Annotated in this window: 51 protein-coding genes and 1 other annotated feature (2 of these 52 running past the window's edge); of the genes, 32 read left to right on the top strand and 19 right to left on the bottom strand. The window is 54.5% G+C overall.

Features of this window, described 5'->3' with window-relative positions:
- On the top strand, window positions 1-335 hold the end of the coding sequence (locus JS46_RS09950; protein WP_033750222.1) for a carbohydrate porin. 1,006 nt of this gene lie to the left of the window's left edge; 335 of the gene's 1,341 nt are visible here — the last part of the coding sequence; its start codon lies beyond the left edge, outside the window; the stop codon is at window positions 333-335.
- A gap of 205 nt (window positions 336-540) precedes the next feature.
- Here the strand turns inward: JS46_RS09950 and yegD are convergent, their stop codons facing one another.
- The 3 genes from yegD to JS46_RS09935 all read right to left on the bottom strand — a co-directional run bounded on the left by yegD (window position 541) and on the right by JS46_RS09935 (window position 5,299).
- Window positions 541-1,893 (bottom strand): molecular chaperone, encoded by a 1,353-nt coding sequence (yegD, locus tag JS46_RS09945; protein ID WP_033750218.1) that lies wholly within the window; start codon window positions 1,891-1,893, stop codon window positions 541-543.
- Between the two features lie 63 nt (window positions 1,894-1,956).
- Entirely contained in the window at window positions 1,957-4,518 is a 2,562-nt protein-coding gene (locus JS46_RS09940; protein WP_081876055.1) for a diguanylate cyclase, read from the bottom strand.
- Between the two features lie 166 nt (window positions 4,519-4,684).
- Window positions 4,685-5,299, bottom strand: a complete 615-nt coding sequence (locus tag JS46_RS09935) for a phosphatase PAP2 family protein (RefSeq protein ID WP_033750215.1) — start codon at window positions 5,297-5,299, stop codon at window positions 4,685-4,687.
- A 297-nt stretch (window positions 5,300-5,596) separates the two neighbouring features.
- On the opposite strand from JS46_RS09935, the gene udk reads away from it, so the two are divergent.
- The 3 genes from udk to asmA all read left to right on the top strand — a co-directional run bounded on the left by udk (window position 5,597) and on the right by asmA (window position 8,744).
- Window positions 5,597-6,238, top strand: a complete 642-nt coding sequence (gene udk, locus JS46_RS09930; protein WP_033750212.1) for a uridine kinase — start codon at window positions 5,597-5,599, stop codon at window positions 6,236-6,238.
- Between the two features lie 83 nt (window positions 6,239-6,321).
- On the top strand, window positions 6,322-6,903 hold the full coding sequence (gene dcd / locus JS46_RS09925; RefSeq protein ID WP_033750209.1) for a dCTP deaminase: 582 nt from the start codon (window positions 6,322-6,324) through the stop codon (window positions 6,901-6,903).
- Window positions 6,904-6,923: 20 nt separating this feature from the next.
- Entirely contained in the window at window positions 6,924-8,744 is a 1,821-nt protein-coding gene (gene asmA, locus JS46_RS09920) for an outer membrane assembly protein AsmA (RefSeq protein ID WP_033750206.1), read from the top strand.
- A 1-nt stretch (window position 8,745) separates the two neighbouring features.
- Here the strand turns inward: asmA and JS46_RS09915 are convergent, their stop codons facing one another.
- Complete coding sequence (locus tag JS46_RS09915) at window positions 8,746-10,320, bottom strand: TerC family protein (protein WP_033750203.1); 1,575 nt, start codon at window positions 10,318-10,320, stop codon at window positions 8,746-8,748.
- Between the two features lie 798 nt (window positions 10,321-11,118).
- On the opposite strand from JS46_RS09915, the gene wbaP reads away from it, so the two are divergent.
- From wbaP to gndA, 27 genes are all read left to right on the top strand, one after another.
- Window positions 11,119-12,552 carry an undecaprenyl-phosphate galactose phosphotransferase WbaP gene (wbaP, locus tag JS46_RS09910; RefSeq protein WP_033750200.1) on the top strand — a complete coding sequence of 478 codons (1,434 nt, stop codon included), beginning with the start codon at window positions 11,119-11,121 and terminating at the stop codon, window positions 12,550-12,552.
- Between the two features lie 299 nt (window positions 12,553-12,851).
- Window positions 12,852-13,991, top strand: coding sequence for a polysaccharide export protein (locus JS46_RS09905; protein ID WP_033750198.1), 1,140 nt, complete (start codon window positions 12,852-12,854; stop codon window positions 13,989-13,991).
- Window positions 13,992-13,999: 8 nt separating this feature from the next.
- Window positions 14,000-14,434 carry a protein-tyrosine-phosphatase gene (locus JS46_RS09900; RefSeq protein WP_033750196.1) on the top strand — a complete coding sequence of 145 codons (435 nt, stop codon included), beginning with the start codon at window positions 14,000-14,002 and terminating at the stop codon, window positions 14,432-14,434.
- 12 nt (window positions 14,435-14,446) lie between these two features.
- Window positions 14,447-16,624 carry a tyrosine-protein kinase Wzc gene (gene wzc / locus JS46_RS09895; RefSeq protein ID WP_033750193.1) on the top strand — a complete coding sequence of 726 codons (2,178 nt, stop codon included), beginning with the start codon at window positions 14,447-14,449 and terminating at the stop codon, window positions 16,622-16,624.
- A gap of 238 nt (window positions 16,625-16,862) precedes the next feature.
- The gene (locus tag JS46_RS09890) at window positions 16,863-17,999 is read left to right on the top strand and encodes an EpsG family protein (RefSeq protein WP_033750190.1); all 1,137 of its coding nucleotides are present in this window, start codon (window positions 16,863-16,865) and stop codon (window positions 17,997-17,999) included.
- A 13-nt stretch (window positions 18,000-18,012) separates the two neighbouring features.
- On the top strand, window positions 18,013-18,735 hold the full coding sequence (locus JS46_RS09885) for an SGNH/GDSL hydrolase family protein (RefSeq protein WP_033750188.1): 723 nt from the start codon (window positions 18,013-18,015) through the stop codon (window positions 18,733-18,735).
- Between the two features lie 33 nt (window positions 18,736-18,768).
- Window positions 18,769-19,971 carry an acyltransferase gene (locus tag JS46_RS09880; RefSeq protein ID WP_033750185.1) on the top strand — a complete coding sequence of 401 codons (1,203 nt, stop codon included), beginning with the start codon at window positions 18,769-18,771 and terminating at the stop codon, window positions 19,969-19,971.
- Between the two features lie 84 nt (window positions 19,972-20,055).
- Window positions 20,056-20,973, top strand: a complete 918-nt coding sequence (locus JS46_RS09875; protein ID WP_033750183.1) for a glycosyltransferase family 2 protein — start codon at window positions 20,056-20,058, stop codon at window positions 20,971-20,973.
- Between the two features lie 65 nt (window positions 20,974-21,038).
- Window positions 21,039-21,791 (top strand): glycosyltransferase family 2 protein, encoded by a 753-nt coding sequence (locus JS46_RS09870; RefSeq protein ID WP_033750743.1) that lies wholly within the window; start codon window positions 21,039-21,041, stop codon window positions 21,789-21,791.
- A gap of 40 nt (window positions 21,792-21,831) precedes the next feature.
- Window positions 21,832-22,866 carry a glycosyltransferase gene (locus JS46_RS09865; protein WP_033750181.1) on the top strand — a complete coding sequence of 345 codons (1,035 nt, stop codon included), beginning with the start codon at window positions 21,832-21,834 and terminating at the stop codon, window positions 22,864-22,866.
- Window positions 22,867-22,956: 90 nt separating this feature from the next.
- Complete coding sequence (locus JS46_RS09860) at window positions 22,957-25,167, top strand: phage tailspike protein (protein WP_033750179.1); 2,211 nt, start codon at window positions 22,957-22,959, stop codon at window positions 25,165-25,167.
- Window positions 25,168-25,352: 185 nt separating this feature from the next.
- Complete coding sequence (wcaK, locus tag JS46_RS09855; RefSeq protein ID WP_033750177.1) at window positions 25,353-26,615, top strand: colanic acid biosynthesis pyruvyl transferase WcaK; 1,263 nt, start codon at window positions 25,353-25,355, stop codon at window positions 26,613-26,615.
- A gap of 4 nt (window positions 26,616-26,619) precedes the next feature.
- Window positions 26,620-27,843, top strand: coding sequence for a glycosyltransferase (locus JS46_RS09850; RefSeq protein ID WP_033750174.1), 1,224 nt, complete (start codon window positions 26,620-26,622; stop codon window positions 27,841-27,843).
- A complete protein-coding gene (locus JS46_RS09845; protein WP_033750170.1) occupies window positions 27,840-29,180 on the top strand; it encodes an MOP flippase family protein in 1,341 nt (446 codons plus the stop codon). Before JS46_RS09850 ends, JS46_RS09845 begins: the two co-directional genes overlap by 4 nt.
- A gap of 275 nt (window positions 29,181-29,455) precedes the next feature.
- Window positions 29,456-30,352: a UTP--glucose-1-phosphate uridylyltransferase GalF gene (gene galF / locus JS46_RS09840; RefSeq protein ID WP_033750167.1), complete on the top strand. Its 897-nt coding sequence runs from the start codon at window positions 29,456-29,458 to the stop codon at window positions 30,350-30,352.
- 53 nt (window positions 30,353-30,405) lie between these two features.
- Window positions 30,406-31,419, top strand: a complete 1,014-nt coding sequence (gene galE, locus JS46_RS09835; protein ID WP_033750163.1) for a UDP-glucose 4-epimerase GalE — start codon at window positions 30,406-30,408, stop codon at window positions 31,417-31,419.
- A 268-nt stretch (window positions 31,420-31,687) separates the two neighbouring features.
- Window positions 31,688-32,452 (top strand): ABC transporter permease, encoded by a 765-nt coding sequence (locus JS46_RS09830; protein WP_033750162.1) that lies wholly within the window; start codon window positions 31,688-31,690, stop codon window positions 32,450-32,452.
- A gap of 2 nt (window positions 32,453-32,454) precedes the next feature.
- Entirely contained in the window at window positions 32,455-33,201 is a 747-nt protein-coding gene (locus tag JS46_RS23365) for an ABC transporter ATP-binding protein (protein WP_072010422.1), read from the top strand.
- The gene (locus tag JS46_RS23360) at window positions 33,194-34,009 is read left to right on the top strand and encodes a glycosyltransferase (RefSeq protein ID WP_072010421.1); all 816 of its coding nucleotides are present in this window, start codon (window positions 33,194-33,196) and stop codon (window positions 34,007-34,009) included. Before JS46_RS23365 ends, JS46_RS23360 begins: the two co-directional genes overlap by 8 nt.
- A complete protein-coding gene (locus JS46_RS09825) occupies window positions 34,006-35,004 on the top strand; it encodes a glycosyltransferase family 2 protein (protein WP_033750158.1) in 999 nt (332 codons plus the stop codon). Before JS46_RS23360 ends, JS46_RS09825 begins: the two co-directional genes overlap by 4 nt.
- Window positions 35,004-36,434: a beta-1,6-N-acetylglucosaminyltransferase gene (locus tag JS46_RS09820; protein ID WP_033750155.1), complete on the top strand. Its 1,431-nt coding sequence runs from the start codon at window positions 35,004-35,006 to the stop codon at window positions 36,432-36,434. Before JS46_RS09825 ends, JS46_RS09820 begins: the two co-directional genes overlap by 1 nt.
- 36 nt (window positions 36,435-36,470) lie before the next feature.
- Window positions 36,471-37,619: a UDP-galactopyranose mutase gene (gene glf / locus JS46_RS09815; protein ID WP_033750152.1), complete on the top strand. Its 1,149-nt coding sequence runs from the start codon at window positions 36,471-36,473 to the stop codon at window positions 37,617-37,619.
- Window positions 37,616-38,506 carry a glycosyltransferase gene (locus JS46_RS09810; RefSeq protein WP_033750149.1) on the top strand — a complete coding sequence of 297 codons (891 nt, stop codon included), beginning with the start codon at window positions 37,616-37,618 and terminating at the stop codon, window positions 38,504-38,506. The genes glf and JS46_RS09810 overlap by 4 nt, the downstream gene beginning before the upstream one ends.
- Before the next feature lie 6 nt (window positions 38,507-38,512).
- Window positions 38,513-39,643, top strand: coding sequence for a glycosyltransferase family 4 protein (locus JS46_RS23355; RefSeq protein WP_033750740.1), 1,131 nt, complete (start codon window positions 38,513-38,515; stop codon window positions 39,641-39,643).
- 17 nt (window positions 39,644-39,660) lie between these two features.
- Window positions 39,661-41,514 (top strand): acyltransferase family protein, encoded by a 1,854-nt coding sequence (locus tag JS46_RS23350; RefSeq protein WP_072010420.1) that lies wholly within the window; start codon window positions 39,661-39,663, stop codon window positions 41,512-41,514.
- A gap of 8 nt (window positions 41,515-41,522) precedes the next feature.
- Window positions 41,523-42,515, top strand: a complete 993-nt coding sequence (locus tag JS46_RS09800; RefSeq protein WP_033750145.1) for a sulfotransferase family 2 domain-containing protein — start codon at window positions 41,523-41,525, stop codon at window positions 42,513-42,515.
- A 91-nt stretch (window positions 42,516-42,606) separates the two neighbouring features.
- A complete protein-coding gene (gene gndA / locus JS46_RS09795) occupies window positions 42,607-44,016 on the top strand; it encodes an NADP-dependent phosphogluconate dehydrogenase (protein ID WP_033750142.1) in 1,410 nt (469 codons plus the stop codon).
- A gap of 34 nt (window positions 44,017-44,050) precedes the next feature.
- Here the strand turns inward: gndA and JS46_RS09790 are convergent, their stop codons facing one another.
- The 12 genes from JS46_RS09790 to hisL all read right to left on the bottom strand — a co-directional run bounded on the left by JS46_RS09790 (window position 44,051) and on the right by hisL (window position 54,102).
- Window positions 44,051-45,349, bottom strand: a complete 1,299-nt coding sequence (locus JS46_RS09790; RefSeq protein WP_033750138.1) for a succinylglutamate desuccinylase/aspartoacylase family protein — start codon at window positions 45,347-45,349, stop codon at window positions 44,051-44,053.
- Window positions 45,350-45,455: 106 nt separating this feature from the next.
- A complete protein-coding gene (locus JS46_RS09785; protein ID WP_033750136.1) occupies window positions 45,456-46,250 on the bottom strand; it encodes an ABC transporter substrate-binding protein in 795 nt (264 codons plus the stop codon).
- Window positions 46,251-46,312: 62 nt separating this feature from the next.
- Window positions 46,313-46,789: a YbaK/prolyl-tRNA synthetase associated domain-containing protein gene (locus tag JS46_RS09780; RefSeq protein ID WP_033750737.1), complete on the bottom strand. Its 477-nt coding sequence runs from the start codon at window positions 46,787-46,789 to the stop codon at window positions 46,313-46,315.
- A gap of 80 nt (window positions 46,790-46,869) precedes the next feature.
- Window positions 46,870-47,481, bottom strand: coding sequence for a bifunctional phosphoribosyl-AMP cyclohydrolase/phosphoribosyl-ATP diphosphatase HisIE (gene hisIE / locus JS46_RS09775; protein ID WP_033750134.1), 612 nt, complete (start codon window positions 47,479-47,481; stop codon window positions 46,870-46,872).
- Entirely contained in the window at window positions 47,475-48,251 is a 777-nt protein-coding gene (gene hisF / locus JS46_RS09770) for an imidazole glycerol phosphate synthase subunit HisF (protein ID WP_033750130.1), read from the bottom strand. Before hisF ends, hisIE begins: the two co-directional genes overlap by 7 nt.
- Window positions 48,233-48,970, bottom strand: coding sequence for a 1-(5-phosphoribosyl)-5-[(5-phosphoribosylamino)methylideneamino]imidazole-4-carboxamide isomerase (gene hisA / locus JS46_RS09765; protein WP_033750128.1), 738 nt, complete (start codon window positions 48,968-48,970; stop codon window positions 48,233-48,235). Before hisA ends, hisF begins: the two co-directional genes overlap by 19 nt.
- On the bottom strand, window positions 48,970-49,560 hold the full coding sequence (hisH, locus tag JS46_RS09760) for an imidazole glycerol phosphate synthase subunit HisH (protein ID WP_033750126.1): 591 nt from the start codon (window positions 49,558-49,560) through the stop codon (window positions 48,970-48,972). The genes hisA and hisH overlap by 1 nt, the downstream gene beginning before the upstream one ends.
- Window positions 49,561-50,628: a bifunctional histidinol-phosphatase/imidazoleglycerol-phosphate dehydratase HisB gene (hisB, locus tag JS46_RS09755; RefSeq protein WP_033750124.1), complete on the bottom strand. Its 1,068-nt coding sequence runs from the start codon at window positions 50,626-50,628 to the stop codon at window positions 49,561-49,563. It lies immediately after the preceding gene.
- A complete protein-coding gene (gene hisC, locus JS46_RS09750) occupies window positions 50,625-51,701 on the bottom strand; it encodes a histidinol-phosphate transaminase (protein WP_033750121.1) in 1,077 nt (358 codons plus the stop codon). The genes hisB and hisC overlap by 4 nt, the downstream gene beginning before the upstream one ends.
- Complete coding sequence (gene hisD / locus JS46_RS09745; RefSeq protein WP_033750118.1) at window positions 51,698-53,005, bottom strand: histidinol dehydrogenase; 1,308 nt, start codon at window positions 53,003-53,005, stop codon at window positions 51,698-51,700. Before hisD ends, hisC begins: the two co-directional genes overlap by 4 nt.
- A gap of 3 nt (window positions 53,006-53,008) precedes the next feature.
- Window positions 53,009-53,908 carry an ATP phosphoribosyltransferase gene (hisG, locus tag JS46_RS09740; RefSeq protein ID WP_033750117.1) on the bottom strand — a complete coding sequence of 300 codons (900 nt, stop codon included), beginning with the start codon at window positions 53,906-53,908 and terminating at the stop codon, window positions 53,009-53,011.
- A gap of 50 nt (window positions 53,909-53,958) precedes the next feature.
- Window positions 53,959-54,079 (bottom strand) — a sequence feature (His leader region).
- On the bottom strand, window positions 54,055-54,102 hold the full coding sequence (gene hisL, locus JS46_RS24145) for a his operon leader peptide (RefSeq protein ID WP_100396937.1): 48 nt from the start codon (window positions 54,100-54,102) through the stop codon (window positions 54,055-54,057). (Overlaps the previous feature by 25 nt.)
- 147 nt (window positions 54,103-54,249) lie before the next feature.
- On the opposite strand from hisL, the gene JS46_RS09735 reads away from it, so the two are divergent.
- On the top strand, window positions 54,250-55,077 hold the full coding sequence (locus tag JS46_RS09735) for an SDR family oxidoreductase (RefSeq protein ID WP_033750114.1): 828 nt from the start codon (window positions 54,250-54,252) through the stop codon (window positions 55,075-55,077).
- 7 nt (window positions 55,078-55,084) lie between these two features.
- Here JS46_RS09735 and JS46_RS09730 read toward each other — a convergent pair whose 3' ends face one another.
- The 3 genes in view from JS46_RS09730 to puuD are tightly spaced (at most 24 nt apart) and all read right to left on the bottom strand, a layout consistent with a single transcriptional unit that may run on beyond the window.
- Window positions 55,085-56,362 (bottom strand): FAD-binding oxidoreductase, encoded by a 1,278-nt coding sequence (locus tag JS46_RS09730; RefSeq protein WP_033750112.1) that lies wholly within the window; start codon window positions 56,360-56,362, stop codon window positions 55,085-55,087.
- A gap of 24 nt (window positions 56,363-56,386) precedes the next feature.
- Window positions 56,387-56,944 carry an HTH-type transcriptional regulator PuuR gene (gene puuR / locus JS46_RS09725; protein WP_033750109.1) on the bottom strand — a complete coding sequence of 186 codons (558 nt, stop codon included), beginning with the start codon at window positions 56,942-56,944 and terminating at the stop codon, window positions 56,387-56,389.
- Window positions 56,941-57,671, bottom strand: the 3' portion of a protein-coding gene (puuD, locus tag JS46_RS09720) for a gamma-glutamyl-gamma-aminobutyrate hydrolase (protein ID WP_033750105.1). It continues 34 nt past the right edge of the window; 731 of the gene's 765 nt are visible here — the last part of the coding sequence; its start codon lies beyond the right edge, outside the window — the gene reads right to left on this strand; the stop codon is at window positions 56,941-56,943. Before puuD ends, puuR begins: the two co-directional genes overlap by 4 nt.

Raw genomic sequence — 57,671 nt, 5'->3', positions numbered from 1 at the left:
ACAACTATCAGTCGATCGCCTTTACCTGGGCGGGCCCGTTCGACGCCCGTCCTGAAGATGAGATCGGCATTGCCGCGGCGCGCATTCACGTTAACAGCGATTACACCCGCGCGCAGCGTCAGCAAAACGCCGCCAACGGCGAAACGGACTTCGACAGCCCGACTTATCTGCCGATTCAGGATGGTTCAGAATATAACTACGAGCTTTACTACAACGTGAAGCTGGCGAAATGGCTGCAGGTGCGTCCGAACCTGCAGTATATCGTCGCGCCGGGCGCGGTGAGCGAAGTGAAGGATGCCTTTGTCGGCGGCATCAGCGCCAATATCAACTTCTGATAGCGCAGCGAGCGGCTGCCATGGGCCGCTTGATGCTGCTATTAAGGCGCTTACGCGGGAGGCAGGATCCGATCGCAAAGTCGCTCAAGGCTTCCCTGCGCGCTCGGCCCGCGACATCCCTGTCGCGGGACGCTTTGCTCTTCGGACCCTGCCTCCCGCGTATTAAACTTCTCAGCTGCCTGAAAGCGCTACCCAGACAGATTCGTTAGCGAAACATCACCTCTGCCCAGCGTGCCAGACCGGCCGTCACCGAGCCGAAATCATCGCCGCTGGCGATCGGCGTTTCCGGCAGCGCCTGCTGTAGCGCGGCGCGCAGCACCGGCGAACGCGCGCTGCCGCCCGTCAGATAGATCACTTCCGGTTTCACGTCGCAGCTGGCGAGCGCCAGATGCACCTGCTCCAGAATACGCTCCAGCGGCTGATTGATCGCCTCCTGCAGCAGGGTGTCGCTGATGGCGGCGTGCATCTGCGGCGCGATAAAGTCCAGGCTGGCGTCGAAAGCGGCGCGATCGGAAAGGGCGATCTTGCTCTCCTCCGCCGCGCGCACCAGACGATAGCCGAGCTTCTGCTGCCAGACCTTCAGCAGATGCGCCACCTGCGCGCTCTGTTCCGCGTCGCGCACCAGATCGCGCAGCAGCTTGCCGCAGGCGGCGGAGTAAAATTCGCTCTGCGCCGGCACGTCGTTTATCGCCACCGCGTTCCACCACGGCAGCGCGGGCAGGGCGGTGCCTTTTTGCGTCCTGCCGCCCAGGCCGAGCAGCGGCATCAGGGTCTTAAACGCCAGCATAATATCGAGATCGTTGCCGCCGACGCGGCAGCCGCTGTGGCCAAGCAGGCTCGCGCGGCGGTCCGACAGCTTGCGCCACTCCGGCCCCATCAGCAGCATCGAACAGTCGGTGGTGCCGCCGCCGATATCCACTACCAGCACGCGCGTCTCTCTCTCCAACGTCGCTTCGAAATCGAGTCCCGCCGCGACCGGCTCGAACTGAAACTCCACGTCGCGGAAACCGGCGCGCTGCGCGGCGCGCAGCAGAATGCCCTGCGCCTGTGCGTTAGCGTCGTCGCCGCCGAGCCCCTGGAAGTTAATGGGGCGGCCGATAACCGCCTGATCGATCGCGGCGTCGAGCTGCGCTTCGCCCTGTTCGCGGATATGGCGCATCATGGCGCAGACCAGATCTTCAAACAGCGCGATCTGCTGCGGTTTCAGGCCGCTGGCACCGAGAAAGGATTTAGGGGATTTCACGAACCAGGTTTCTTCCGGGTCCGCCATATAGTGCTGCAGCGCGTTCAGGCCGAACTGCACGCTGGCGGCCGACACCTCGATGTCCTCTTCGCGGTTATGGCGCAGCGCGCGCTGCAGCAGCGCGGTGGTTTCCGCATCGGGAGTCGGAACCTGATGATGGCGATAGAGCCATTCGCTCACCGCTTCGCGCGTCGGTGCGGCAATCATCGACGGCAGCAGGCGCTGACCCTTCTCCAGCGTCAGCAGGCGCGGCGAACCCTCTTCGCACACGGCAATGGAACAGTTCGCCGTACCGTAATCGAAACCAATGAACATCTGATGCCCCTCCCGGAAAAAAGGGGGCGACTTTAGCGCAGCTGAGCGGGGCTGGCAAGCGGCTCAGCGCGCCGGCGGCGCGTATACCATAAGCTGCCCGCGGCCGGCTTTTTTGGCGTTATAACAGGCGATGTCCGCCTGCGTCAGCACCTCCGCGCCGATGCCGTTGTCGGCGGCAATCTGCGTCAGTCCGGCGCTGGCGCCAACCTGATAAGTGCCGCCTTGCCAGCTAAAGGCGTAGCTATTGACCGCCGTGACGATGCGCTGCACTATCTCGCACCCCTGCGATAGCGCGCATTCCGGCATCAGAAGGGCGAACTCGTCGCCGCCGAGGCGCGCCAGAAAATCGGCGCCGCGCAGATGGCGCTGCATCAGATCGGCGAGTTCGCGCAGCAGCGCGTCGCCCGCCGCGTGTCCGGCGCTGTCGTTGACCGCTTTAAACTTGTCGAGATCGATAAACGCCAGCACATGCTGATGCCCGCGCGTCACCGCGTCGGCCAGCAGACGCTGCAGCTGACGCTCGAAGCTGGCGCGATTCGGCAGCCGGGTCAGCGTGTCATGCAGCGCGCTGTAGCTCAGGCGCTGCATTATCCGGCGCGACTCGCTGACGTCCTGAATAACCATGACCGCGCCGATCTCTTCACCTTGCAGCGTGCGCAGCGGCGTAATGCTGTAGTGGATCTCCACAACGCCGCCGTCGGCAGCGTGCAGCACCAGTTCGTCATCCAGATCGGGCGTGACTTTCTCCGTCGGCAGACGGCGGAGCCGCTGGTTTTCCACCGGCGCGCCGTGAACGCCCTGGGTGATATGCAGCAGCTCGCTTAGCGGGATGCCCGCCGCTTCTTCCTGTCGCCAGCCGCTCATTTTTTCCGCCACCGGATTCATAAAGGTCACGCGCATGTCGCTGTCGGTGCTAATAACCGCTTCGCCGATAGAGTCGAGCGTAATCGCCATGCGCTCTTTTTCCTGAAACAGCGCGTCGGTCAGGTTGCGCAGGTGGGTCACGTCCTGACAGATGCCCAGCATGCGTTCGATACGGCCGTCCTGGTTAAAGAAGCGGCGCGCCTGGGTGCGCAGGGTGCGCACGCCGTCGGCGCGCTGGATGCGGTACTCGATATCGAAAACGTCGACCTTTTCCGATGGCTGCAGCGCGCGGTCGAGCCGCTCGCGATCCGCCGGATGCACCTGACTGCGCCACAGCTCGCGGCTGGGCGGCTGGTGCGCGGGCAGGCCGAACAGCCGGTACATATAGCGGTCCCACATCATCTCGTTACGCGTCAGATTCCATTCATAAACGCCGATTTCGCCCGCTTCGTTCGCCAGCGTAATGCGCTCCATCAGATGGCGGTTCACCTGCTCGCTCTGCTTCAGCTCCGAGATGTCGATAATCTGCGAAATAAAGTAGAGCGGCTGGTGCGCGCCGTCGCGTACCAGCGATACCGTCAGGCGCGCCCAGACGATTTCGCCGCTTTTGCGGAAGTAGCGTTTTTCGATGGTATAGGCGTCAATCTCGCCGCGCAGCAGCCGGTCGGCATGCTGCAGATCGTTTTCCAGATCGTCGGGATGGGTGATCTGCTGGAAGGTGAGCTTTTTCAGCTCGGCGTCAGGGAAGCCCAGCGTCAGGCAGAGAGAGTGATTAACCTGCAGCCAGCCTCCCTGCGGCGACACCAGCGCCATGCCGATGGCGGAATATTCCATCGCGTGGCGAAACCGGGTTTCGCTTTCGCTGATGTGGTGCTTTTCGCGCCGGAAAGCGTCCATCACCAGCGCCATCACGTGGCTCGGGATCAGCGCCAGCAGAAAGGGCAGCCAGCTGGCGATTTGACCCGGCACCTCGCCGCGCGTCTCGACCGTCGCGAGGCCCAGCGCCAGGATCAGCGAGATCGCGCAGGCATTCAGCAGAAACAACAGAAACGCGTCGCGCTTCGGCAGCCGCACGGCACACCAGAAAAGCAGCACCACGATAAAGGTGAATGGCCAGGGCATAAAACGCAGCGCCAGCCAGCTCGCGCCCGTCGTCAGCAGCAGGGTAAAAAGGAACTCCGCCAGGCGGCGCAGGCTAACCGCGGCGGGCCGCAGCGGCCAGGGCAACAGCAGCAGCACCGGACCGAGCGCCAGCATGCCGATGACTTCAGAAATCACCCAGGTCGAGAGAAAAGAAAAGCTGCCGTTGCCGCTGATATTCAGCATCCACAGCGCCAGCAGGCCGCCCAGCAGCGGAGTAAGCATGCCGACCGAGAACACGAAGCGTAGCCAGTCGTGCAGCGAGTTCAGCGGCGCCTCGCGCTTTAGCAGCGCGCGCAGCAGCGCGCCGCCCACCATCGCCTGCAGCACGTTGAGCAGCGTAAATTTCAGATTGGCTAAATCGATCCCGAGGATCAGCGCGTTCGCGAGCGCGGTGCCCGCCGCGCAGCCTAACAGCAGCAGCGGCGCATGGCGGGAAGGAGAGCGAAAGGCGACGATGGTCATCAGCGCGGTCGCAAACCAGACAGGCGAAATGCGGCCGCTGAATACGATCAGCTCGAGGCAAAAAAGCGTCAGCAGAAAAGCGAGCGCGGCCAGAATCAGCGCGCTCAGCAGGCGATTTCGCGGTTTGTCCGGCGAGGACAATAGTTCAACACTCATTCACTAACCCGGCAGCGCGCACGGCGTCTGGATGACGAAAAATGCGCCAGTCATACTCTTTCGGGCATGCTAGCACATCGACGCCGCCATAGGTCTGTTAAATCAAATTAGTGCGTTATTCAACGAATTGACTGGCTCTGTTGCGGCGCAACAGAGCACAGCGCGGCTACTGGCGGAAGAGATCGGCGCGGGTGAAGGGTTTTTCCAGTCCAGCCAGATCGGCAGAGAAACGTTCGAGAAACTGTTGCGTGGTGGCGATGCGTCCGTGGCCCATCAGCAGCAGCGGCACTAAAAAGGCCGCGCCGACCTGCGGCCAGCTAAAGCCCTTCAGCGCGGTACGGCGCTGGCTGAGCAGAAACGCGGAGCTGAGGGTAAAGCCCAGCAGCAGCCCGGTCGCCACTTCGCTGGCGGAGTGCGCATGGATCACCAGCCGCGAGAAGCCCACCATCAGCGGAATCAGATAGCCGACGCCGATGGCGAGCAGCCGCAGCGGGTTCGGCCAGCGGCCGGAGACCAGCCACAGCATCACCGGCCAGAGCGTCGCCGACATCGCGCTGTGCCCGCTGAAGCCGGTAAAGTTGAAACGGGCGCTGCCGATGCCGAAGCCAAGAAACAGAATTTTCGACAAGCTCACCAGCAGGCCGGCAAGGCCAAAGGCGAGCAGCCAGTACCAGACCGTGCGGCGGTTATCGCTCTTCCACGGCAGGATCAGGGCGATAATTACCGCAGTCGGGATCAGCAGCATGCTGTCGCCGAAATAGGTCAGTGTTCTCCAGTGCATAAGCTTCCTTTATTGTGGGCCGGCAGTCGTATTCCCGCGCCATCGCCGGGGCGGAACGCGCTTCCGTCGCCTGATGCGCCAGCCGCATAAGTAAAAACAGATCTGTCAGATAGTTTATCGGGTAATGGTTTCGGTTTGAAAAGGGGAAATTCTGAAATGGCGCGAGCGGCTTTTCTCTGGCGTCAAAAGAATGAAATCCCTATACTTAGCGCCTACTAAACCCTCTCCATTCCGTCCTGCGTCAAAACGCCTAATCCGCGTACAGCGCAGGCTCCAGTATCAGGTCTTAAAAAAAGTATGACTGACAAGTCTCATCAGTGCGTGATTGTGGGCATTGCCGGTGCCTCCGCATCCGGAAAAAGTTTAATCGCCAGCACGCTCTATCGTGAAATTCGTGATCAGGTTGGTGACGAGCATATCGGGGTCATCCCGGAAGATGCTTATTACAAGGACCAGAGCCACCTCACCATGGAAGAGAGGGTAAAAACCAACTACGACCATCCCAGCGCGATGGATCACGATCTGCTGCTGCAGCATCTGCAGGCGCTAAAAGCGGGCCAGGCTATCGATCTGCCGGTCTACAGCTACGTCGAGCATACGCGCACCCGCGACAGCATTCACCTGAAGCCGAAGAAGGTGATTATTCTGGAGGGGATTCTGCTGCTTACCGACGCGCGCCTGCGTCAGGAGATGAACTTCTCGATTTTCGTCGATACGCCGCTCGACATCTGCCTGATGCGCCGCATGAAGCGTGACGTGAACGAGCGCGGCCGCTCGATGGATTCGGTGATGAGCCAGTATCAGAAAACCGTGCGTCCGATGTTCCTGCAGTTTATCGAACCTTCTAAGCAGTACGCCGACATTATCGTGCCGCGCGGCGGGAAAAACCGTATCGCCATTGATATTCTTAAGTCCAGGATCAATCAGTTTTTCGAATAGACGCGTCGGGTCTGACGCGCGGCGAGCCGCCTGCCACGCGAGTTTCAGGCGGTTCGCTACACTTATATCATGGAGACAGGTGAATGAGATTATGTGACCGCGATATTGAAGCCTGGCTGGATGACGGCCGGCTAGCTATCGATCCGCGTCCGCCGGTCGAGCGTATTAACGGCGCGACCGTGGACGTGCGCCTGGGCAACCAGTTCCGGACGTTCCGTGGCCACACGGCGGCCTTTATTGATTTAAGCGGTCCGAAAGATGAGGTCAGCGCGGCGCTGGACCGGGTCATGAGCGATGAGATCGTGCTGCCGGAAGGCGAGGCCTTTTTCCTGCATCCCGGCGAACTGGCGCTGGCGGTGACCTTCGAGTCGGTCACCATTCCAGACGATCTGGTAGGCTGGCTGGACGGCCGCTCTTCGCTGGCGCGGCTCGGGCTGATGGTGCACGTCACCGCGCACCGCATCGATCCCGGCTGGCAGGGCCGCATCGTGCTGGAGTTCTATAATTCCGGTAAGCTGCCGCTGGCGCTGCGTCCTGGCATGCTGATCGGCGCGCTGAGCTTCGAGCCGCTTTCCGGTCCGGCGGCGCGTCCTTACAACCGTCGTGAAGACGCCAAATATCGCGGACAGCAGGGTGCTGTCGCCAGTCGTATCGACAAAGATTAAACCGCGAACATGGGGATGTGATGAAAAGAGTGATAACCACGCTGGCCATTTTACTGGTGGTCATCGTTGCAGGCATGACCGCGCTGGTGCTGCTGGTCAATCCAAACGATTTTCGATCCTACATGGTGAAACAGGTCGAGCAACGCAGTGGTTATCGGCTGGAGGTGAGCGGCGATCTGCGCTGGCACGTCTGGCCTAAGCTCAGCATTCTGGCGGGACGTATGAGCCTGACCGCCCCCGGCGCGTCGCAGCCGCTGGTCACGGCGGAAAATATGCGTCTCGACGTTAATCTCTGGCCGCTGCTGTCGCATCAGCTCAGCGTCAGCCAGGTGATGCTGAGCAACGCCGTGGTGCGCGCCACGCCGGAAAGCGCGCCGCAGCAGCCGCAAAACGCCCCGGTCGCGCCCGGCCGCAGCGAAGCCGACGCGCCCGCCAGCGGCTGGTCGTTCGATATCAGCCAGCTGCGCGTCGCCGATAGTCTGCTGATCTGGCGTCAGCCGGGCGGCGACGAGTACAACTTCCGTAATCTTAATCTCAACCTCAATCAGGACGCGCGCCATCTGGCGAATATCGAGCTCAGCACCAGCCTGACGCGCAATCAGCGCAACGCGGTGCTGTCGCTGAAAGGCCAGCTCGACGCGTCGCAGTATCCGCATCGCCTGAGCGGCAAAATCGACGAGCTTAACTATGCGCTGAGCGGCGCCAATATGCCGCCGCAGGGCATTAAAGGCACGCTGAGCGCGCAGGGCAGCTGGCGCGCAGAGACGCAGCAGTTCGCGCTGACGCAGATGCAGCTGAGCGCCAACGACAGCGCGCTGTCGGGCGAGGCGACCGGTTCGCTGATGCCGCAGCAGCTTGCGCTTCAGCTGCACGCCACGCAGCTGAACCTCGATAACCTGATGGCGAATGCGCCTCAGGCGAGCGAGAGCGGAACGCAGCACGCCACGGTGGCGCGCGCGCCGGTCATTGCCGCGCCGCGCGAGCAAAACAATCTCGACTCGCCGCTTAACGATATGAATCTGGCGGTGAATTTAAAAGCGGACAGCGCGGTGTGGCGCGGTTTGTCGCTGCAGAACTTTGCGCTGGACGTTACCAGTCAGCAGGGGCTGATCGCGCTGCGCGCGCTGAGCGGCAAGCTGGGCGACGGCGACTTTTCCGTGCCGGGCACCGTCGATATTCGTCAGCCGGAAACCCGCGTCGCGCTGCAGCCGGTGCTGAACCACGTCGCGATTCAGCCGCTGCTTGCCGCCTTCGACATGCCGCAGACCGTTCAGGGCGCCGTCTCGCTTAAGGGCGACCTGAGCGGCGAGGGCCTGTCGCTGGAGGCGGCCAAACGTCGCTGGCGCGGCGAAGCGCAGCTGAACGCCAGCGACGTTAAGCTGGCGCAGCTTAACCTGCAGCAGATGGTGCGTCGCGCGGTGGCGCGCGCCAGCGATCGGGTCAGCAGCGACGAGGGCGCCGACCAGGGAATCCGCCAGCTTAGCGGCACGCTGGCGCTGAACAATGGCGTATTGCATCTGGCGAATCTGCAAGGCGAGGGCGATCGGCTCAAGCTGCAGGGCGGCGGCGAGGTCAATATGCCGACGCAGCAGCTGGATGTCACCTTCGGCCTGACGCTCACCGGCTGGAAAGGCGACGACAAGGTCGTCGCGCTGCTGTCGCAGCAGGCGATTCCGCTGCGCATGTACGGCAGCTGGAATAAAGTGCAGTACTCGCTGCCGGTCGATCAGCTGTTGCGCCAGCAGCTGCAGAGCGAGGCGAAGTCGCGTCTGAATGAGTGGCTGGAGCGCCAGCCGAAAAACAGCGACAACGATAGCCTGCGCAAGCTGCTGCGGCCGTAAATCACACTTCGTAATCGGGATCCTGCGGCTGTTGCAGGATCTCCACCTTCTGCACGCGATGATTCTCCACCTGCAGGGTGCGCAGCTGATAGCTGCCGACCTGCAACGTCTCACCCTCTTCGGGAATATGCTGCAGGCTGTCCATCAGCAGACCCGCCAGCGTGTGGTAGCTGCGTCGCTCATCCAGCGGCAGCCTGACGTAAAGCGCTAAATCCTCCAGCGGAATATTGCCGTTAACGATCCAGTGGCCTTCGCCCTGCGTCTGCACGTCGTAGCGGGCGTCGATCTCCTCGCCCTCAAGGGGCAAGTTGCCGGCAATGGTTTCCATCAAATCGCTCAGCGTCACCACGCCCTCCACCGAGCCGAATTCATCTACCACAAAGGCAAAATGGGTGCGCGCCTGGCGGAACTGCTCCAGCGCCTGCAGCAGCGTCAGCCGCTCGGGAAACACCAGCGGCTGACGAACCAGCGCGCGCAAATCCAGCGACTGATGATGCAGCGACTGATGTAGCAGGTCGATGGTGTGCACCACGCCCAGCAGCTCGTTGCTCTGGTCGGTGATCAGTAGACGCGTATGCTGATTGCGGTCGAGCCGCGCCATAATCTCAGCCGGGTCGTCATCCAGATTGATATGTTCGATATCGTGACGCGAGGTCATGATGCTGTTGACGTGGCGCTGGGCGAAGTTGAGCACGCGGGCGATCATCACCCGCTCCTGCCGGTTAAACAGCGCGTGGCGATCGCTGTCGGCGATCAGCATCGCGCTTTGCGGGTCCAGCTCGGCGTGGTCCGCTTCGCCGCGCAGCAGCCTTAGCACGGTTTCCGCAGTGCGCTGACGCAGCGGGCGGCCGGCCGACAGCGCGCGGCGGCGGTTGCGCTGCGCCAGCTGGTTAAACGCCTCAATCACGATTGAGAAGCCGATTGCCGCATAAAGGTAGCCTTTGGGAATGACGAAGCCGAGTCCTTCCGCCACCAGGCTAAAGCCGATCATCAGCAGAAAGCTCAGACAGAGGATAACGATAGTAGGGTGGCGGTTGACGAAGCGCGTCAGCGGTTTGCTGGCCAGTAGCATCAGCAGAATCGCGATGGTAACGGCGGTCATCATCACCGGCAGCTGATTCACCATGCCGACGGCGGTGATCACCGCGTCCAGCGAGAAAATGGCGTCCAGCACCACGATTTGCGCCACCACTGGCCAGAATTTAGCGCCGCGCTTTTGTTGATTATCGTCGTGATCCTGACCTTCCAGCCGGGTATTCAGCTCGGTGGTTGCCTTAAATAGCAGAAAGAGGCCGCCAAGTAACAGCAGCAGATCGCGTGCGCTAAAGGGATGGCCGCGTAGCGTAAACAGCGGCTGCGTCAGGGTAACCAGCCAGGAAAGCGACGCCAGCAGCAGCAAACGACAGAGCAACGCCAGCAGTAAACCAATAACGCGCGCCCGGTCGCGATCTTTGCCGGGCAGCTTTTCCACCAGAATGGCGATGAAGACCAGGTTATCGATCCCCAGCACCAGTTCAAGAACGATTAGCGTAATTAACCCCGCCCATAGCGAGGGATCCGCAAACACCTCCAACATGCCTTAGCCGCCTGAATATATCGAAGTCAGTAAAGTCTGAGGATAGTGGAGCAGAGGGCAGGGCACAACAGGCCGTCGCGCACGATGTTTAGCGCGTCCACAGGGAATAATGAAAGGATAGCGTCTGATTTCTTTCAGCACCGAGCCAGAATTAGGTAAAGGATAAGATGGCGACCCGATGAATTATTGATGAATCGATTTTGAATCCATCATGGCGGCGGGAGAATTTATTAGCGTGGCGAATATGGTAATAATCTGATTTTTGCGCGGGGTATTGCACTTTCATTTTTGCCGGATGGCGGGCCTCAATACTAATGGCTGGTAGTCTTTTTCCTAAAATAGTCAGGGGACGGCGGGGCCTACTTGTAAAGAAGCCAGTAATAACTAGTATAGCAACGTGCTGTTAAAAGTCTGCGCTTATGTTGATATTCGCCCACTGATTTGGCACCCAATGTTGTGAATTGTGATCTGTCCCGTGGGTATGCATCAGGCAACCGGCCCGGGAAAGACAGGCCGGAAACAGGATATCAAAAGCGGTATTGGCAGCGACAGCCAAGGGCGGTAGCGTGCCTGAAACGCCTTTTATGTTTAGAAAATAATCAGTGCGTCACAACAGGTTAAGTCAGAGTAATCTGTTGGTATTCATCATGATTTTCTTGTTTTCTTGATAAGGAATCTGGTGTGAACGCACCCTGGAACTCCCCTCAGTTACGCATATGTCGACGAGAGACTGATTCGCTCAATTATTACACAGCTCAGGGCGTCACGGGTTAAAGGAAATAAAATAAAGAGTTAAATATGCGCGATACTGAAATTACGTTTAAAAGTCTTTTCACTAAATTGTTGTTGGCAGGTTCGGATTTAATTTGTTTTAACGCCGCATTATTCATAGCGCTGGCGTTAATTAATATGATGTCTGATTCGCCGCTGGCAGATATTTCTGAAAAAGATCTGCATTTGAAAATAGCTACGCATATTCTCCTGTCGGTAATTTGCGTCGGATGGTTCTGGGTCAGGCTGCGTCACTTTACCTACCGCAAACCATTCTGGTTCGAGCTGAAAGAAGTTTTTCGTACCATTCTTATTTTTTCTATTATCGACCTGTCGATTACCGCACTGTCGCAGTGGCAAATGTCGCGCTTCGTCTGGTTGCTGACCTGGGTGCTGGCGCTGGTGTTAATTCCGGTGGCGCGCGCGGTGGTTAAACATCTGCTTAATCATTATGGCCTGTGGAAAAAGCAGACCATTATTATCGGCAGCAGCAAAAATGCGCAGGAAGCCTGGCAGGCGCTGCAGAGCGAAGAGGTCATGGGTTTCGACGTTATCGCCTTTTACGATGTTGACGGCACCTGTCCGCAGGCGAGCATCTCCGGCGTGCCGGTGCTGCGCGAAGAGGCGGAACTCTGGAATCTGACCCACAGCGAAACGCAGTTCATCGTGGCGGTCGAATATGAGCAGAGCCAGTATCGCGACCTGTGGCTGAAGAACCTGGCGAGACACAACTGCCGCTCGGTCTCCGTTATCCCGACGCTGCGCGGCGTGCCGCTTTACGGCACCGACATGGCCTATATCTTCAGCCATGAAGTGATGATTCTGCGCGTTAATAACAATCTGGCGAAGCGTACCTCGCGCTTCCTGAAGCGAGCGTTCGATATCGTCGGCGCGCTGTCGATTATTATCATGCTGCTGCCTGCGCTGCTGGTGCTCGGCTTTCTGGTCGGCCGCGATGGCGGACCGCCGATTTACGGACACGAACGCGTCGGTATGAACGGCCGCAAGTTCAAATGCCTGAAGTTCCGCTCGATGGTGATCAACTCCAAAGAGGTGCTGGAAGAGGTGCTGCGCACCGATCCGGTGGCGCGCGCCGAGTGGGATAAAGATTTCAAACTGAAAAACGATCCACGCATCACCAAGGTCGGCCACTTTATCCGTAAAACCAGCCTGGATGAGCTGCCGCAGCTGTGGAACGTAGTGCGCGGCGACATGAGCCTCGTCGGTCCGCGCCCGGTGATTGAAGATGAACTTTGTCGTTATGCCGGGGATGTCGACTACTATCTGATGGCGAAACCGGGCATGACGGGATTGTGGCAGGTCAGCGGTCGTAACGACGTTGATTACGAAACGCGCGTCTATTTCGATTCGTGGTACGTAAAAAACTGGTCGCTGTGGAACGATATCGCCATTTTGTTCAAAACGGTCGGTGTCGTACTGAAGCGCGATGGGGCGTATTGATAGCAGGCGAGTGCGGGGAGCGAAATATGCACGCTCCCGGGTTCCTGGCGCCGCTGCTGGCAACGTCATTGGCGATAGCCGCCATTATCGTGGCTGAAGGAAGCCGTTAATTGATGCAGAAGGCAAGGTAGTGCGTTTGCTTATTCCGCCCAGTTAAACGGTAGCAACAAAAAAGAGTTAGGGAGCAAGTGATAATGACAGGCATTTTCAGTGCTTAGGCTGGCGAGTTTATTTTTTTTCAGCGCTTACACAGCGGCGTTTTCGCCTCTATCAATCAATAACTGATAGCGAAGATCTAGATGATTACAATCAAAACGAAATTGATACCCATGCTGGTATCCGCCACATTTCTCTCAGGGTGTACGGTTGTTCCAGGCCAGCACCTTTCCACTAGCGGAAAAGATGTCGTTGAGCAGCAGGACAGCAACTATGACATCGACAAATATGTCAATGTCTTCCCGTTAACGCCGCGCCTGGTCGAGCAGATGCGACCCAAGCCGCTGGTGGCGCAGGCCAACCCGGGGCTGCAGAACGAAATTCAGAACTATGAATACCGCATCGGCATCGGCGACGTCATTAACGTGACCGTCTGGGATCACCCAGAGCTGACCACGCCGGCCGGCCAGTACCGCAGCGCCAGCGACACCGGCAACTGGGTGCACTCCGACGGCACCATTTTCTATCCCTATATCGGCAAAGTCCGCGTGGTAGGCCGTACGGTCACCGAAGTGCGCGGCGAGATCGCGCGTCGCCTTGCGCAGTATATCGAGAGCCCGCAGGTTGATGTCAGCATTGCCTCCTTTAAGTCGCAGAAAACCTACGTGACCGGCGCCGTGACCACTTCGGGCCAGCAGCCGATCACCAACGTGCCGCTGACGGTGCTGGACGCCATCAACGCCGCGGGCGGCCTGGCGGCGGACGCCGACTGGCGCAACGTGGTGCTGACGCACAACGGCACCGAGCAGCGCATCTCGCTGCAGGCGCTGATGCAGAACGGCGACCTGAGCCAGAACCACCTGCTCTATCCGGGCGACATCCTCTACGTACCGCGCAACGACGATCTCAAAGTCTTCGTGATGGGCGAAGTGCGTCAGCAGTCGACGCTGAAGATGGACCGCAGCGGCATGACGCTGGCAGAAGCGCTGGGCAACGCTCAGGGTATGGATCAGACTGCCGCAGACGCCACCGGCGTATTCGTTATCCGTCCGATTCGCGGCACAAACCGCACCAAAATCGCCAACATCTATCAGCTGAACACCAAAGATGCGGCGGCGATGGTCATGGGTACCGAATTCCAACTTGAACCTTACGATATCGTCTATGTCACCTCGACGCCGCTGACGCGTTGGAACCGCGTGATTTCGCAGCTGCTGCCGACCATCGCCGGCATCAACGACGCGAGCGAGGCGGCGCTGCGCTTCCGCAACTGGTCGAACTAGGTTAAGCCATGATTACGTCCGTGTTAGTGGTCTGCGTCGGCAACATCTGCCGCTCTCCTACCGGAGAGCGCTTACTGAAGCGCGCGCTGCCGGAAAAGCGTATCGCCTCGGCGGGGCTCAGCGCCCTCAAGGGCTATCCGGCGGATCAAACCGCCAGCGAGGTGGCCGCACGTCATGGCCTCTCGCTGGAGGGGCATCACGCGCAGCAGTTAACCGCCAGTATGTGCCGCGATTTCGACCTGATTCTGGTGATGGAGAAACGTCATATCGAACAGGTCAATCGCATCGATCCAGCCGCGCGCGGAAAAACCATGCTGCTTGGGCACTGGCTCAACCAACAGGAAATCGCGGATCCGTATAGAAAAAGTCGTGAGGCCTTTGAAGAGGTTTACGGGTTACTGGAAAACGCTACCCAGAAATGGGTCAACGTATTAAGCCGATAGTTGGGATTATCCATGAATATTAAAAATAAGGTTATGACCGCGCCAAGAGAGGAGTCGACGGGATTCGATCTTGGCCACCTTTTGGGACAGCTGATCGATCATCGCTGGATCATTGTCGCCGTAACCGCCTTCTTTATGCTGGTGGGAACGCTCTACACACTCTTTGCAACGCCGATTTACAGCGCCGACGCCATGGTGCAGGTTGAGCAGAAAAACAGCAGCTCCGTGCTTTCGGATCTGCAAACCCTGATGCCGGCGACGCCGGAGTCGGATACCGAGATTCAGATCCTGGAATCGCGCATGGTCATCGGCAAGACCGTGAGCGATCTCGGTCTGGATACCGTGGTCGAGCAGAAGTACTTCCCGATTATCGGTAAAGGCCTGTCGCGCCTGATGGGCAACAAACCGGCGCAGATCGCCATCTCCCGTCTGGATATCCCGCGCACTGTCGACAAGCGCAGCGTTGAGCTGGAAGTTAACAGCCCGACAACCTATACCGTGACCAAAGATGGCGACGAGCTGTTTAAAGGCCAGGTAGGTCGTCTGGAGCAGCACGGCGAAATCACCATGCTGGTCAGCGGCATTCAGGCGGAAGAGGGCACCAGCTTCACCGTCACCAAGCTGAACGAGCTGCAGGCGATCAACTCCGTGCTGGCGAACCTGACCGTCGCCGATAAAGGCAAAGACACCGGCGTGCTGGGTCTGCAGTATGTGGGTGAAGATCCGGAGCACATCAGCCAGGTGCTGAACCAGATCGTCAACAACTATCTGCTGCAAAACGTCGAGCGCAAATCCGAGCAGGCTGAGAAGAGCCTCGAGTTCCTGCGCAACCAGCTGCCGCAGGTGCGCGCCAAGCTGGACGACGCTGAGAACAAGCTGAACGCGTTCCGTCGTCAGAACGAATCGGTCGATATGTCGCTGGAAGCGAAATCGGCGCTCGACTCCTCCGTCAGCGTGCAGAGCCAGCTGAACGAGCTGACCTTCCGCGAAGCTGAAGTGTCGCAGCTGTTCACCAAAGACCACCCGACCTACCGCGCACTGCTGGAAAAACGCAAAACGCTGGAAGGCGAACAGGCGCAGCTGAACAAGAAAATCTCTCAGATGCCGCAGACGCAGCAAGAGATCCTGCGTCTGACCCGCGACGTACAGGCGGGTCAGGAGATCTACATGCAGCTGCTGAACCGTCAGCAAGAGCTGGGCATCAGTAAAGCCAGCACCGTCGGCGACGTGCGTATCATCGATAACGCGGAAACGGCTAATGCGCCGGTCGCGCCGAAGAAAACGCTGATCATCGCCGCCAGCCTGCTGCTTGGTCTGGTCATCTCTGTAGGTCTGGTGCTGCTGAAGGCGCTGCTGCATCACGGCATCGAGAACCCGGAACAGCTGGAAGAGCTGGGTATGAACGTCTATGCGAGCGTGCCGCTCTCTGAATGGCAGCGTAAGAAAGACACCGAAGCGCTGGCGCGTCGCGGTCATAAAGTGAAGACCGACCCGCACGAAACGCTGCTGGCGCTGGGCAACCCGACCGACCTCTCTATCGAAGCGATCCGTAGCCTGCGTACCAGCCTGCACTTCGCGATGATGGAAGCGAAAAACAATATCCTGATGATCACCGGCGCGAGCCCAGGCATTGGTAAAACCTTTATCTGCGCCAACCTGGCGACGCTGGTGGCGAAAGCGGGTCAGCGCGTGCTGTTCATCGACGGCGATATGCGTCGCGGCTATACCCACGACCTGATCGGCGCGGATAACAAGTCTGGTCTCTCTAACGTGCTCTCCGGCAAAACCGAGTTCAGCCCGGCGATGATTCAGCGCGGTCCGTACGGCTTCGACTTCCTGCCGCGCGGTCAGGTGCCGCCGAACCCGTCGGAGCTGCTGATGCACCGCCGCATGGGTGAGCTGCTGGACTGGGCGAGCAAGAACTACGACCTGGTGCTGATCGATACGCCGCCGATTCTGGCCGTTACCGACGCCTCGATTATCGGCAAGCTGGCTGGCACCTCGCTGATGGTGGCGCGCTTTGAGACCAACACCGCGAAAGAGATCGACGTCAGCTTCAAGCGCTTCGCGCAAAACGGCATCGAGATCAAAGGCGTCATTCTGAACGCCGTGGTGCGTAAAGCCGCCAATGCCTACGGTTATGGCTACGACTATTACGACTACGAATATGGCAAGCCGACCAAAAGCTAAACTTTGACGATTAACGGGGCGGCAAGACCGCCCCTTTTTATCGTCTGTTAAAGACGACACGCAACGATGTACACAGGTGATTCTGTGTTTCGCGCCAGACGCCACGCATAACACGCATAACCGGGCGGGCGCCCATAACAGAATGGTTCAGCAACAGGCAGGCGCCTTCAGGCGCGGCTTTACGCAGAAAGCGTAAACGCCTGTCAGCTGGCAACGTGTGGAATTAAGGAATCACACCATGGCTCCATATTGGTATATATCAGGGTTTCTGCTGCTGATTTCCATCGTAGAAATCCTGCTGAAAAAAGACGAACGCACCACGCACATCCTGACTTATCTGCTTTGCATCGCCGCAGCGACGCTGGTGGTGTTCGGCGGTATCCGCGGCCTCGGCACCGGCATGGATGATTATCAGTACCGCAGCTTTTTCGCCGACTTTATCAACCGCATTCAGGTGAACGGCTTCGCCGAAACCGTGGCGTTTTTCCGCTATGAACCGCTGATTTTCGTGCTGGCGTATCTCACCAGCCTGGTATCGCACAACGCCGACATTTTCCTGTTTATCTTCTGCCTGCTGGCGGTGGCGGTTAACGCGGTCTTCTTTAAGAAGATGTCGCCTTATCCGATCCTGGCGCTGGCGCTCTATTCGGCGCATATCTTTATCAACAAAGATATGAACCAGATCCGCTTCGGCCTGAGCTCGGCGCTGTTCCTCGGCGTGATCTGGTATATCTACCTGAAGCGTTACTGGATGGCGCTCGCCTTTACCCTGCTGTCGTTTTTCAGCCACAACACCGCGGTAATGGTGGTGACCATCGTGCCGTTCCTGTTTATCCGCGACTCGCGCTGGTGGCCGGTGGCGATCATCCTGCTAAGCATTCCCGCCTCGAAAGTCGGTGGCACCAGCTTTATCTCGCTGATCTCGGCGCACATGGGATCGCTGGGGGAGAGGGCGGAAGGCTACAGCAACGAAACCTCCAACGCGGGCGAAGGCAGCATCTTCTCGGTGTCGAACCTGAAAAACATCATGCTGGTGTTTATCTTCGTCTACTTCCTGCTGAGCAACGAGATTAAAAAATATAACTACCAGCAGTATCGCCTTAACTACCTGCTGGTGCTGACCTTCGCCATCGGCGGCGGCATCCGTATCTTCTTCTATAACTATTCGTCGGGCGCGCGCCTCTCCAACTATCTGTTGCAGGTCGAGCCGATTATTCTGGCCTCGCTGGTGTATCAGGTTCGCCCGATACTCAAGCCGGCTATGTTCGCGATGTTCGCGTTCTTCCTTGTCTATTACCTCTACTACAACACGATTTCTCTGAAGCAGGCCGTTGTCGGCTATGAAGTTGCTCAGGAATTCAAGCTGTTCCATTAACCGGGGAGGTAACATGACTAAATCACTTATTGCTGCAGCCATCCTTTCGGCCGCCTGCTTCGCGCAGGCCGCCGAACGTGGCCCCTTTATTATCGACGCCTACGGCGACTCCACCACGGCGGGCGTGATGTCCTCCGGTGGAAAAAACATCATCGCGCCGGGTAATGAGATGGCCTGGCTGCAAAAAATGCTGCAAAGCAAATATGGCGACGCTATCGAGGTGAAAAACCACGGCGTGCCGGGCGCGCAGGCGGCGGAACTGCTCTACAACAAGGGCAAGGACGATCCCAGCGGCTGGAGCGAGCGCATGGCGAACTCCAGCGCGCAGCTTATCCTGCTCAACTATGCCATCAACGATGCGCGTCACTACTTTTTTAAAGACAAGAACGCCCATCTGGAAAGTCCGGAAGAGTATGGCCGCATTATGACCGCGCTGGTCAAAGAGGCGAAGGCGCACAACAAGCTGGTGGTGCTGCAGGAGCCGAATCCCATCTGCGGCAAAGTCGAGCGCTGGAACGTCTGGCCCTACGTCTATCAGCTCAATGAGGTCGCGAAGGCGGAAGGGGTGCCTGTCGTGAAGCAGTGGACGGCCATTAAGGCGCAGCGCGACTGGCAGAGCGGCATGTCGGCGGATTGTATCCATCCGTCCGAATCCCTTTATAAGCTGAAAGCGCAGCAGACCTTTGACGTCATCAATGCCAACTTCGGTAAACAGCTGTCGCAGCCCGGCAGCTAAACCCAACCTCACTCTGTGGCTTCAGGAGTTGTCATGTACGTATTAATCATGGTGGTGTCGTTCTGTCTGGCGCTGCTCTTTCTGCGCGCGACCGGGTTCCATAAAGGCGTCTACAACGGCAGCGGCATCAAAAGCATCTCCGGTCTGCGCGCGCTGCTGGCCAGCATCGTCGCCTTTTCCCATCTGGTGCACTATCTCTACTCGCTGGACGGCAACTGGATCTTCGATAAGGACTATTTCGTCTGGTTCTCCGAAGGCAACTTTTTCGTCAACGCCGGCAAGTTCGGCGTGCTGCTGTTCTTTATGATCTCGGCGTTTCTGTTCTATCGCTGGCTGGACAACGACGGCATGCCGGCGAGCCAGCTCACCTGGAAGTTGCTGAAGTCGCGCGTGCGCCGCATCGTGCCGATGTTCTGGTTCTCCGGGCTGGTGATCATTCTGGTCGGCCTGGCGCAGGGCGGTTTGCATATCAACGCGCACAGCATAACCGACGCCGTGCTCTGGCTGCTGTTCGTCGGCAGCTATCATATGGGCGACTTTCTCACCGCCGACGTCAACGCTGGCGTGGAGTGGACGCTGCGTCTGGAGTGGCTGCTCTATCTCTCTATCCCGCTGATTTTCGTGGTGAACCGTGCCACCAGCGGCAAGTACAAAACCCTGCTGATCCTCGGCTCCATCGGCGCGATTTTCTGCGTCGCCGTGGCGCTGCGCCTGTGGGGCAAAACCTATACCGACCCGCGTCCGGTGCTGGGCTTTGCGATGGGCTACTTCGCCTATACCTGGCGCGACCGGCTGGCGGTGTTTAAACAGTCGCGTATCGCGGGCGTGGTCTGCATCCTGCTGGCGATTTTCGCGCTCGCCTTCACCAGCAACGCCTTCTGGTATCTGGTGTTCCTCTGCTGCCTGACGGCGATCTTCTTCGTAGTGAGCAGCGGCAACAGCCTGCTGGGCATGCTGGAGAACAAAACCCTGATGTCGATCGGCGAGGTGAGCTATAGCCTCTATCTGATCCACGGCGTGGTGCTCTACTTCATTAAGCAGATCCCGCTCAGCATGGTGCCGCATAACATGGTGGTCTACACCCTGATCTCCACGCTGTTCTTCGTGCTGTCGTTCTACGTGGCGAAGATGACCTATCTCTATGTTGAAAAGCCCTTTATCGGCAGCAGCAACAAGAAGAAGGTAGCGGCCGAGGTTGCGCCCACCAAGCAGGATCGCACCGGTAACCCTTACTGATTATCACGGCTGCGTCCGGCGCCGCCGTGCGGCACGCAGCGCGTTTTTTTATCGATTTCAGCCCTGTTTTTAAGAGGTACTGGCATGAAGGACATTCGTTTCTCCATTGTAATCCCCGCGTATAACGCGTCGCAGTCGATCGTCGCGACGCTGGATTGCGTCAAGGCGCAGAGCTACCGCAATTTCGAAGTGATTATCGTTGACGATAAATCCGCCGATGCGGCGGCGCTGGCGGAGGTAGTCAACAGCGAGCGCTATCAGGATCTGGGCATTAACCTGGTGCTCTCTGAGGTGAAACTGAACGGCGCAGGCGCGCGCAATAAAGGCATTGAGCTGGCGACAGGGGACTACATCGCCTTTCTCGACGCGGACGACGAGTGGCACGCCGACAAACTGCTGGAGACCAGCCGTAAAATCCAGGAGCTGGAAGCGCAGGGCAAAAGCAAGTTCGTGATCTACAGCCAGGTGAACATCTATCAGGACGGCAGCTTCCTGAAGGTGATGCCGATGCAAACGCCAGGCAAAAACGAAACCGTGGCGGAGTATCTTTTCGGCTGCTACGGCTTTATCCAGACCAGCACCATCGTGCTGAAGCGCGAGGATGCCGCGCGCATCCAGTTTGATACGCGCTATATCCGCCATCAGGATTACGACTTCTGCATTCGCGCCGATCGTCTCGGCTATGAGTTCGTGATGATCGCGCGCCCGCTCGCCACCTACCATCTGGTGACGAAATTTGGATCCAAGCATAAAGGCGAATCGGTGAAATATTCGCTTTTCTGGCTGGATGCCATGAAGCCGCACCTGACCGCGCGCGATATCGACACCTACAAGGCGTTTAAGCTGCCGCTGCGCTACAAAATGGACGGCAAGTCGCTGATGGCGAGCCTGACCTTCGCGCGCTACTTCTTTCTCACCAACAAAGACAACCAGTCCTACTTCCTTAACCGCGTGAAAGACAAGTTAAGGGCGCGGCTGGGCGGTGAAAAAGCGGTTTCCTGACTCTTTCTTGCTCCCCGACGCGGGAGCGTTTTCCCGGAACGACACTTTTTTATTCAGGTATGAATATGACGAATCATGTTGGCACCGTAGGCATTGTGATGCCGATGTATAACGCACGCCAGACGGTTTTGCGCGCCGTGCAGTCGGTAATGAACCAGACCTGGCCGGACTGGCACCTTTACCTGATCAACGACAAATCTACCGATGATTCGCTGGCGCTGGTGCGCGAGCACTGTAACGATCCGCGCATTACCATTCTCGACAACGAGGTAAACCTCGGCGCGGCGGAGACCCGTAACGTCGGGCTGCGCGCGGCGAAAGAGGAGATTATCGCCTTCCTCGACAGCGACGACGAATGGCACGTCGACAAGCTGGCGCAGCAGGCGGCCGCCATCGCCTCAGGCGACGATTTCGTGATCACCGAATATCACTACAAAACCAAAAACGCCGATCACGACATCACCTACAGCAAACCTTACCTTCAGCAGGAAAACTTCGTGAAGAAGCAGTATCGCGTCTGTTTCTCCTCAGTCTGCTTCCGCCGTCCGCCGCAGGGGATTTTCTTCCAGCGTAAAGGGCACGAGGACTTCCTGTTCCTCTATGAACTCTTCACCCGCTACAAACAGGCGCGCGTGATTCAGAGCATTCTCGTCAACTATTACGAATTAGGCGATTCCCTTTCGCGCAACAAGAATAAAGCGGCGAAGTGGCACCTGGAATTATTAAGAATTATCTATAAAAACAATCCTTTAAAAATCTATTACTATTACGGCTGGTATATGGTGAACGGCGTACTGTTTACCCTTAAGCATCGATAACAGGATTGTCTTTTTACTCTTTTGAGGTGGGTAGCGTTAAATGAAAAAAATCGTCCTGGTGATCAAAGATGCCTATTCGTATGCCGGCACTGAGAACATCTGCAACTTTATGTCCGAGTGTCTGGGCGAAACGCACGACGTCACCATCTATTCGCTGGAAGGCAGCGGTAAAACCTTCTATCCCTTTGAGCACGTCAAAGAGATCGTCAGCTTCGAGGGACACAGCAATCCGATCAAAAGCATTGTCAGACGCATTCACAGCGAAGAGGTCGACAGCGTATTTCTGATCAGCATGGGGCGTCTGAGCGTGATGTTCGCTTTCTGGAGCCTGCTCTCCGGCAAGAAAAAACGCTTCAAGGCCTATGCCTGCGAACATATCGCCATCAACTCCTTCAGCAAGCCGATCAAACTCCTCAAGTACCTGCTGCTGCGCTACTACGATCAGGTCATCGTCCTGACCGACAAAGACCATCAGGTCTTCTCCCGCTGGCGCATTCCGAGCAAGCAAATCCCCAATCCAGTGGTGTACAAAGCCTTTGAGCGCACCTCGCGCAGCCGTCAGGCGCTGGCGGTGGGCCGCCTCGATCACCAGAAAGGGTTCGATCTGCTGCTCGATATCTGGCGCGACTTCGCGCAAACCCATCCGGAGTGGACGCTGGTGATCGCCGGCGACGGCGAGCTGCGCCAGCAGCTGGAAGATCAGGCGGCGGCGCTCGGCATCACCGGCAGCGTTAACTTCGTTGGCCGCGTCAGCAATATCAACGACTACTACCGCGACAGCGATATGGCGCTGATGACCTCGCGCTATGAAGGACTGCCGCTGGTGCTGCTCGAAGCCAAATCCTGGTCGCTGCCGGTGGTGGCCTATGACTGCCCGACCGGCCCGCAGGAGATTATCAACCAGGGCGAAGATGGCTTCCTGGTGCCGATGAACGACAAAGCGACCTTCCTGGCGCGCATGGATCAGCTCGCCAGCGACGACGCGCTTTTCTACGCCATGAGTCAGAAAACAAAAATTACCGCGCTGAAATTCGACGGTAAGCAGATTAAGCAGAGCTGGCTGGCGCTGGTTTAACAGCGGCAAGGGACGGGCCTGATTGCAACGTGCCTCAGGGGACACTGTTATGGCCCATTGCGCGGCCCCATCGACTACGGGATTAGATGCATGAAAAGAAGAGAAGTCTTGCAGAGCGCAGCCTCCTCCATTGTTGCCGCACTCTCCGTCAGTGCGTTCTCCAGCCACGCCGCGAAAACCAGCGGCGTCGCCCTGAAAGCGGTCGACCCGGCGGCGGTGCCGAAAGGCGACGTGCCGATTCTGACGCCGGAGAACCTCTACGCCATGCCGCCGCAGTTCTGGCAGGGCTTCGAAGGGCAACTCTGGATCGGCAAGGCGGGCAGCGACGCCAGCCAGGCCGGCAACCAGATCCCGGTTTTTCTGCGCGACGACAGCGGCAAGCTGGCGCAAATCACCCAGCCGATCGCGCTCAACAAAGGCAGCTTTGCCCGCTTCGTTCACGACAACGCCGCGCTGATCGCCGATCCGTCGCACTCAATGACGGTGAAAGACAAAGACGGCAACACGCTGTTTAACATTCCCGACGTCAACCGACCGGGCCAGGCGGCGTTCAGCCAGCGTCTGGCGCAGCCGGGCGGGTATCAGCTGATTGGCGAGATCGCCTCGGTTGAAGAGCTGCGCAAAACCCGCCCGCTGTTCGAAGGGGCGAAAATCAAGCTGAAAAGCTGGCATGAAGGGCTGGAAATGGGCGGCGGCGAGTTTGTCGGCAGCTTCCAGAGCGCGAAAGACGACGGCGGCGTGAACTTCGCCGGCGAGGGCTTTCACTGGCGCCGCGTGGTGGACGATTTTAACCGCCTGTCGCTGTTCGACTTCGGCGCCATCGCCGACGGCAAAACCGACGCCGCGCCCGCCATCAAAGCGATGTACCAGTGGTCGGAACAGGCGCAGCAGCCTATCTGCGTGCAGTTTCCCGCCGGCACCTTCTTCGTTTCCGCCTGCGATTTCGGCAGCGAAGGGCGCCGCTTTTTCCGCATTTCCGGCGCGATGGTCAACTTCGGCTACTTCCCGGCCACCACCATCGTCTCCGACGGCCAGTCGGAGTTCGTCTTCGACGTCAACGCGCGCTGGGTCGAGATCTCTAACCTGATCTTCAACGGCAACAGCGACAAGCGTCCCAATAAACAGGGGCTGTTCCGCAACACCTGCGACGGCGGCCAGTTCTTCCGCGGCGCCTGTCTGCGCTTTAACGCGGTGGGCGGCACCGCGCTCAGCCTGCTGGATACGCTCGACTGCAAAATCGACCAGTGGTACGCCTCGCGCTGCACCGGCGACGTGATAAAAGCGGGCTGGTCGGGCCGCAAGGCGGGCGCTTGGGATCACAGCACCGCTATCGAGCTCTCCAACTTCAACGCGCAGAACTGCCGCGGCGGCATGGTGCTAAACCTGCCGCGCTGCAGCCAGTCGATTATTCATAATGGCTGGATCGAGCACTGCGATCATCCGGGCGACATCTCCAACGGTCAGTGGATCGTCGATGCCCTGAGCCTGGAAGATTGCAAAAACCCGCTGATTGCGCACAACTCGCGCCTCAATATGCGCCAGACCAATCTACAGTCCGGTAGCTGGATCGATAACTCCGATCAGGGCGAGCGCTGGCTCAATGTCTGGGAGATGGGATCGACGCGCGTAGAGTCTTACGGCGTCGCCATCGACGGCAGCCTGAAATACAACTACATCACCTCGCGCTGGCGGCTGGAGAACAACAGCGACCAGCAGACGTGGTTTGAGCTGGGCACGCTCTATTCGCCCTCTGTCGGCGACGCCTGGGAGATCGAAATCTTCGGCCAGTCGGAGTTCAGCAACGGCAGCACCAGCCAGCCGCTGATGAATCCGATCGCCGATCGCTCCACCGGCGGCCGCGCGGTCATCCAGGTGCAGCGTAAGAAGAGCAAGGCGGAAGCGAGCTGGTCGGCGGAGGGTAGCAGCCCGGTCGTCGAAGTGCGCTACGTCGCCGCCAACGACAGCGAAGTGCGTATCTTCGTGAAGCTGGCGGGCTGGACGCCGTCTGCGGTGGTGCTGATGAAGACCACCAGCAAAGATCGCTTCGCCACCGGCCGCTGCGCGCGCGTCAGCGCCAGCATGGAGAAAGCTGCGCCGCCGTCCGGCAACGTGGCGGCGCCGCAGCGCTTTAGCCTGCATAACGGCAAGGCGGGCATCGGCGGCAACGAGCAGGGCGATCTGCTGCTGGCGTCGCGCGCGCTTAACGCTGAGCAGGTGGACACCAGCAAGCCGAAAGGCTTTATCTCAATGGTGATTAACGGCGAACAGTGCGCCGTGCCCTATTTCGCCGTGAAGGGCTAATAACCGTTTATCGCGCGCAGGGAGGCGCGCGAGCAGCATCCTCTGGAGCCTTTTTTAGCTAGCATATTGGTTTTTTTTTGAACGCAGAGTTTACTTTGCCCGTCAGGACAGGGCGGCTTGTTTATCCGACGCATCGCAGCGGTAACGGTCGGGTAAAAAATTAAAAGAATTTTTCGGAGTTGTTGATGAAAATTTTATTGGTGGGTAACCACACGTGTGGGAATCGCGGGGATGGCGCGATTCTCCGCGGGCTGATCGATTCAATACATGCCGCCCGCAGTGATATAGAGATTGACGCGATCAGCCGTTATCCAACGAGCTCTGGGTATTTGCTCCAGCAGGACATTCAGCAGGACTCGCTGTTTTTGCACAACAGCAAGGCGGCGAAGGGACTGATCGGCACGGTAAAGCGCAAGGTCGCCAACCGACTGATGCCGAACATTATGATGGCGCATCTGGGTAAAGGCGGCCTGTTTAAATCCTTTGGCGTACCGGCACATCTGCAAACTTTCGCCGACAGCCTGAAGCAGTACGACGCCATTATCCAGGTCGGCGGCTCTTTCTTCGTCGATCTTTACGGCGTGACGCAGTTCGACCATGCGCTCTGCGCCCTGATGGCGAAAAAGCCGATCTATCTGATCGGCCACTCGGTCGGCCCTTTTCAGAACCCGCGCGTCAACGCGCTGGCGAACTTTGTTTTTGACCGCGTCGACAGCCTGGTGCTGCGCGAGTCGGTCAGCCTCGACCTGATGAAAAAAGATGGCGTCACCACGCGGAAAGTCGCGCCGGGCGTCGACACCGCCTTTCTGGTGCGCGCGCGCAGCGTCGAGCAGCCGAGCCATAACCTGCTGCACTGGCAAAACATCATCAGCAGCCGCAAAACCATCGCCATTACCGTGCGCGAGCTGGCGCCGTTCGACAAGCGCCTTGGCGTGACGCAGCAAGAGTATGAAGCCGCCTTTGGCCGCGTGATCAACGCGATGATCGCCGAAGGCTATCAGGTGGTCGCCTTCTCCACCTGCACCGGCATCGACAGCTATGCCAAAGACGATCGCATGGTGGCGCTGACCCTGCGCGACAGCGTCGAGCGTCCGGAGAACTACCACGTCATCATGGATGAGTTCAACGACCTGGAGCTGGGCATTCTGCTGAGCCGCTGCCATCTCACTATCGGCACGCGCCTGCACTCTGCCATTATCTCCATGAACTTCGGCACGCCCGCTGTGGCTATCAACTATGAACACAAGTCGATGGGCGTCATGAATCAGCTCGGTCTGCCGCAAATGGCGACCGACGTGAAGAGCCTGATGGACGGCTCGCTGATCGGCAAAGTAAAAGAGGTGCTGGCGAATTACGACGCCATCAAGCAGCAGGTCGATACGGCGGTTGCGCATGAGCGCGAAGTCGGTAACCGGATCACAGAAGAGATCCTCAACGTATTGGGGTAATGCTATGAAACTGACTTTTTTCACCATGCGTTTCCCGGTCGCCTCTGAGACCTTCGTGCTGAACCAGGTGACCCATTTTATCGACGCCGGCTACGACGTCGAGATTATCTCCGTGTTCCCGGGCGATCTGGTGAACCGTCATGCAGCCTTCGACGAATATCAGCTGGCGGCGCGCACCCACTATCTGCTGCCGGAAGAGAAGGTCTCGAACCTCGACAAGCTCAACCAGCGCCTGAAGCTGGTGCTGCCGAAAGTGGCGAAACCGGCGCTGATCCGCTCGCTGAACGTGCGTCGCTACGGCGCGCAGTCCAGCAAGCTGCTGTTGCCCTCTATCGTAGCGAATACACGCCAGCCCTATACCGCTGACGTGTTCCTGGTGCATTTCGGCTACGCGGGCGCGTTGGCCAATAAGCTGCGCGAACTCGGCGTGCTGGTAGGCAAACAGGCGACGGTGTTTCACGGCGCGGATATTTCGCGTCGCCATATCCTGGAAGAGCATAAGCAGGACTACGTTAATCTGTTCGAACAGAGCGAGCTGCTGCTGCCGATTAGCCATCTGTGGGAGCGCAAGCTGATTGAGATGGGCTGCCCGCCGGAGAAGATCCACGTTACGCGCATGGGCATAGAGCCGGAGAAGTTCAATTTCGAGCCGCGCCAGGCGTTTCACTCGCCGCTGCGCATTGTTTCCGTGGCGCGTCTCACTGAGAAGAAGGGGCTCGACGTAGCGGTGAAGGCCAGCGAACTCCTGAAGCAGCGCGGCGGCCAGTTTGAGTTCACCATTATCGGCAACGGCGATCAGGATGAGATGATGCGCGAGCATATCGCCAACGCCGGTCTGGAGGATTGCGTCAGCATGCCGGGCTTTAAGCCGCAGGAGGAGATCCGCGCCGCCCTGAGCGAGGCGGATATCTTCCTGCTGCCGTCAAAAACCGCCGCCGATGGCGATATGGAAGGCATTCCGGTCGCGCTAATGGAGGCGATGGCGGTGGGGCTGCCGGTGGTATCCACCTTCCACAGCGGCATTCCAGAGCTGATTGAGAACAACGTTTCAGGCTGGCTGGTGCCGGAAAACGACGCCGAGGCGCTGGCCGATACGCTCTTCAGGCTCTCTCAGGGCGATATCGACGTCGCGCCGGTCGTTGCGGCGGCGCGCCGCAAGGTCGAAACGGAATTTAACCAACATATCGCCTACGGCGAGCTGGCGAGGCTACTGGAGCAGCTGGCGTGAGTGGTTTGAAAAAACAGGCGATATGGCTGTTTGGCAGTACCTGTTTTGCCGCAGTGCTGCAGGTGCTGCAGCTTAGCGTGCTGGCGCGCAAGCTGGAGGCGCACGAGCTGGGGCTGCTGGCGATCGTTAATGCTATTCTGGCGGTCGCCACCGTGCTGCAGGATATGGGGATGAGCAGCTATATCGTGCATCGCCAGGAGATTAGCCGACGCGAGCAGAGCACCATTTACTGGGTCAACGTTTCGCTGAGCCTGGTAACCGGTCTGATCCTGATTGGCGTCGCGTATCCCATCGCCTGGTTCTATCACCTGCCGGAGCTGGTGGGGCTGATTATGCTCACCAGCCTCAACTTCCTCGTGCTGGGGCATCTGTCGCAGTATCAGGCGCACTACATCAAAACCAAACGCATGGTGCTGCTGGCGAAAATCGAGATGGCGACCAAGCTGTTTGCGTTCGCCTGCACCGTGGCCATGCTTTACTTTACCTCGCTGACGGTCGCTGCGGCGATCCTCGGCCTGTTTATCAACGCCTTTACCCGCATCCTCTGCCTGATCGCCTTCGGCGAGAAGTCGTGGCGGCCGACCCGAGAGTTTGACAAAGCCACCTTTGTCAGCGCGGTGCGCTACGGCATCTATCAGCTCGGCTCGCAGACCATTAACCAGCTGCGTACCCAGGCGGATGCCCTGATTGTCGGCAAAGTGATGGGCGCCGAGATGCTCGGCATCTACTCGCTGGCGAAAGAGCTGATCCTTCAGCCGCTCAAGCTGGTGTCGCCGGTGATTAACCGCCTGGCGCTGCCGCGCTTCGCCGAGAAGCAGCAGGATCCAGAGCAGCTGAAAAAACTGTTCCTGAAGGGCACCTTCGTCATCATGTTGTTCAGCAGCGCGATGTACCTCGCCATCGGCATTCTCTCGCCGGTAATTGTGCGCGTGCTGTATGGGGCGTCGCACGAGCAGGTCTACCATCTGATCCCGCTGATGCTGCTGTTCGGCATGCTGCGGCCGATGGGCGGGCTGACCGGCGCGATTTCGCAAGCCAACGGGCGCACCAGCGTCGAGTTCTACTGGAATGTGGTGGCGAGTCTGGTGGTGCTGGCGGTGCTGGCGACCACCTTTATCTGGCCAAACGTGCTCTATGTGGCGCTGACGCTGTCGATCTCGCAGGTGTTGATCTCCGCCTTCGCGCATCCGTTCTTTATCAAGCCGGTGATTGGCATTCGCTTTATGCCCTATGCGCGCCAGTGGGTGTCGGTGTCGGCGATATTTATCGCGGTCATCGCGCTGGTAAACCATTTTAACCTGTTCGTTAAGCCGGAATGGTTCGAAGGCTGGCTCTGATCGACGCGTTTCCTCTCGGGCGGCCAGCGTGCCGCCCGAGTCTTTTTTAGCCTGGCATTAACCTTTGCCGAACGGCGTTACCCACCCAGGTTTTAACCCGGCGCTTAGCGCTTGTGTTTGCTCACTTTATGGCGTGCCTGAACAGTGGGAAAAAGATGAATTTCTAAGGGATGACAGGCATTTAGTGTCGGTTTTTCGGATAAAGATTATACTTGCAGTTCTGGCCGATCCTGCATAATCGACCGCACGTATTCACTTCATGAAATGGAAAAAATATGACCAAGCTTAAAGCAGTAATCCCGGTTGCGGGTCTCGGTATGCATATGCTCCCGGCGACGAAAGCAATTCCAAAAGAGATGCTGCCTGTCGTTGATAAGCCGATGATTCAATACATCATTGATGAGTGCGTTGCTGCAGGCATCAAAGAGATCGTGCTGGTCACCCATGCTTCCAAAAATGCGGTGGAAAACCACTTCGATACCACTTACGAGCTGGAAGCGCTGCTCGAAGCGCGCGTAAAACGTCAGCTGCTGAGCGAAGTGCAGTCAATTTGCCCGCCGGGCGTGACCATTATGAACGTACGTCAGGCGCAGCCGCTGGGTCTTGGCCACTCTATTCTGTGCGCCCGCCCGATGATCGGCGACAACCCTTTTGTGGTGGTGCTGCCGGACGTGCTGCTGGATGACTCCACCGCCGACCACCTGCGCTACAACCTTGCCGCTATGGTGGCGCGTTTCGAAGAGACCGGCCACAGCCAGGTGCTGGCGCAGCATATGCCGACCGCCGATCTCTCTGAGTACTCCGTTATCACCACCGAGCAGCCGCTGGATAACCCGGGCGACGTCAGCACCATCACCGATTTCGTTGAGAAGCCGGATCAGCCAGCGCCGCTGAACTCCGATCTGGCTGCAGTCGGCCGCTATGTGCTCTCTGCTGATATCTGGGGCGAGCTTGAGCGCACCGAGCCGGGCGCATGGGGCCGTATTCAGCTTACCGACGCTATCGCCAGCCTGAGCCAGAAGAAGCCGGTCGATGCCGCGCTGCTGACCGGTCGCAGCTTCGACTGCGGTCGTAAACTGGGCTATATGCAGGCGTTTGTTACTTACGGCCTGCGCAGCAACAGCATGGGGCAGGATTTCCGCGCCGCCATTGAGAAAATTCTGGCAAAATAACCTTTTCTCACGTTTTGCCGCGCACCGACGCGGCAGCTTAGACAGGAGCACACATGGCTATTTTGGTAACGGGCGGGGCGGGATACATCGGCTCGCATACGGTGCTGGCGTTATTGCAGCGCGGCGACGACGTTGTAGTACTGGATAACCTGTGCAACGCCTCGCGCGAGGCGATTAATCGCGTTGAGAAGCTGGCAGGTAAAAAAGCGACCTTCGTCGAAGGCGATATTCGCGACCGTGCCTGCCTGCGCGATCTGTTCGCCAGCAACGATATCGCGGCGGTGATTCACTTCGCCGCGCTGAAAGCGGTAGGGGAGTCGACCCGTATGCCACTGGAGTACTACGAGAACAACGTTGCCGGCACCGTGGTACTGCTGGAAGAGATGCGCGCCGCTGGCGTCTATAACTTTATCTTCAGCTCTTCCGCCACCGTCTACGGCGCCGACGCGCCGGTTCCCTACGTGGAAACCACGCCGATTGGCGGCACGACCAGCCCTTACGGCACCTCCAAGCTGATGATTGAGTTCGTGATGCGCGATTTCGCCTTCGCCGAACCGAAATTCAAAGCTATCGCGCTGCGCTACTTTAACCCGGTCGGCGCGCACGAGTCTGGCGAGATCGGCGAAGACCCGACCGGCATTCCCAACAACCTGCTGCCCTATATCGCGCAGGTAGCGATTGGCCGTCTGCCGCAGCTCGGCGTGTTCGGCGGCGATTACCCGACGCCGGACGGCACCTGTCAGCGCGACTACATTCACGTCGTCGACCTGGCGGAAGGGCATCTGAAAGCGCTCGACCATTTACCGAAGGTTGAAGGTTACAAGGCCTACAATCTCGGCGCGGGTAAAGGCTATTCGGTGCTGGAGATGATCAAGGCGTTTGAAGCGGCGTCCGGTAAGCAGATTCCTTACGAGATCAAACCGCGTCGCGACGGTGACCTGGCGGCCTTCTGGGCCGACGCGAGCCTGGCGGATAAAGAGCTGGACTGGCGCGTGACGCGCGGGATCAAAGAGATGATGCGCGATACGTGGAACTGGCAGTCGAAAAATCCTGACGGATTTAAATAATTTTCTTGCTGAATATGAGCCTGTCTATGGACAGGCTTTTTTTATGGATTTGATATTGAAATCAACCCAGAAACTTTAACGCTATCAGGCAAAGTGATAAGATGTTTGTTTAAAAACTTTGTTGATTAAATTAATTTCAATAAAGCATACTACCTCAGTCGTTAAGCACATTGGCAGCTTCGAGTCAAGGGCGGTAGCATTCAATAAATTTAGCCAATGAATTAAAGTACAGAAGGTATTTCAAGCGCTAGTGTTCAAGAGGTTGACAGTGGAAAAAATATCCAGAGTATACGAAGTATTATTGGTTCTCACACAAAAAGATATAAAAGTAAAGTATAAAAACAATAAGTTAGGGTATTTATGGGCTCTGGCAAACCCTTTATTTTTTACATTGATTTACTATCTTGCTTTTAAAGTTTTCATGCGCGTGCAGGTTGAAAATTATCCTGCTTTTCTAGTGTGCGCGCTGTTTCCATGGCAATGGATCACTAATAGTATAACCAATGGCGCATGGTGCTTTCTGGGGAATGCACAAATAATTAAAAAAACAACCTTCCCTAAATTCACTTTAATCCTGAGCAACGTTTTTATGGAAGGATTCCATTTTTTAATGTCTGTACCAGTTATATTACTTTTTTTGTGGTACAGCGGTATTAACTTACATCTGGATATAATTTTTTTTCTACCGCTTTTATGTATTATACAAATAATATTGTCATTCAGCCTGTCACTCCTGTTCTCAACATTGTGTGTTTTTTTTAGAGATATCGAAAGGTTTGTAACCTTAGCAATGACGGCTTTGTTTTATGCTACTCCCATATTCTATTCAGAAAAGATGATACCTGAGAATTATCAATGGATAATTAAAATAAATCCGTTTGCCGAACTGATAACGCTATGGAGAAACCTGTTCATGAGCGGCGCTTTCGATTGGTTTGCTTATTTTAAAATACTCAGTATCGGTATGGTGTTTCTTGTATTGGCGTCTTTTATCTATAATAAGCTTAAATTTAAATTTGCGGAAGTTCTGTAAACATGAAGAGATATGTAATAGAAGCGAAAGCTGTTAGGAAGGACTATCCATTTTATAACCATATTAGTGGTGGTATAAAAAGTTTATTACTAAAACCAAATAAAATCAAAGAATTTTTAAGTGCTCGGAAATTTACCGCGCTACATGATGTTAATTTTTCCATTAGTAAAGGCGAAGCTGTTGCAATTATCGGTAGGAACGGCGCTGGAAAAAGCACATTACTTTCCCTTCTAACTGGGGTAATGAGGCCAACTTATGGGGAAATTAAAGTTGCAGGTAGAGTGGCAGCAATGTTAGAGCTTGGTGGCGGCTTCCATAGCGAATTAACGGGACGTGAAAATATAATAATGAACGCAACGTTATTAGGTTTGCCGTTAAAGATCACTAAGCAAAGATTAGAAAAAATAATTGAATTCTCAGAGTTAGGTGAATTTATTGACCAACCGATAAGAACATATTCTTCAGGTATGTTAGCCAAATTAGGGTTCTCGGTTATAACTAGTGTTGAACCAGAAATTTTAATTATCGATGAAGTTTTAGCTGTAGGAGATATCGCGTTTCAAAAAAAATGCCTAAAAACAATTAAAGAATTCAAAGATAAGGGCACGACAGTTGTACTAGTTTCACATAATGCCAATGACGTTAGAGCATTTTGTGATCGCACTATATGGATTGATAATCATACACAGGTTGCTGACGGCAAAACAGCAGACATTCTCCCTTTATATGAACGAATGATGAATGCCTAAAATAGCGATTATCACCAGAACAAAAAACAGAAATCAGTTTCTTAATCGAGCCATCGAGAGCGTACTTTCTCAGACTTATAAAGACTGGGTTCATGTGATCGTAAATGATGGTGGAGATGAAAAAGAGTTAGATGAAACAGTTAGACCTTACTTGCCTGATTATTCGAATAGATTAAAAATAATTCACAAGCCATATAGTTCTGGCATGGAAGCCGCAACGAATACAGGCATCAAGAGTTCAGATTCTCAGTGGCTTGCTATACATGACGACGATGATACTTGGGATAAAGACTTTCTTAAATTGATGCTTAATCATATAGAAACGCACGAACTTGATGGATGCGTATGCCATGTTAAGCAGATATTTGAAACTGAAAAGAATGGCTTTATTGATATTAATAGTTGCCGATATTTCAATCCCGATTTAAAAAAGCTAAGAGTTAAAGATATTAAATCGAAAAATATTTTTATGCCTATATCTTTTGTTTTCTCAAGAGAAATATGCAAAGAAATCGGTGGTTTTGATGAGAGTTTTTTAGTTTGTGGAGACTGGGACTTTCATTATCGCTATTTAAATCATGCCAATGTTGGATTGATTTCTTTACCGTTAGCAAATTATCACATAAGAGAAATGAGTCAGAGCAGTTTTGAATCGATGAATTCCATACATAAAAAAGATCTACATAATAATTATAAAATGAAATTCATAATGAAACACAAAATTACTAAAACCGATTTATGGCGTGGTCTTATTAGAGACTTTGTTTTTTCTAAACCAATGAGATATTTTCTAAGGAAAGTGAAATGAAGCGGTATATCGGGTATTTAAGACACGCGATGGAAATGTTTAAATATTTTGCTCTATCGCTGATTCATGGCAAGGATTTGAAGTTAGTTATTGATAATAGCAGCAAGATTAAACAAAGCGATTTGCTTTTGTTTTGTACATTGCGTAATGAGTCGAAGAGAATAAAGTATTTTATAGAATATTACAAAAATATTGGAGTCGATCATTTCATCTTTGTTGATAATGATTCTGAAGACGATTTTAAAGAGATCATAAAAAATTATAGTGACGTAACGGTATATCACACGAAATCAAGTTATAAAAAATCTAATTTTGGTATGCACTGGCTTAATTTCCTGTTAAGAAAACATGGTAATAATCATTGGTGCATAACATGTGACCCTGACGAGTTTTTGGTAGTTCCGAATGAAGATGAAAGAAGTGTTTCGCGCTTAGTCAATTATCTTGATGAAACTGCAAGACGCTCCTTTTTTACCATCATGATCGACATGTACGGTAAAGATAGCCCAAGCGATACTTTTTACACAGAAGGAATGGATCCTTTATCAATTTGTAGATTTTATGACAAAGAAGGCTACTTTTTCACTGAAAATCCAGAGATGAATTCGCTATGGATTCAGGGGGGAGTGAGAATGAGAAAGCTTTACAAAAAGCAGCCATATAAAGCTCCAGCTTTAAATAAAACGCCATTAGTAAAATGGAAGTGGTATTACAGTTATATCTCATCGATGCATACACTTTTACCTCGACGACTGAATGGCGGCTATAAATATTCTTTGACAGGTGCTTTGTTACATTTTAAATACGTATCATTGTTAATAGAAAAAGTAGAAGAAGAACAGGTAAGAAAGCAGCATTATGGTAACTCTTCAGAATACCAGGGTTATAAAACATTTCTTGATGAGGAGTTTTATCATGAGTTTATCAGTCAAGAATACAGGGGCTATAAAGATTTACTTGACGCAGGTCTAATCACTAACAGGGAGTGGTTGTAATGAAACTAGGTTTCTTAGTATTAGCTCATGAAAAACTCGATGCGCTGAGAGGGCTACTAAATGCATTAACTTCATTCACTGAAGATTGTGTCATTTTACATATAGATAAAAAGTCGCCACTAAATAAAGAAATCAATCAAATAAAAAATGAATTTCCCGATGCGATATTAGTTCCAAGTATTGATGTCGTTTGGGGAGAATCATCAATAGTTGACGCAACGCTTCGGGGCATGGAAGCAGCTTTATCGACTGATATTGATTATTTGATATTGCTTAGCGGAACAGCTATGCCAATCCAAGGACGAACGCAATTAATAAATTTCCTTGAGCAAAAAAAAGGCACAGACTTTATAGAATGTCATAACCCATCTTCAGGTAAGTGGGTGATAGACGGTCTGGAGAAGGAAAGATGGGAGCATTATAATTTCTTTAACTGGCGAATAGACCCAATATTTTTCTCTGTTTCACATAAAATCCAAAGAAAGTTTAAAGTTAGACGAAAATTACCGGGTAACATTGCCCCGATGTTGGGCTCGCAGTGGTGGTGCCTGTCAATTCAGACAGTAGACAAAGTCGTTGAATTTACTAAAAATCATGATGCCTTGAAATACCTCAAAAGGACATGGATACCAGATGAGTTTTATATACAGAGCGTAGTTAGTCATGTAAAAAATGGAGAAGGTATTGAGCCAATACTAATGTATTACAGATTTAACGATGCTGGAATTCCAAAGGTTTTCTCCATTAAAGATATCAAAGAGTTAGAGAATGCAAAAAAATATTTTTTTGCAAGGAAAATCAACCTCAAGGATAGCAAAATGGTAGAAAGGCTTAAAGATAATTACAAAGAGTCGAATGTCAGCATCGATGTTGAAGATATTACCCATCCTATACCAAGGTCAAGGAAAAAGTTTATACATGAAATAGGGATTTATACTAAACTCTCTCCTGTTTTTATATTTATCTCCAATAAAAATATAGAGCAGGATATAAAAAATACATTAGAAAAAGTTAAAGAAAATTTCCCAATGTCAATGGTATATCATCAGCTATTCTCTAAGTCCATCATTGATTATGGGTTAGAAGAAGAAAGTAAATTATACAATGAAACTGATGTGATATTAAGAGATTATAATATAGAAAGTTTTATAAGCCATATATTCGATAATGGTAAAATAAATATAGCAATATTAGATATAAAAGATTTTGACAAGGTAAATTATTACCTTATGAAAAACCCTCTAGTTAAATATGTTTTTTATCCTTCAAGTGATTTTTTAGATTATGACCTCTTTTATAGCATTATCAAAAAGATCAGATTTTTAAATTCTCAAGGATTAAATGTAATTGAAAGCAGTAACCTTGATGATTTATTTCAAAAAGTGTTATCTGAAATTAAATCTGATCCATTTTGCAATCGCTTTCTTTAACTAATAAATAAATTTTATAGTAACTGGTGATGAGTTATGTCCGACAAAATTTTAGTTGTAGGAGCTGGATTCTCCGGTGCGGTAGTAGCTCGCGAACTTGCAGATAATGGATTTGAAGTAGAAGTAATAGATCAGCGTACTCATGTCGCAGGTAACTGTCATACTGAAAGAGATAATGATACCAATATAATGTTACATGTTTATGGGCCACATATATTTCATACTGACAAGGAAAAAGTATGGGATTATATAAACAAATTTGGTAATTTTGAAGCTTACATCCATAGGGTGAAGGCCATACATAATCAACAAGTTTATAGTTTGCCCATTAATTTGCATACGATAAATCAATTATTCGGTAAATCAATGAATCCCAACGAAGCAAAAGCGTTTGTGGATTCATTGACAGATAAAAAGAATCCACCCGAGAATTTTGAAGAACAAGCCCTATCGCTTGTTGGTCATAAAATATACAGAGCCTTTTTAAAAAATTATACTGTCAAACAGTGGGGGGTATCACCGAAAAAACTACCTTCAGCGATTTTAAAAAGGCTTCCACTAAGATTTGACTATAATGATAATTATTTCAATCATAAATATCAGGGAATGCCAAGAGAAGGCTATACTAAAATTGTTGAGAAAATTTTAGATCATAAAAATATCAAGCTCACTTTAGATAAAGCATACAGCCATAATATGAAAAACATGTATGCACATGTTTTTTATACTGGTTCTATCGATGGGTTCTATGATTATAAATATGGTCTTCTCGCATACAGGACGTTAGATTTTAATTCAGAAACACATGAATCTGATTATCAAGGGTGTGCAGTTATTAACTATTGCGATAAAAACGTAGAATATACGCGTATAACAGAGCATAAACATTTTTCTTGGTGGGAGAAACATAATAAAACTGTCATCTACAAAGAGGTGAGTCGATTGGCAAATAAAGAGGATATACCTTATTATCCAATACGACTTGTAGATGAAATGAAAATATTAGAGAAATATATTAATCTGGCATCTAATGAAATTAAAGTTACTTTCCTTGGCCGATTAGGCACTTATCGTTATCTAGATATGGACGCAATCATTGATGAAGCATTGAATGTATCTGATAAGTTTGTAGAAGCAAATAAAGAAAATAAAAAGATGCCTGTCTTTATGGCTAAAATATTATGAAAATTGCTGCTTTGATCGTTACCTTTAACAGACTCGCTAAGTTAAAAATCACGCTGGAAAAAACGCTAAGCGAACACTTTGATAAGGTTATTATTGTTAATAACGATTCAACTGATGGGACTGGTGAGTGGTTAGCTTCTGTTAAAAATGACAGGTTAATTATAATAAATAGTGAAACTAATGCTGGTGGTGCAGGAGGTTTTAAATTAGGAATTGACTATATATTGAGTTCATTAGAAGTAGATTGGGTTACATTTTATGATGATGATGCGTTCCCTGAATCAGGAACAATCGCGAAATTTCGCCAAGCTAATCATGCCCACAATACAATATGGTGTAGCAAAGTTTTAGACATGCAAGGAAATATTTGCGATATGAATATACCTTGGGCAAAAATACCCCAAGGATTTTTTTCAAACATTGAATATTTTTTCAATAAAAAATCTTATGTTGCAGATGTTGAATCTCTTCAAGCTGTTGTTACATTCTCATTCGTAGGATGCTTAATTCATAGTAGCATCCTGTCAAATAGCTACAATATGTTAGATGAAGAATTATTTTTATATTTCGATGATGTGTATTATTCCTGGCAGCTTACTAAAAATGGATGTAAAATTTTTTATGATCCAAGTCTAGTTTTTAAGCACGACATAAAGAAAAGTAAGGGTTTTGAAAGCCAAGAGTGGAAAGTGTACTATCTAATTAGGAATTTGTTACTTTCGAAAAGAAAGCTGGCGACCCGTGAGATATTTAATAGTTCCTTTATTTTATTGAGGGTTATGAAATATATATCAATGGCACTGCATGAAAAGAGAAAAACATATTATCTTATGTTTTTGTTTAAAGGGATATGGCACGGTCTTACCAACAAAACCGGAAAGCTGTAGTTGCATATGAAAAAAGTGATTTTTTTTATAAATTCTGACTGGTATTTTAAGTTACACTGGATTGAGAGAGCGCTTGCTTTAAAAAAAGAAGGTTATGAAGTTTATTTACTCATGCGTTTTCATAATCATGAGTTGTTAAGGGAATTAGAAGATATTGGTTTTATATGTCTTGAAAGTGGAATAGACGAAAGAAGCTTTAGTTTTACAAATTTTTTCCGAGGCGCCTGGGGGATTTATAAAAAAATCAATTCGATTAAACCTGATTTAATTCATTGCGTTACAATTAAGCCAATTATTATAGGGGGGATTATTTCAAAGCGCAGAAACATCCCCTTTATCGCTGGATTTGTAGGTTTAGGGAGAGTGTTTAGCGGTGAAAAAAGAAGATATAATATTTTGGGATTTTTTATCTCCTTTTTATATAGGCACTTATTTGATAGAGAATTAACGAGGCTAATTTTCGAAAGCGAAAGCGACAAAAAAGTTTTGATAAGTCGCTGTGGTGTCGATAAAAATAAATGTCTTGTCATCAATGGCGGTGGTATCAACATTAATAATCTCAATGCCACTAATGAAATTAATAATGATATCCCTGTTGTTCTTTTTGCAAGTAGACTAATTTATCCCAAAGGGTTACAGGATCTGGTCGACATTCATCGATCCCTTAGTAAAAAGGGCCATGAATTTATACTTAACATAGCTGGGATTCATTGCCCAGGAGATAGTGAAGCGATACCAGTTTCTGTTATTAATGAGTGGTCAAAAAGAAAAAATATAAATTTTTTGGGTAAACGAGATGATGTTTATCAGCTTATATCCAGTTCAAATATAATAGCCTTACCTTCAACTTATAATGAAGGTGTACCAATGATATTGATTGAAGCCTGTGCTCTAAGAAGAGCTGTCATAGCTTATGATAGTGGTGGGATCAATGCAATAGTTAAAAATAATATTAATGGATTTCTAATAAAGAAGAAAGATAAGACTGAACTTGAGGTTAAGTTATATAAGATGTTGAAAGATGATGCATTAAGAAAGAGAATGGGAGAGGCGGGCGAGAAGCTTGTAAGAGATGAGTTTATATCTGATAAAATCATCAATGCTACTCTCGGTGTTTATAAAGAAATTATAAAATAAAATTGGTTTATGATGATATGGAAAAGTTCAGGAGCGATATTAATGGATTGCGAGCGATCGCTGTATTAGGTGTTGTCTTATTTCATTACAAACCAGACTGGCTGCCTGGCGGCTTTGCTGGAGTAGATGTTTTTTTTGTTATTTCTGGCTTTTTAATGACAGGTATTATAATTGAAAGGTTATTAAAGGATAAGTTTTCTTTCTCCGATTTTTACCTTAAAAGGGCGTTGAGAATAATACCTGCACTCTCTCTCTTATGCATCTCTTTAATTGTGGTAGGTTTCTTCGTTCTGGACCCGGCCAGTTATCAGGTTCTAGCTAAAGACGTCATAGCTACAGTCTTATTTATATCTAATTATATCTATTTTTTCAATTCAGGCTATTTTGATCAATCTTCTCAGGAGCGTTTTCTGCTTCACAGTTGGTCCTTAGCTGTGGAGTGGCAGTTCTATCTTCTTTTGCCACCCTTAATGGTGATTTTATATAAAAAAATACGTAGTGATTTATTTGTTTATGTATTTTCTTTTTTAGTTGTAAGTCTACTTTTACTGGAGTTAGGATTGTGGTTGTACAAGCCTAATTTCATTTATTACGACTTTATTTCTCGCTCTTGGGAGTTGTTATTAGGTGGTTTAATTTATTTTATACCTAAAATTAACTCTTCTTTACTAAGAAGTGCTGCTTACTACTTAGGCATTTTTTCTATTGTTTTTTCATTCTTTTATTTTGATAGCTCATTTGCCTGGCCGGGATATTATGCACTACTTCCTGTTGCTGGTGCAGGGCTGATTATATTTTCTAAAAAGCGAAGCTTTCTGTTAGATAATGTTATCTTTCAAAAGATTGGTTCTACATCTTACTCATTGTATCTGGTTCACTGGCCGCTAATTGTACTTTATAAAAAGTTGAATATTGAGTTAACCTGGTTAATCTATGTTTTGTTATGCTGCGCTCTGACTTTTCTGCTGAATTTTTTTGGTGAAAAAAAGAAGGGGAACTCTAAAAAAAATGTAATCGTTTATCTTTTCCTCTCGTTTGCTGCAGTCATTATAGCGCATTCAGGGATGCCTTCAAGGCTTAAAAATCCTGACGCATTCAATATGAGTGTTGAACAATACAGGATCAAATATGAGGGTAATCTGCAAATATCCGATTCTCCAGATGTCGTTTACTTTAATGGAAATGAAAGAGATTTTGATTATATTTTAATAGGCAGCAGTCATGCCAGGCATTATTATAGTTACATTAAAAATAATAATCTTAAAGTTGCTTCATTAGCATTGGATGGATGCAATATTACCAGAAACTATATGACTGAAAGTTATAACAATGATTTATGTAAGAAAAGATATGATCAGATGATTTCTTTTATAAATAGCCATCCTGGAAAAATTGTTTTATGGAGCACTCTTTGGACTTGGGTTGGGCCCAGAAGAGATGGAACTTCTGATCAAACCCCGCTTTTAGAAAAAATATATAAAGAAGTTGATCTTTTTATAAAAGATATTGATGTTATGAAAAACCCACTTTATCTGATTGGGGATGTTCAAGGCAGTAAAAAATTGATGTTTGAATGTCTGGCTAAAAATGAACTCCCTCTTAATAAAATATTTCATTTCAATAAATGTCAAAGCTATCAAAAAGAAAACGATGATGGGGTTAATGCTGTTTTAGCTAAGGTTGCTGGAGAAAACAAAAATGCTTTCTTTATTGCTGCGGATAAAGCTCTCTGTTCAGATAAAAAATGTATGGTAATAAAGGATAATCATCCTTTATACACCGATTATGGGCACTTATCTAAAGAGGGTTCCGAAATAGTTGGGAAATACATTTTTAGAAATGTCCATGAATTAGATTCCATGAAAAGGTAATTTTACTCATGCTTTATTCTGATGATAAGAAGTTTTTTTTCATTCACAACCCCAAAGTAGCGGGTACGTCAGTGCGAAAGGCCTTGGAAGAATACGACTCTTCTGGTGGCTACTATTGGAACCCTGAATACATTAAAGTTTTAAACAGGTTAACTGATAAGGCCCACGTCCCAGCTTCAGAATTAGTCTATCATCGTCTGTTTGAAAAAGCTCATGATTATTTTACATTTGGTTTCGTTCGTAACCCTTATGAAAGATTTATAAGCGCGTGGGAAGAGTACAAGATTCAACATAATTATTCTGAATGCATTGATATCAACGAATGGGCCCGTCTAAATATTAATGAGACATCCGTTAGATATAAGTTTGAATTGATTCATTTTTGCCCGCAATACTATTTTTTCTACAACGGTGACAAGCTTATTGCTGATTATGTTGGCCGACAAGAAAATATCGAATATGATTGGTATGTAATACAGTCTATACTTGGCATATCTGCTGATCTTAAACAATATAATATCAAAAATAATTTGCCAGGTCGGGTTAAAGTTAAAGATCTCAATGATGAAACTATCTCTCTGATAAATAAGGTGTATCGGAAGGATTTTTTGTTTTTTAAATACGTAATGATTAACCCTACATATGAAAAGGATTTTGGTAGAGATGTTTATCTTGAGTATTTCAGTGATTTATATATCCCTGAAATGAAGCTCGTCAAAGATTTACAAAATGAAGTCCATTATTTAGTTGAGGAAATTAAGCACAAAAATTCTGCCATTGATAGTCTCAATGCATCCATAAGTAATGCAAATAAGGAGATTATTTGTTGCGCTGACCTCAACTCTAAAGATGAGCGTTACAAGAAAGAACTTGAACTTGAAATCTCTCAGTTAAAACAAAAATGTTCTTCTCTGGAAGATAGTTATGAGAAAATGTTGAATAGTAAATCTTTTAGGTATACTAAAGTTTTACGTAGACTTTCTGCCTTTTTGCGTCACTAGAAATTGATGAAAATCCTAATGTTAAATCCATGATAGTATGTGGCTTTAAAGTTAGTTAAAATGTTGATTTAATCAGTGTAAGGAACATCAGATGTCCAAGCAACAGATCGGCGTTGTAGGTATGGCAGTAATGGGACGTAACCTGGCTCTCAACATTGAGAGCCGTGGTTATACTGTATCCATATTCAACCGCTCTCGCGAAAAGACTGATGAAGTCATCGCTGAGAATCAGGGAAAAAAACTGGCGCCTTACTACACCATCGAAGAGTTTGTGGAGTCCCTTGAGAAACCGCGCCGTATCCTGTTGATGGTGCAGGCGGGCGAAGCGACTGACAAAACGATTGCCTCCCTGACCCCGCACCTCGACAAAGGCGATATCCTGATCGACGGCGGCAACACCTTCTATAAAGACACCATTCGCCGTAACAAAGAGCTGTCTGAGCAGGGCTTTAACTTCATCGGCACCGGCGTTTCCGGCGGTGAAGAGGGCGCGCTGAAAGGCCCGTCTATCATGCCTGGCGGTCAGAAAGAAGCTTATGAGCTGGTTGCGCCAATCCTGGACAAAATCGCTGCCCGCGCTGAAGATGGCGAAGCCTGCGTGACCTACATTGGTCCAGATGGCGCTGGCCACTATGTGAAGATGGTGCATAACGGCATCGAATATGGCGACATGCAGTTGATCGCAGAAGCCTATGCGCTGTTAAAAGGTGCGCTGGATCTCAGCAACGAAGAGCTGGCGAAAACCTTCACCGAGTGGAACAACGGCGAGCTGAGCAGCTACCTGATCGACATCACCAAGGATATCTTCACCAAGAAAGATGAAGAGGGTAACTACCTGGTTGACGTTATTCTGGATGAAGCAGCTAACAAAGGCACCGGCAAGTGGACCAGCCAGAGCTCGCTGGATCTCGGCGAACCGCTGTCGCTGATCACTGAATCCGTATTCGCCCGTTACCTCTCTTCGCTGAAAACGCAGCGCGTTGCCGCGTCTAAAGTACTAAGTGGCCCGCAGGCGCAGGCCTTTACCGGTGACAAAGCGGAATTTGTTGAGAAGGTGCGTCGCGCACTTTATCTGGGCAAAATCGTTTCTTACGCTCAGGGCTTCTCTCAGCTGCGCGCGGCTTCCGAGCAGTACAACTGGGATCTGCACTACGGCGAAATCGCTAAAATCTTCCGCGCTGGCTGCATCATTCGCGCGCAGTTCCTGCAGAAGATTACTGATGCCTATGCAGAAAACGCCAATATCGCCAACCTGCTGCTGGCGCCGTACTTCAAAAACATTGCTGACGAATACCAGCAGGCGCTGCGTGACGTCGTGGCCTATGCCGTTCAGAACGGTATCCCGACGCCGACCTTCTCTGCCGCTATCGCTTACTACGACAGCTACCGTTCAGAAGTGCTGCCTGCTAACCTGATTCAGGCGCAGCGCGACTACTTCGGCGCGCATACTTATAAGCGCATCGATAAAGAGGGTGTGTTCCACACCGAGTGGCTGGACTAAACAGTAAAAAGGCTTCCATCCGGAAGCCTTTTTTTCACCCCACCAGCAAATCCCCGCTCCTCACCTCATCTTCTCCCGCCAGCCTGACCACCAGCATTCCCGCCGTGGCAAACTTCGTCCAGTGCCGCGCATAAAGCACGCCGCCGAACTCCGCCACCAGCGGCGTCACAAAGTCCGTCACTGGATCCACCACTTCCGCCACCACTTCGCCCGGACGGATATGCGCGCCCAGCTTCTTGCGATGCAGAATCAGTCCCGATACCGGAGAGTGGATATACTCGCACGCAGCCAGCGGGGTCGCCGGATGTTTAAGGGCAGGGGAAACCGCGCCTGCGCCTTCGGTATGACGCTGCTTAATCACGCCGCTCTCTTCCGGCACATCCACCGCTTCCAGCGCGCTGGCCGCCGCGCTGCTCTCGGTCATGCCGGCAATATCCTCGGCATTGGCCGTTACCAGCGCCAGCTCGTCGCCGCCAATCACCGGTGCCGCCACTTCCGCCGACACCGTCGGGCTTTCCGCAGCGATATAGCCGCTTTCGCGCAGCGCATTGATAATCGCCTCCGCATCCTGCTCCGCCTGATCGGGATCGACGTCGCGCACGCCGCGCAGCTCCAGCGTCACCGGCAGCAGGCCGCGCGGCATCGGATACTGGTCGCCAAAGCGTTGCGCCAGCGTCAGCCAGGGTTCACAGCAGGCTTCGTCGAACGGCTCGCCGCCGGAAATCTGCGCCAGCAGCTGCGCTTCGCTGCCCAGCCAGCGCGCCAGCGGCTCAATATCTGGCCAGGCGTGCGGCGTGGTGTAGAGGTGTGTCAGGGCTTCCCAGTCGCAGTGCAAATCAATCATCAAATCCGCCTGGCTTGCCATGCGCATCAGCGTAAAGCGCTGCGCTTCCAGCTCGGTTTTGGCAATTACGTCACGGTAGTGGCGATCGATAGCGTCGCGGATCAGCCGTTTATTGTCGCCTTCGTTCGGCGTCAGCGATCCCGCCAGCTCTGCCGCCAGCTTCTCGCCCAGCGCAGGAAAACGACGGTTGAAGTCCTGGCCCGACTCGCTGTGAAAACGTCCCAGATGGGTGCCGTGCCAGTGCTGGCTCAGCGCCAGCGGATTGGCCACCGGTACCAGCGTAAAGCCGGCGCGCAGCCTGCCGGCGGACTCCAGCGCCATCAGCTTCTGCTTCAGAAACCAGGCGACCGCCATGCCGGGGATCTCGTCGCCGTGTAGCGACGCCTGGATATAGACCTGCTTATATTTTTCTTCGCCGAAGTGGAAGCTGACGATTTCGCGCTGCGTGCCCAGCGAGGCGCTGAGAAGGGGATGATGTTGTTGATGCATAGGGCGCTGATTGTCCTGTCATTTAGAAGAGGGCGCAACTGCGCCCAGGAAATGAAGAAAAGTATAGTGCCGAATCAAAGCGGGCGACCACTCGGGTCGCCTCAGACTACTGCTGAATGGAAATATCGGTCGCGAAATAGTGCTTCTGAATCTTGTCGAAGGTGCCGTTTTTTTTGATTTCGGCGAAGGCGCTGTCCAGCGCGCTCTTCAACTCGCTGTCGCCTTTACGCAGGCCGATCGCCGTTCCTGGACCGATAATCGGGTCCTGCACGATCGGACCGGCCAGCTCGAAATCTTTGCCCTGCGGATGCTTCAGGAAGCCGATCGCCGCCTGCGCGGCATCGGTGAATACCGCATCAAGCCGTCCGGAGATCAGATCGCTCTCCACCTGCGCCTGGTCGCCGTAAGGCACCACGTTGACGCCGAAGGGCTGCCATTTAGCGCGCGCGTAGCGCTCCTGCACGGTGCCTTGCTCGACGCCGACGGTTTTGCCCTTCAGCGACTCGGCGGTCGGCAGCAGGCCGGAGCCTTTGCGTGCAATCAGCTGCGTATGGGTGTCATAGAGCGGCACGGTAAAGTCGATCTGCTTCAGGCGCTCTTCGGTGATGCCCATATCGGAGAGGATAGCGTCGAACTTACGCGCCTTGAGCGCCGGGATCATGCCGTCGAACTGGCTTTCCACCCAGACGCACTTCGCCTGCATCTGCTGACACAGGGCGTTGCCCAGGTCGATATCGAAACCGACCAGCTTGCCCTGCGGCGTTTTGGATTCAAACGGCGGATAGGTCGGATCGACGGCGAAGCGTACCTGTTCGATTTTTGCCTGCGCGCCAAAGGCGCAGCCTGCCAGTACGGCGGTCATCAGCGCGTCGCGCAGACGTGAGAAGCCAGGAGTAGTCATAGTCTCTTCTTTTATCGTGATGTTGAATAAAGCAGAGTACCTGCCAGCTATCACGATGACAATTACTGGATTATTTTCACTACGTTAGCATTGCAGAGGCGGCGGTAATCTTCCGTGTTCAATATCACCGACCTGTCGAGCCGTCCGGCGTTGAAGGCGATCTCGCTAAAGCGCTCGAACAGCAGCGGATCGACTACCAGCCTGAGATCGGGATGAAACGAGAAGGGCGGAATGGCGCCGAACACGCAGCCGGTTAGCGTATCAACCTCAGCCGGACTGGCGAGCGAGGCGCGTCGGCCGCCCACCGCGTCCGCCACTCTGGCTAAATCCGCCTGCTGATCGGCCGGCAGCACCGCCAGCACATGCTGTTTGACGCCGTTGCCCTTAACGTGACACACCAGCGCCTTCGCGCCTTGGCCGACCTCGGTGCCGCGGATCGCCGCCACCGCTTCGCATTTGCCGGTCGGTTCATGACTCATCAGCTGATAGCGCGCCTGATGCTGTTCCAGCAGGGCAAGGAGTTTTTCATGGGTGGTCATAGCCGAATCCGAATCCGAAAAGAGAACCGTACTGCTCAACATCCTGCACCTGTACCGATGTTGAGCAGCATGGCGCGCCGCTATTTATGCCGCGCGCGCAGATTGTTGATGATGGCGCTGAGGTCGAGATCCTGATCCTGCAGCAGCACCATCAGATGATAGAGCAGGTCGGAGGCCTCGTTGGTCAGCTCGTGGCGATCGTTCACCGTCGCCGCCAGCGCGGTCTCGACGCCTTCTTCGCCGACTTTCTGTGCGATGCGCTTGGTGCCGCTGGCATAGAGCTGTGCGGTGTAGGAGCTGGCCGGATCGGCGCTTTTGCGCGACGCCAGCAGCTGCTCCAGCTGATGCAGAAACACCCAGTCAGGCGCGGCAGGCGAAAAGCAGCTTGAGGTGCCGCGATGGCAGGTCGGGCCGATGGGGTCCGCCAGCACCAGCAGCGTATCGTTGTCGCAGTCTGGCGTAATGCTCACCACCTTGAGGAAATGGCCGGAGGTTTCGCCTTTGGTCCAGAGACGCTGTTTGGTGCGCGAAAAAAAGGTGACGTTGCCGTCGCTCAGGGTTTTCGCCAGCGCTTCCTGGTTCATATAGCCGTGCATCAGCACTTCGCCGGAGACGTTGTGCTGCACGATCACGGGCATCATGCCCTCGGTTTTGACCCAGTCAAGCTGGGCCAGCTGTTCTCTGGTTAACACGCGCGAATCTCCACTTCTTTCTCTTTCAGGAAGCTTTTCAGCTCGCCGATATTGATAATTTGCTTATGGAACACCGAGGCGGCCAGCGCGCCGTCGACGTTCGCCTGCTCAAAGGCGTCGAGAAAGTGCTGCATGGTGCCCGCGCCGCCTGAGGCGATCAGCGGCACCTTACAAACGTCGCGCACTTTTTTCAGCTGCACCAGATCGTAACCGTTGCGCACGCCATCCTGGTTCATCATGTTCAGTACGATCTCACCAGCGCCGCGCTTTTGCACCTCTTCAACCCACGCCAGGGTTTCCCACTCGGTTACGCGGGTGCGCGCCTCGTTGCCGGTATACTGGTTAACGTGATATTTGCCGGTGGCTTCGTCGAACCAGGTATCGATGCCTACCACGATGCACTGCACGCCGAAGCGATCCGCCAGGCGGGTGATCAGCTCAGGATCGGCCAGCGCGGGGGAGTTGATGGAGATTTTGTCGGCGCCGAACTCCAGAATACGCGCCGCGTCCTCTTCGCTTTTAATGCCGCCCGCCACGCAAAAGGGAATATCGATCACTTCCGCCACGCGCGACACCCAGCTTTTGTCGACCACGCGGCCGTCGCTGGAGGCGGTGATATCGTAAAACACCAGCTCGTCCGCGCCTTCCTGCGCGTAGCGCTGCGCCAGCGGCACGATGTCGCCGATGATCTCGTGATTGCGGAACTGAACGCCTTTGACGACCTGGCCGTCGCGCACGTCAAGACAGGGAATTATGCGTTTTGCCAGCATGCGATAGCCTCCGAAACCGTGAATTTACCTTCAAGCAGGGCGCGTCCGACGATCACGCCCTTAACGCCGCTGCCGCGCAGCGCCGCGATATCCTCAATGCCGCCGATGCCGCCGGAGGACTGAAACGCAATGTCGGGATAGCGTGCGGTCACTTCCTGATAGAGCGCGACGTTAGAGCCGCTCAGGGTGCCGTCGCGCGAAATATCGGTGCAGAGCACATGCTTCAGGCCCACCGGCTCAAACCAGGCGATGACCTCTTCCAGCGTGACGCCGGCCGCTTCCTGCCAGCCGCTGATGGCGACCTCTTTGCGGTTCGCCGCGTCGATGCGCACGTCCAGCGCCAGCACAATCGCCTCGGCGCCGAACTCGTTGAACCACTTTTTCACCTCTTCCGGCGCTTTTACCGCCGTAGAGCCGACAACGACGCGGCTGGCGCCCGCATCCAGCAGCGCCCTGACGTCGTCGCGCGTGCGGATGCCGCCGCCGACCTGCACCACGGCGTCGACGCCGTTAAGCAGCGTTTTCAGCAGCGGGATCTGGCGCTGCGCCGGATCTTTCGCGCCGGTAAGGTCCACGAGGTGCAGCACCGTCGCGCCCTGGCTGGCGTAATCCTGCAGGCGCGGCAGCGGATCGCTGCCGTAGTCGCGCTGCTGGCCGTAGTCGCCCTGATGCAGACGCACCACTTTGCCGTCAATCAAATCTAACGCGGGGATAATCATCACATCTCCAGGAAGTTTTTCAGCAGCTGCGCGCCCGCTTTGCCGGAACGCTCGGGGTGGAACTGAACGCCGAAGAAGTTATCTTTCTGCACCGCCGCGGTGAACGGCTGGCCATAATCGCACTGGGCGATGGTGCTGGCGTTGACCGGCATGGCGTAGCTGTGCACGAAATAGAAGTAGCTCTCTTCGTCGATGCCGCGAAACAGATGATTGCCCGCCTGGGCGGTAATCTGGTTCCAGCCCATATGCGGCAGCGGCAGACCGTGCGTGTCCATCAGCCCGCATTCGGCGTCGATAATGCCGAGGGTGGGGATGCCGCCGTTCTCCTCGCTGCTGCTGCCGAGCAGCTGCATGCCGAGGCAGATGCCGAGCACCGGCTGGGTACAGGCTTTGATCAGGTCGACGAGATCGCGCTCTTCCAGCTGGTTCATCGCCGCCCGCGCGGTGCCGACGCCCGGCAGAAACAGCTTGTCGGCGCGTAGCACCACGTCAGGATCGCGGCTAACGTCGGGCGTGTAGCCGAGGCGCTCTACCGCCCACTTCACCGACGACAGGTTGGCGCAGCCGGTATCGAGGATCACCACGTTCATTTACAGCACTCCTTTCGAGCTGGGCAGGGTGTTGCCCTCAACGCGGATCGCCTGGCGCAGGGTGCGGCCGAAGGCTTTAAACAGGCTTTCCACGCGATGGTGATCGTTCTTGCCTTTGGTTTTCAGGTGCAGGGTGCTCATCATGGCGTAGGAGAGCGAGCTGAAGAAGTGCTCGACCATCTCGGTGCTCATATCGCCGACGCGCTGATAGCTGAACTCCGCCTTGAACTCCAGATGCGGACGGCCTGAGATATCGAGCGCGCAGCGCGCCAGACACTCATCCATCGGCAGCACGAAGCCGAAACGGCCGATGCCGCGCTTGTCGCCCAGTGCCTTCAGCAGCGCCTCGCCGAGCGCCAGTCCGGTGTCTTCGATGGTATGGTGATCGTCGATATAGAGATCGCCTTTCACTTCTATATTCATGCGGAAGCCGCCGTGCACCGCAATCTGGTCCAGCATATGGTCGAAGAAGCCGACGCCGGTATTAATTTTGCTGCCGCCTTCGCGGTCCAGCCACACCTCGGCGCGAATCTGCGTCTCTTTGGTATTGCGGTTGACCAGCGCATGGCGATCGCGTTTGGTCAGGCGCGCCTGAATCGCGCTCCAGTCCTCGCCTTCGCTGCCGAAGCGGATGCCCTGGATGCCCATATTCTGCGCCAGCTGGATATCGGTCAGCCGGTCGCCGATCACATAGCTGTTCGCCACGTCGATGGCGCCTTCCGCCAGCCAGGCCTCGACCATTTTTGTCTTCGGCTTGCGGCAGTCGCAGTTATCTTCCGGCTTGTGCGGGCAGATCAGCACGTCGTCGAAATGGATCCCCTGCGAGCTGAACACCTGCATCATCAGGTTATGCGGGCCGTCGAAATCCGCCTGCGGAAAGCTGCTGGTGCCCAGGCCATCCTGGTTGGTGATCATCACCAGCCGGTAGCCGGCGCTCTGCAGCGCCAGCAGCGCCGGAATGACGTTGGCTTCAAACGCCAGCTTCTCCAGGCGATCCACCTGAAAATCTTCAGGCGGCTCGGCGATCAGGGTGCCGTCGCGATCGATAAAAAGGGTCTTCTGACTCATGCTCTCTCCACAGATAAAGCCTGTAACGCGGCGATCAGGCGCTCGCACTCTGTACGCGTGCCGATTGAGATGCGCAGGCATCCCGCAAGGCCCGGATTTTTGTTCTGGTCGCGCAGAATAATGCCCTGATCCCACAGGGATTTAAACACCGCAGGCGAATCCGCGAAGCGCGCCAGGATATAGTTGGTCTCGCTCGGGAAGACCTGCTGCACCAGGCTGAGCTGCGGCAGCTGCTCCAGCAGCCAGGCGCGGCTGGCGTTCAGCTCGGCAACGTGCTGACGCATCAGCGCGATGCCCTGATCGCTCAGCGCCTGACCGGCGACGTCGGCGACCGGCGTCGCCAGCGGATAGGGCGCGATCACCTTCATCAGCAGATCGATGACTGGCTTATTCGCCAGCGTAAAGCCGCAGCGCAGGCCGGCGAGCGCAAACGCCTTCGACAGCGTGCGCAGGATCACCAGATGCGGATAATCTTTCAGCCAGCCACTCAGCGTCGCCTGCGGACAGAATTCAATATAGGCTTCATCGGCCACTACCAGCGCTTTTCCTGCGGTCATTTCTAGCAGCGCGCGGATATCCTCCTGATCGATCAGATTGCCGGTCGGGTTGTTGGGGCTGCACATATAGACCACTTTCACGCCGTCGAGCTGTGCGGCGATAGCCGGCAGGTTCAGCTGCCAGTTCTCCAGAGCGGGCACGGTGCGGTACTCAATGCCGATGGTTTCCGCGCTGACGCTGTACATGCCGTAGGTGGGCGGGCAGAACAAAATGGCGTCTTTGCCCGGCTCGCAGAAGGCGCGCATCACCAGCTCGATGCCCTCGTCGGCGCCGCGGCTCACCAGCACTTGTTCCGGCTGTAGCCCGGCGTAGGCGGCGTAGCGCTCAATCACGATCTTCGGCTGACACTCCGGGTAGCGGTTCAGCGTCTGCTGCGACAGCTCAAAGGGCACCGGCAGCGGAAATTCGTTGGCGTTGAGCCAGACGTCGCCGTTGCCGCCAAGGCGGCGCGCAGACTGGTAAGGCGTCAGGGCACGCACGTTATCGCGCGCCAGCTCTTCAATATTGCGGCTCATGCCTGCTCCTCTTTCAGCGCGGCGACGCGCAGGGTGACGGCGTTTTTATGCGCCTCCAGCTGTTCGGCGGCGGCCAGGGTCTCAATGGTGGCGGCGAGGTTGAGGAAGCCCTGCGGCGTCAGCTCCTGTACCGTCATGCGCTTCTGAAAATCGGCCAGGCCGAGGCTGGAACAGGTCGCGGTGTAGCCGTAGGTCGGCAGCACATGGTTGGTGCCGGAGGCGTAATCCCCCGCCGACTCTGGCGACCAGTCGCCGAGAAATACCGACCCGGCGCTGGTGATGGCGTCGACCAGATCGCGCGGCTGGCGCGTCTGAATAATCAGGTGTTCCGGGCCGTACTGGTTGGAGATCGCCACGCACTCTTCCAGGTCGCGCGCCACAATCAGGCGGCTGCTCGCCAGCGCCTGGCGCGCGGTAGAGGCGCGCGGCAGCGCCTGCAGCTGCGCCTCTACCGCTTCGGCGACCTGCTGCGCCAGCGTCAGCGAGGGCGTCAGCAGAATCACCTGCGAATCGGGACCGTGTTCCGCCTGCGACAGCAGGTCGGAGGCGACAAAAGCGGGCGTCGCGCCTTCGTCGGCGATTACCAGCACTTCCGACGGACCGGCGGGCATATCGATCGCCGCGCCGTCGAGACGCTGGCTCACCTGGCGTTTCGCCTCGGTGACGTACGCGTTGCCCGGCCCGAAGATCTTATCGACTTTGGGCACGCTCTCGGTGCCGAAGGCGAGGGCGGCGATCGCCTGCGCGCCGCCGACCTGAAACACCTCTTGGACGCCGCACAGCTGCGCCGCATAGAGGATCTCGTCGGCGATGGGCGGCGGCGAGCAGAGCGCCACGCGGCCGCAGCCGGCGATGCGCGCCGGGGTCGCCAGCATCAGCACGGTAGAGAAGAGCGGGGCAGAGCCGCCGGGAATATAGAGACCGACCGAGCGCACAGGCCGGGTGATCTGCTGGCAGCGCACGCCGGGCTGGGTCTCGATATCCACCGTCGCCAGCTGCTGCGCGTTGTGGAAGGTTTCGATATTGGCGACGGCAACGGCCATCGCCTGCTTCAGCTCGTCGCTGAGTCGCGCGCCAGCGGCGGCGATCTCGGCGGGCGTCACGCGCAGCGCATCTACCTGCGCCTTGTCGAAGCGCGCGCTGAACTCACGCAGCGCCGCATCGCCGCTGCTCTTTACCTGATCCAGCACCGCGCGCACCGTGGCGCTGATGGCGTCGGACGCGGCGATGGCCGGACGCTGCAGCAGCGCCTGACGCTGCGCCTCGCTGCACTGCTGCCATTCGACGGGGGTCATAAAGGACATGGCTTACTCCATCATCTTTTCAATGGGCAGCACCAGAATCGAGCTGGCGCCCAGCGCTTTCAGTTTTTCCATGGTTTCCCAGAACAGGGTTTCGCTGCTGACCATATGCATCGCCACGCGGCTCTGATCGCCCGCCAGCGGCAGCACGGTCGGACGCTCGGCGCCGGGCAGCAGCTGAATCACCTCTTCCAGGCGATCGCTCGGCGCGTGCATCATGATGTATTTCGATTCGCGCGCTTTAATGACGCCCTGAATACGCGTCATCAGCTTGTCGATCAGCTCCTGCTTCTCCGGTGCCATCTCGCCGTCGCGCTGGATCAGCACCGCTTTTGAACGGTAGATCACCTCCACTTCACGCAGGCCGTTGGCTTCCAGCGTGGCGCCGGTCGATACCAGGTCGCAAATCGCGTCGGCCAGTCCGGCGCGCGGCGCGACTTCCACCGAGCCGTTGAGCATACAGGGTTTAAAGTTAAGGCCTTTTTTGTCGAGGTACTGCTTCAGCAGATGAGGATAGGAGGTGGCGATGCGGGCGTTATTCAGGCACTGCGGACCGGTGTACTCTTCATCTACCGGCATCGCCAGCGACAGGCGACAGCCGCCGAAGTCCAGACGGCGCAGGGTGAAGTAGCGCGGATCTTCGCCCTGCGCGCGGCGCGTCAGCAGCTCCTCTTCCAGCACGTTCTCGCCGATAATGCCGAGATCCACCACGCCATCCATAACCAGACCGGGAATATCGTCATCGCGCACGCGCAGGATATCGATCGGCATATTCTCTGCGAAGGCGATCAGACGCTGCTGCTGCAGATTGATTTTAATGCCGCAGCGCGCCAGCAGCTCGCGTGAGTCATCGCTTAAACGGCCAGATTTCTGCATAGCTATGCGAATTCGCTTGTTATCTAACATCGGTCCTGTCCTCTGTTTCATTCCTGTCTGAAAAGGTATTGCGCCAGCCCATAAAAAAACCCCCGGAAGACGATCTTCCGGGGGTTCTCTTTGCGTTCGCACCACTGGAAGATCTGAATGTCTCCCAGCACACATCGCCTGAAAGACTAGTCAGGATGATGGTGATGATGATGGTTGAACTGAACGCGTGTCATAATAAATTCCGTTGCTGAATGAGTATTCATTTGCGTGTTGATTAACCTAGCGAAGATGGCGGCGATGCGCAACCCTTTTTTAACCTTTGCGGTTCGACGGCGCGGCGCACTAAGATGGACGGCAGTGAGTCAAGCGCAGGAGTCAATATGAAGAAGGTCGCAATTATCGGTCTGGGATGGCTGGGCATGCCGCTGGGTCTGGCGCTAACGGCGCGCGGCTGGCAGGTTACCGGCAGCAAAACCACGCTGGACGGCGTGGAGGCGGCGCGCCGCTGCGGCATCGACGCGGTGCAGCTGCGGCTGACGCCGGAAATCGAGTGCGACGCCGAGGATCTCGCCCTGCTGCTGGCGGTCGACGCGCTGGTGGTGACCTTGCCCGCCAGCCGCACGGCGGAAGGCGGTGAAAGTTATATGCAGGCGGTGCAGAACGTGGTGGACAGCGCGCTGGCGCAGCAGGTGCCGCGCATTATCTTCACCAGCTCCACCTCGGTCTACGGCGGCGGCAGCGGCGTAATGAAGGAAAACAGCGCGCTCCAGCCGGAGACGGTGGCGGGCAAAACCCTGACCGCGCTGGAGAGCTGGCTGCACGATCTGCCCGGCACCCAGGTCGATATTCTGCGGCTGGCGGGACTGGTGGGGCCGAGTCGTCATCCCGGCCGCTTCCTGGCGGGGAAAACCGGGCTGGAGAACGGCGCGCACGGCGTCAATCTGGTGCATCTTGATGATGTGGTGAGCGCGATTACCCTGCTGCTGCAGACGCCGAAGGGCGGGCGCGTCTATAACCTCTGCGCGCCGAAACACCCGTCGCGCGCGACCTTTTATCCCGCCGTCTCGCGCCAGCTGAGTCTGACGCCGCCGACCTTTTTGCCCTCAGCGTCCAGCGACACCGGCAAGCTGATTGACGGCTCGCGCATCTGCAACGAGCTGGGGTTCGAGTACAGCTACGACGATCCGGCGAAAATGCCGCTGGAATAGTCGCCGCCTAAACGCCGAGCCGGTCGCGCAGCGCATACCAGGCGGCGCCCATGGCGGTCAGCGGCACTTTAAAGCGCCGTCCGCCGGGGAAGGGCAGGTGCGGCAGCTTCGCGAAGGCGTCGAAGCGCTCCGCATCCCCGCGCAGCGCTTCGCAAATCAGCTTGCCGGCAAGGTGCGTGCAGGTAACGCCGTGGCCGCTGTCGCCCTGCATAAAGTAGACGTTATTCTCCAGCCGTCCGAACTGCGGCAGCCGTGACAGCGTTAGCAGAAAGTTGCCGCTCCAGCGATAGCTGAAGGCGAGATCGCGCAGCTGCGGGAAGGTGCGCAGCAGTTTGGGGCGGATCAGCGCCTCGATGTCGCCGGGATCGCGCGCGCCGTAGACCACGCCGCCGCCGTAAAGCAGCCGGTTATCCGCCGTCAGGCGGAAATAGTCGAGCAGATAGTTGCAGTCTTCGACGCAGTGATTATTCGGCAGCAGCGCCAGCGCGCGATCGCGGCTCAGCGGCTCGCTGGCGAGGATCTGCGATCCGCACGCCATGCTGTTGCGCGTCAGACGCGGTTCCAGCTGCGAGGGCAGATAGGCGTTGCCGGCAAAAATCACGAAGGTGGCGTTCACCTCGCCGTGCTCGGTTTTTACCCGATTGGGCGCGCCGTAGGTCAGCGCCGTCGCGGCGGAGCGTTCATAGATGCGCCCGCCGTGCCGCCGAATCGCCTCGGCTTCGCCCAGCGCCAGATTGAGCGGATGCAGGTGGCCGCCGCGCCGATCCAGCAGGCCGCCGACGTAGCGCTCGGTGGCGATTTCGCGCCGGATGCCGCGCTCGTCGAGCAGCTCCAGATCGTGATTGCCGTACTTCTCCCATAGTCGCTGCTGGCGGCGCAGATGATTCATCTGGCGCGGGTTAAGCGCAGCGAAGATATTGCCAGGCCGGTAGTCGCAGGCGATGGCGTAGCGATCGATGCGATCGCGGATGATCTCCGCGCCCTCAAACATCATGCTGCCGAGCAGGCGCGCGCTCTCTTTGCCGTAGCGCTGTTCGATGACGTCCACGTCGCGGCTGTAGGAGTTGACCACCTGCCCGCCGTTGCGCCCGCTGGCGCCGAAGCCGACGCGCGCCGCCTCCAGCACCACCACGTCATAGCCCGCCTCGGTAAGGTAAAGCGCGGCGGAAAGGCCGGTAAAGCCCGCGCCGATTATGCAGACGTCGCACTGGATGCTCTCCTGCAGCGTGGGCCAGGGTGCATGGTCGTTGGCGGTCGCCGCGTAGTAGCTTTCAACATGTTTCATCACAACCTCCTGCCTGCGAATGCGTCAGAAATTAGCGGGCGTATGGGCGCTGACGATACGGCAGGGCTGCGCCGAGAGATTGGTGAAGCTGTGCGGCAGCCCGGTATCGATCACATAACTTTCGCCCGCGTTAAGGTGGTAGCTTTGTCCGTTGACCACCAGGGTGATCTCTCCCTCCAGCAGCGTACCGGTCTCTTCGCCCGGATGACGCAGCTTTTCGCCGGTGCTGGCGCCGGGCTGATAGGTCTCGAGCAGCATGCCGAGCGAGCGCTTCGCCTGCCCGTTATCCACCAGCTTCAGCGACACGCCCTGGCTGCCGATCTCCACCAGATCGTCTGGCCTGACGATCACCTTCGGCGCGTCATGGTGTTTGGGTTCGGAGAAGAACTCCGACAGCGACAGCCCGTACACCTTTAACAGCTTTTGCAGCGTGCTGACCGCCGGACTCACCTTATCCTGTTCAATGGTGCTGATTGCGCTATGGGTTAAACCTGACAGTTCAGCGGCGCGGCGCTGAGACAATCCCAACTCTTGCCGGATTTGCGATAAGCGTCGTCCAGGCGCCAGAGCGGCATCGTTCATGGTGATTTTTCCTCGTGATAGTGCCGTGCGGCATGGATAAACCCCGCAAAAAGGGCGCGCGAGGCGTCGTTCTGTTCCGGCTGCCATTCGGGATGCCACTGCACCGCCAGGGCGAACGGATGATGGCGCAGGCTGACCGCTTCGATCAGGCCGTCCGGCGCGCGCGCCTCGATGCGCAGCTGCGGCCCCGTTTCGCGGATGCCCTGATGATGCAGCGAATTGACCGCCAGGATAGCGTCGTCGCCCAGCAGAGAGGCGAGCAGGCCGCCCGCTTCGGGAAAGATGTCATGCGCCGGGGCGTACTGTTCGCTCAGCGGTAGCGTCGCTTCTGCATGATGCGGCAGCCCGGTTTTACGCTGGTCGAGATCGCGCCACAGCGCGCCGCCGTTGGCTACCACCAGCTCCTGCATGCCGCGGCAGATGCCGAACAGCGGCATTCTGCGGCTGGTGGCCCAGGTAATAAGGGCGAAGGCGAGCCGGTCGCGGCCGGGATCGGCGTGCGGCTCGCTGCCCGCTTCGCCATAGTGCCAGGGTTCGATATTGCTGGGGCTGCCGGTGAGCATCACGCCGTCGAGCGTCGCCAGCGCCTGCTCCAGCAGATGCGGCGTCGTGCAAAGCTGCTGGGGCAGGGCAAGCGGCACGCCGCCCGCCTGGGTTATCGCCGTCAGATATTTGTTATGCACCGACTGAGTGAGATGGCCATCATGGTTAATCTGGCACATCGCTA

Origin of the sequence: Pantoea sp. NGS-ED-1003 (genome assembly GCF_000738765.1) — a bacterium.
Classification (GTDB): Bacteria; Pseudomonadota; Gammaproteobacteria; order Enterobacterales; family Enterobacteriaceae; genus Pantoea; species Pantoea septica.
This window is presented reverse-complemented; position numbering and strand designations above follow the sequence as displayed.

Bases quoted from the DNA above. Each gene is read 5' to 3' on its own strand.
- JS46_RS23360 (WP_072010421.1), top strand. From the start codon at position 33,194: ATGCCTAAAATAGCGATTATCACCAGAACAAAAAACAGAAATCAGTTT.
- JS46_RS09790 (WP_033750138.1), bottom strand. From the start codon at position 45,349: ATGCATCAACAACATCATCCCCTTCTCAGCGCCTCGCTGGGCACGCAG.
- JS46_RS09785 (WP_033750136.1), bottom strand. From the start codon at position 46,250: ATGACTACTCCTGGCTTCTCACGTCTGCGCGACGCGCTGATGACCGCC.
- glf (WP_033750152.1), top strand. From the start codon at position 36,471: ATGTCCGACAAAATTTTAGTTGTAGGAGCTGGATTCTCCGGTGCGGTA.
- hisD (WP_033750118.1), bottom strand. From the start codon at position 53,005: ATGTCCTTTATGACCCCCGTCGAATGGCAGCAGTGCAGCGAGGCGCAG.
- JS46_RS23350 (WP_072010420.1), top strand. From the start codon at position 39,661: ATGGAAAAGTTCAGGAGCGATATTAATGGATTGCGAGCGATCGCTGTA.
- JS46_RS09780 (WP_033750737.1), bottom strand. From the start codon at position 46,789: ATGACCACCCATGAAAAACTCCTTGCCCTGCTGGAACAGCATCAGGCG.
- hisA (WP_033750128.1), bottom strand. From the start codon at position 48,970: ATGATTATCCCCGCGTTAGATTTGATTGACGGCAAAGTGGTGCGTCTG.
- JS46_RS23355 (WP_033750740.1), top strand. From the start codon at position 38,513: ATGAAAAAAGTGATTTTTTTTATAAATTCTGACTGGTATTTTAAGTTA.
- JS46_RS09870 (WP_033750743.1), top strand. From the start codon at position 21,039: ATGACGAATCATGTTGGCACCGTAGGCATTGTGATGCCGATGTATAAC.
- hisC (WP_033750121.1), bottom strand. From the start codon at position 51,701: ATGAGCCGCAATATTGAAGAGCTGGCGCGCGATAACGTGCGTGCCCTG.
- puuR (WP_033750109.1), bottom strand. From the start codon at position 56,944: ATGAACGATGCCGCTCTGGCGCCTGGACGACGCTTATCGCAAATCCGG.
- galE (WP_033750163.1), top strand. From the start codon at position 30,406: ATGGCTATTTTGGTAACGGGCGGGGCGGGATACATCGGCTCGCATACG.
- JS46_RS09935 (WP_033750215.1), bottom strand. From the start codon at position 5,299: ATGCACTGGAGAACACTGACCTATTTCGGCGACAGCATGCTGCTGATC.
- JS46_RS09915 (WP_033750203.1), bottom strand. From the start codon at position 10,320: ATGTTGGAGGTGTTTGCGGATCCCTCGCTATGGGCGGGGTTAATTACG.
- JS46_RS09905 (WP_033750198.1), top strand. From the start codon at position 12,852: ATGATTACAATCAAAACGAAATTGATACCCATGCTGGTATCCGCCACA.
- wzc (WP_033750193.1), top strand. From the start codon at position 14,447: ATGAATATTAAAAATAAGGTTATGACCGCGCCAAGAGAGGAGTCGACG.
- asmA (WP_033750206.1), top strand. From the start codon at position 6,924: ATGAAAAGAGTGATAACCACGCTGGCCATTTTACTGGTGGTCATCGTT.
- hisB (WP_033750124.1), bottom strand. From the start codon at position 50,628: ATGAGTCAGAAGACCCTTTTTATCGATCGCGACGGCACCCTGATCGCC.
- wbaP (WP_033750200.1), top strand. From the start codon at position 11,119: ATGCGCGATACTGAAATTACGTTTAAAAGTCTTTTCACTAAATTGTTG.
- JS46_RS09820 (WP_033750155.1), top strand. From the start codon at position 35,004: ATGAAACTAGGTTTCTTAGTATTAGCTCATGAAAAACTCGATGCGCTG.
- dcd (WP_033750209.1), top strand. From the start codon at position 6,322: ATGAGATTATGTGACCGCGATATTGAAGCCTGGCTGGATGACGGCCGG.
- JS46_RS09850 (WP_033750174.1), top strand. From the start codon at position 26,620: ATGAAACTGACTTTTTTCACCATGCGTTTCCCGGTCGCCTCTGAGACC.
- udk (WP_033750212.1), top strand. From the start codon at position 5,597: ATGACTGACAAGTCTCATCAGTGCGTGATTGTGGGCATTGCCGGTGCC.
- gndA (WP_033750142.1), top strand. From the start codon at position 42,607: ATGTCCAAGCAACAGATCGGCGTTGTAGGTATGGCAGTAATGGGACGT.
- galF (WP_033750167.1), top strand. From the start codon at position 29,456: ATGACCAAGCTTAAAGCAGTAATCCCGGTTGCGGGTCTCGGTATGCAT.
- JS46_RS09880 (WP_033750185.1), top strand. From the start codon at position 18,769: ATGTACGTATTAATCATGGTGGTGTCGTTCTGTCTGGCGCTGCTCTTT.
- JS46_RS09735 (WP_033750114.1), top strand. From the start codon at position 54,250: ATGAAGAAGGTCGCAATTATCGGTCTGGGATGGCTGGGCATGCCGCTG.
- yegD (WP_033750218.1), bottom strand. From the start codon at position 1,893: ATGTTCATTGGTTTCGATTACGGTACGGCGAACTGTTCCATTGCCGTG.
- JS46_RS09885 (WP_033750188.1), top strand. From the start codon at position 18,013: ATGACTAAATCACTTATTGCTGCAGCCATCCTTTCGGCCGCCTGCTTC.
- JS46_RS09940 (WP_081876055.1), bottom strand. From the start codon at position 4,518: ATGAGTGTTGAACTATTGTCCTCGCCGGACAAACCGCGAAATCGCCTG.
- hisF (WP_033750130.1), bottom strand. From the start codon at position 48,251: ATGCTGGCAAAACGCATAATTCCCTGTCTTGACGTGCGCGACGGCCAG.
- JS46_RS09730 (WP_033750112.1), bottom strand. From the start codon at position 56,362: ATGAAACATGTTGAAAGCTACTACGCGGCGACCGCCAACGACCATGCA.
- wcaK (WP_033750177.1), top strand. From the start codon at position 25,353: ATGAAAATTTTATTGGTGGGTAACCACACGTGTGGGAATCGCGGGGAT.
- JS46_RS09890 (WP_033750190.1), top strand. From the start codon at position 16,863: ATGGCTCCATATTGGTATATATCAGGGTTTCTGCTGCTGATTTCCATC.
- hisG (WP_033750117.1), bottom strand. From the start codon at position 53,908: ATGTTAGATAACAAGCGAATTCGCATAGCTATGCAGAAATCTGGCCGT.
- JS46_RS23365 (WP_072010422.1), top strand. From the start codon at position 32,455: ATGAAGAGATATGTAATAGAAGCGAAAGCTGTTAGGAAGGACTATCCA.
- JS46_RS09900 (WP_033750196.1), top strand. From the start codon at position 14,000: ATGATTACGTCCGTGTTAGTGGTCTGCGTCGGCAACATCTGCCGCTCT.
- JS46_RS09810 (WP_033750149.1), top strand. From the start codon at position 37,616: ATGAAAATTGCTGCTTTGATCGTTACCTTTAACAGACTCGCTAAGTTA.
- JS46_RS09860 (WP_033750179.1), top strand. From the start codon at position 22,957: ATGAAAAGAAGAGAAGTCTTGCAGAGCGCAGCCTCCTCCATTGTTGCC.
- JS46_RS09800 (WP_033750145.1), top strand. From the start codon at position 41,523: ATGCTTTATTCTGATGATAAGAAGTTTTTTTTCATTCACAACCCCAAA.
- JS46_RS09865 (WP_033750181.1), top strand. From the start codon at position 21,832: ATGAAAAAAATCGTCCTGGTGATCAAAGATGCCTATTCGTATGCCGGC.
- JS46_RS09875 (WP_033750183.1), top strand. From the start codon at position 20,056: ATGAAGGACATTCGTTTCTCCATTGTAATCCCCGCGTATAACGCGTCG.
- hisH (WP_033750126.1), bottom strand. From the start codon at position 49,560: ATGAACGTGGTGATCCTCGATACCGGCTGCGCCAACCTGTCGTCGGTG.
- JS46_RS09825 (WP_033750158.1), top strand. From the start codon at position 34,006: ATGAAGCGGTATATCGGGTATTTAAGACACGCGATGGAAATGTTTAAA.